Consider the following 56,900-nt stretch of genomic DNA (forward strand, 5'->3'; position numbering starts at 1 on the left):
CGCCGGCTCGGCGGCGGGCGCGGCGCCCGCAGGTCCCCCGCCCACGACGGACCCGGCCCCGCCGGCCCCGGAACCCGCGCCCGCCCCCCGACCGGAACCGGCGGCGACGACGACGACGGCGACGACGACGGCGACGGCACGTGTCCCGGCGGCCGGGCCCGGCCGGCCGGACCGGGTCACGTCCGGCACCGGACGCCCGGGCCGGACCACCGTCGGCGCCGACGCCGATACGGGCGCGGGCGCGGGACGTGAGGACCGCTCGCCGGTGAGCGCCGCTCGGTCCGACCGGCCCGAACCGTCCGAACGGCCCGCAGCGGCCGTCCGCGCGGCCCTGCGTCCGGCGGCGAACGCCGGACAGCCCGACGAGGCCGTACTCGCCACCGAGACGGCGCCTTCGCGCACCGTCGAGCCCCCGTCGCCGGACCTCGGCTGCTGCCTCGACGGCCGCCCCTCGGACGCCGCCCCGGCCGTCGAGCCCCAGTTGCTGCCCCGGCGATCGATCCTCAGACGCTGATCCGCCCGACCAGTCCGGCCGCTGCCCCGACCCTCACCCCTCCGACGCCGACCCGCCCGACGAGCCCCCGGCGCCGCCCCGGCACCGCGCCCCGCCGTCGCCGCCCCGCCGTCGCGCCCCGCCGCCGTCAGGACTTCTCGTCGAAGCTGGCGAAGTACGCCGCCGCCATGTCCTGCGCGCCGTGTCCCTGGGCGGCCGCGCGGGCGAAGCGCTCGGCGCTCGCGGCGGCCACGTCGAGGCGGACGCCGCAGCTCTCCCCGGCCGCCACGATCAGCCGGGCGTCCTTCTCCGCCGTGGTCACGGCGAAGCTCGGCGGCAGCAGCTCGTCGTCGAGGATCAGGGCGGCCTTGGCGTGCAGGTAGCCCATGTCGAGCGGGCCGCCGGAGATGAGGTCGAAGAAGCCGCGCGGGTCCACGCCGAGCCCCTTGGCCAGCGCGAGCGCCTCCCCGGTGGCCGCGGTGGCCGCGAGGACCCAGCTGTTGGCGACCAGCTTGAGCCGGGTGGAGGTGGCCGCCGCCCCGTCCTCGCCGGTCCACACCGTACGGGCGCCGACCGCGTCGAACACCGGCGTCACCGCGTGCCGGCCGTCCGCCGGGCCCGCCGCCAGCACGGTCAGCCGCCCCGCCTCGGCGGGCTGCTTGGTGCCGAGCACCGGGGCGTCGTAGAAGAGCAGGCCGTGTTCGCGGGCGAGGGCGGCCAGTTCCGGGACCGTGTCCAGGCCGGCCGTGGTCGACTGCGCCCACGCCGCGCCCGCGCGCGCCGCCGGGGCGGCCTCGCGCATGACCTCCAGCACCGTGCCGCCGTCGTACAGCATCGTGAGGATCACGTCGGCGCCGCGCACCGCCTCGGCGGCCGTGTCCACGACCTCGGCGCCGTCGGCGGCCAGCGGCTCCGCCTTGGCCCGGGTGCGGTTCCACACCCGGACGGCGTGCCCGGCCCCGACGAGGTTGCGGGCCATCGCCGCGCCCATGATCCCGGTGCCCAGGACACCCACGGTACGGGTCGTGTCGGTCATGCGTTCGCTTCCTTCCGGCTGTCCCCCGCGACGTCGACACGGCGAGTATCGGCGATCACCGCATCGGCCGACGGGACGTCAGGCGGCCTCGGAGCGGCGGCAGCCGGGCGGACACGGCAGCAGGGCCGCCGGCCGCGGCCTAGGCCATCCAGAAGAAGACCGCCGTCATCCGCTTCTCCTCCAGCGTCCGGCCGAAGTAACCGGTCGCGCTGTGCACCAGGTTGGCGTGGTAGAGCAGCAGCCGGTTGGCCTTGTGCGGCACCCGTACGTCCTCCTCGAAGGCGTCCGGCGCGACGAATCGGGTGCCCAGCGCCTCCACGAGGTTGGTGTGCGGGGCCTGGACGACGTTGCCGCCGAGCCGGCCGCCGGGCAGGGACTGGCGGTAGAAGCTGGTGCCGCAGTCCTTGGGGGCGGCCGGGTTGAGGTAGAGCACGGCCGCGTACCGGCACAGCGCACGGGAGTCGGTGTGCGGGCGCGGCTCGCTCTCGCCCTCGCCGACGACCTGGACGCAGTTGTGGTTGAGGGTGCCGCCGCCCGGCGCCTGCTGCACCCACAGCTCCTTCGCCCCGGTCGCCTTGCGCACCAGCCGCTCCACCCGCGCCAGTTCGCCCGGCTCCAGACCGGGCATGGTGCGCAGGCCGGGCCAGGTCTGCGTGGTGTACGGATAGCCCTTGACCCAGTCGTCCCTGCTCAGCACCCGTTCCCGGACGGCGGCCGCGTCGGGCAGGACGTCGTCGATCACCCAGTAGTCACGGCCCTTGGTGGGCTTGCGGTAGGGCAGGACGGGCAGCGCGGTGGGCGCGCCGGGGCGGCCGGGGGGCTGTGGGGGCATGCAGCCGAATGTAGGGCGGGCGCTCCCCACGCCTCTCCCACCCGGCGGTCAACATTGCGCCAACCTTCGTAACGAGCAGGCAAGTCCGTCCGTCGCCGCCGGTCCGAACCGTGCGGTCCGGCCCGGTTTCGGCAGCGCCGGGATTTTACCTTCCCTAGAGACTCCAGCGGTTTTCCCGCCCGTACTGCTGTGCGTCCGATCCCGTCCACGCGGCGGGAACCACGGCCGGGCAGGAGGCACGGTGCGCTTTTCGCGGAACGCGACGGGAACTCTCTTCGTGACCGGAGCTCTGGGGCTGACCCTCGCCGCGCTCGCCTATCCGGGCATGCTGGGCTTCCAGAACGTCTCCGGCAACCCGTCCCGGATCATCGCCCAGACCCAGTGGGGGCCGCTGACGGAGGCGGACCGGGACTTCGTGGTGAAGGTGCGCGCGGCCGGGCTGTGGGAGTACCCGGTCGGCCGGATGGCCGTGAAGAAGGGCACCACCAAGGCGGTCGTCACCGCGGGCCGGCACCTGATCGACGGGCACGCGGCGCTGGACGCCAGCTGCCGCCGGATCGCGCCCATGCTGAACATCACGCTGCCGAACGTGGCCAGCCCGCAGCAGCAGGGCTTCGTCGACACGCTCAGCGCCGACAGCGGCAAGCGGTTCGACAGCGACATGGCCAACATCCTGCGGGTGACGCACGGCTCGATCTTCAACACGATCGCGAAGATCCGCTCCACCACCGAGAACAGCCTGGTGCGGGCGCTGGCCAACCAGGCCAACGCCACCGTGCTCGACCACATCACGGTCATGGAGCAGACCGGGCTGGTCGACTTCGGCCAGGTGCTGTTCCAGCAGACGACGCCGCCGAAGCTGCCCGCCTCCGACCTCACCCCGCCGCCGCCCCCCGGCGGCCAGCCGCAGGTGGTGCTCACCCCGCCGCCCGGCGCCACCTCCCGCCCGCTGGACCTCGGCGGCCGGCCGGACGCCACCCCGGCGCCGAGCCCGACGGTGGGCTGAGCCGTCCGGCGCGACCGGCCGATCCGTACAACGGCGCTATGCCAGCCACACCGTGGTGTCCGGCTCCAGTCTGCGGGCGTCGTCCGGCAGCGGCGCGCTGCTCAGCAGCACCTCGCCGGGCGGCAGCGCCACGTCCGTCCCCGACAGGTTGGTCACGCACCGCCAGCCCTCGGAGCGGGCGAACGCCAGCACCCCGTCCGGGGTGTCCTCCGCCCAGGTCAGCGACTCGCCCGCCAGCAGCTTGCGGCGCAGCCTGAGGGCCGTGCGGTACAGCTCCAGCGTCGAGCCCGCCACCCCCTCCTGCGCCTGTACGGAGTACGCCCCGAAGCCGGCCGGCTGCGGCAGCCAGGCCCCGCCCGTCCCGAAGCCGTACGACGGGCCGGTCGTCGTCCACGGCAGCGGCACCCGGCAGCCGTCCCTGCCCTTGCGTACCTGGCCGGTCTGCTCCCAGATCGGGTCCTGGAGGACCTCGGTGGGCAGGTCGGCGACCTCGGGCAGGCCCAGTTCCTCGCCCTGGTAGAGGTAGGCCGAGCCGGGCAGGGCCAGCATCAGCAAGGTGGCCGCGCGGGCCCGGCGCAGGCCCGCCGCCGGGTCGACGGCCGGGGCCCGGCCGCCGGACAGCAGCCAGGCGTCGCCGTCGGCGCCGGGCGGCAGTACCAGCCGGGAGGCGTGCCGGATCACGTCGTGGTTGGACAGCACCCAGGTGGCCGAGGCGCCGGCGGCGTGGGCGGTGGCCAGCGAGGCGGCGATGGTCCGGCGCAGTCCGTCCGCGTCCCAGCCGGCCTGCAGGTACTCGAAGTTGAACGCCTGGCCCAGTTCGTCCGGCCGGGCGTACAGCGCGCGCCGCTCATCGGGCACCCATGCCTCGGCGACCGCGGTGCGCGGCGGGGAGTAGGCGTCGAAGATCTTGCGCCAGTCGCGGTAGATCTCGTGCACCTCGTCGCGGTCCCAGTACGGGTGGCTGCCCGGCGGCAGGTGCGGCAGCGCGTCCTCGCCGGTGACGCCGATGTCCCCGACGTCCCGCAGCGGCTCGTCGAGGTCCTTGACCAGGGCGTGCGCGACGTCGACGCGGAAGCCGTCCACGCCCCGGTCGGACCAGAACCGCAGGGTGGTGCGGAAGTCGGCGCGGACCTCCTCGTGACGCCAGTCGAAGTCGGGCTGCTCGGGCGCGAACAGGTGCAGGTACCACTGGCCGTCCGGCACCCGGGTCCAGGCGCTGCCACCGAAGACGGACTGCCAGTCGGTGGGCGGGAGTTCGCCGTGCGCGCCGCGGCCGTCGCGGAAGACGTAGCGGGCGCGGGCGGCGGAGCCGGGACCGGCGCGCAGCGCCTCCTGGAACCAGCGGTGCCGGTGGGAGCTGTGGTTGGGGACGACGTCGACGATCACCTTCAGGCCCAGGCGGTGGGCCTCGGCGACCATCGCGCCGAAGTCGTCCAGCGTGCCCAGGCGCGGGTCGACGTCCCGGTAGTCGGCCACGTCGTAGCCGCCGTCGGCCAGCTCGGAGGGGTAGAACGGGCTGAGCCACACGGCGTCCGCCCCGAGCCCGGCGAGATGGGCCAGACGCCGGGTGACGCCCCTCAGGTCCCCGAGCCCGTCGCCGTCGGCGTCGGCGAAGCTGCGCGGATACACCTGGTAGACCACGGCCTGGCGCCACCAGTCCGGGTTCCTGGACGACAGATCGGGCGGGGAGTCGGGCGCGGCGGTGCGGTCGGTCACGCGGTCTCCTCTTCGGTACGGCTCCTCGACGCGGCTTCGGCGCGGGCGGGACGGGGCAACAAAGAGAACCCTGTCCAGCTCCCCGCGCACGCGAACCACGCCGAAGAGGGACCGAGGGGCGTACACCGCGGGGTCGGGGAGCACGGGCCGCACGAGGGCGTACGCCGCCGGGCGCAGCGGGACGGCGCGCGCGGGGCCGCCCGGCAGGGGCGCGGGGCGTCAGCGCTCGACGGTGGCCAGGTACAGCTTCACGTACCGCTCCACGTCGACGTCCAGCGCCACGTCCACCAGGGGCTGTTCGCGGGCCTCGCCGTGCAGTTCGGCCTCGCCGGGGCGCGGGCGGCGGTCGACCACCGTCTGGCCGCGCGCCGGTCCTGGCGCGAGGTTCACCTCGACCGGCAGCAGCTCCGTGGTCAGCCCGGCCGGGTCGGCGACCGCGCAGACCGCGCCCGCGTCGCCGAGGCCGCCCGGCGGGTCCTCCTCGCCGGTGACCGGGTCGCGGTGGGCCAGCAGCCGGCCGGCCAGGACCGCGCCCGGCTCGCCGCTCGCCCGCAGCCGCCGTACGTCGTCCGCGGGGACGATCACCCGCTGGAACACGTCCAGGCCGTACATCGTGATCGGCACCCCCGCGGTGAGCAGGATCGCCGCCGCCTCCGGGTCGTGCCACACGTTGAACTCGGCCACCGCCGTGGCGTTCCCGGTGGCCACCGCGCCGCCCATGAACACGATCCGCTCGATGTTGCGCGTCACCTCCGGGTGGGTGCGCAGCAGCAGGGCGATGTTGGTCAGGGGCGCGGTCGGGATCAGGGTGACCGGGCGGGGCGCGGCCAGGATCTCCCGGCGCAGCAGCGTCACCGCGTCCACGTCGGCGGGCCGCCGACCCGGCGCGGGCAGCCCGAGGTCCCCCATCCCGTCCCGGCCGTGCACGTGGTGGGCGGTGCGCACGGGTTCGAGCAGCGGCCGCTCGGCGCCCCGCGCGACCGGCACCTGGGGCGCGCCCGCCTGCTCCAGGACGGTGAGCGTGTTGCGCACCACCTGGTCCACGTCCGCGTTCCCGGCCACGCACGTGACCGCGCGCAGCTCCAGGCCCGGGTGGCGTACGGCGAACAGCAGGGCGAGCGCGTCGTCGACGCCGGTGTCGCAGTCGATGATCACAGGGGTGGGCAGACCGGTCACAGCGGGGCTCCTCGGAAACGGTGCGTCGTACCGACCCTAGAGCTCCCGCGGCCCGGACGCGGCCCGGGTGGCTCACCCGGACGGACCGGCTCGCTGGTGGGGTCGGCGGCTCGGTGGTGCCGTGGGAGGGACGCGCAGTCCAGGTCGTCCCGTTCGTCTGGAGGCAACCGCCATGCCCCGTTCCCCGGCCGCCGCCCGTGTCCTGCCCGCCGCCGTGTGCTGCGCGGCCGCCCTGCTGACCGCGACCGCCTGCACGGCCGGCGGCGGCCGGGACACCGGCGCGGCCGCCACCGAGGCGGCGCCCAGCCGGCCGGCCGCGCCCGCCTCGCCCACCGGCGCCGCCATGCTCACCGCCGCGCAGGCGCAGGCCGCGCTGCTCACCGAGACCGACCTCGGGGCGCCCTGGGCGCCCACCGACGGGGCCGCCACCTGGCGGGACGGGGTGCTCAAGGCGCAGACCGACATCGCGGGCTGCGCGCGCCTGATGGACTCCCTCTACGCCGACGAGCCGCTCGGCACCCCCACCGGGACCCGTGCGGTGGTCGCCTACGACGACGCCGACGACCAGGCCCAGCTGCGCTACCAGGTGCTCTCGCTGCACGCGGCGGACGTGGACCGCTCCCTGGCCTGGCTGCGCACGCTGCCGCGCAGCTGCGCCCAGTTCACGGCCGAGACGACCTCGGCGGGCACGCAGGACGTACGGGTGAGCGACCTGGCGCTGCCCGCGGTCGGGGACGCCCGTCAGGGCCTGCGGATCACCTTCACCGGCGAGACGGACGAGGACGGGGACGCCGACACGCTCACCCTGGACGTCGTCGCGGTGCGCGTCGGCGACGACGCGATCGTCGTCAGCGACGGGGCGCTCGGCGCGCTGCCGCCGGACGCCACCACCCAAGCGGTCACGCTCGGCGTGCGGCGCCTGACCGACGCCCGCCAGAAGGCCCGCGCCCAGGCGTGAACCCGGCGGGGCCCTGCGGGTTCCTGCGGGTTCCTGCGGGCCGGTCGTCAGGCGGTGAGGCGGTCCACGGCGTCCTTGGCCTCCTTGAGGCCGGCGCCCGTGACCTCGCGGTACGTCTTGATCGCCTCGATCTTCCGGCCGGCCCGGGCGAGACCGGCCACCTCGTCCAGCCGGGAGTCCTGGTGGCGCGGGTCGAGGTGGTCGAGGATCAGGTCGAGCCGGTGCTCGATGCGCGCCAGGCGACGGTCGTTCCGGGCCAGCCGGCTCCCCGCCAGACTGGCGAGCCCGGCCAGCAGGAGCAGGGCCGCGGCGCCGTACGTCACTATGTCCATGCCCCGATCCTAGGAACGCCGGACCGCGCGGAACCTCAGCCGCAGCTCATAACTCGCCCGTCCTCACCCCTGCGTCTGGAGCTGCCGCAGCTGGCGCCGCACGTGGTCCAGCGCACCGCGCCGCCGGCCCGGCACCCGGCCGCGCAACTCCGCGAGCACCGCGCCGAGTTCGCGGGCCCGGGCCGGGTCGCGGAGTGTTCCCCACTGGTGGTGCGCCCGGTCCACGGCGGCCTCGACCGCCGGGGCGTCGGCGGGCTGGCCCATGGCCAGACGGGTGGCGGCGACGGTCAGCCAGCCCCGGCAACTGCCGGCGGCGTCGCCCGCGAACATCGCCAGGTCCGCGCGGACCTCGCTCCAGTGCAGCGCGTCCTCGGAGGCCGCGCCGTGCGTCCGTACGGCGGCCTGCTCCCAGCGCGCGGCGAGCGTGTCGGCGTCCCCGTGCCGCCCCGCCTCCACGAACGCGGCGATCGAGGCGTGCGGATCACCGCCCGGGGCCCGCTGCGCGACGATCACGACACCGGTATCGGTGCCGGTACCGATGCTGGTGCCGGTACCGATGCTGGTGCCGGTACTGGTGCTGGTGCTGGTAGCGGTGCCGGCGGCGCCCGGCGCACCCGGCGCACCCGGCGCCTGCCCCGGCACCGACCCCATCCCCGCATCCGGCACGGGCACGGCCCCCGACACCGGCACGGTCTCCGGCCCTCTCGCCCTCTCCGGCACGGGCGCGGCCCCCGCCGCCACCGTCACCTGGCCGTACACCACCCCAGGCGCCGCAGGTCCCGGTATCGGGCGGTGGGGTGTGAGGACGAGGCCCGGGCCGCTCTCCTCGCCCTCCTCGCCGGCCAGCCGCATCAACGCCTGCTCGTGCAGCTGGTCCGGCGGCGGCCGGTGCCCGCTGCGCAGGATCGTCGCCACCGCCTTCATGTACGCCGGCGCCGCCACCCTGCGCCGTACCGGCGGCGGCGCGACCCGCCCGTACAGGGCGACGTGCGCCCCCGCGTCCAGCGGCCGCTCGCACACCTGCCGCCAGCTCTCCGCGTCCGCGCGCAGATCGGCCACGACCGTCGTCGTGCCCTCCGCCCGCAGCCGGAGTTCCTCGCGCAGCCAGTGCCAGGGCAGGGCGGTGTAGCGGACCGTCGCGGCGGTGGTGCGGGCGAGCGCCAGATGGGGCAGGCGCTGCTTGCGGTCGAGCTGGAGCTGACCGGCGACGTACACGGTCAGCGGGCCGGGCGAGGCCGCCGCGGCGCGCAGCCGGGTCAGCACGGCCTGCGGCTCCAGCGGGTCGGCGAGTTCCACGACGCTCGCGGTCGGCGCGCCCGACAGCACGGCGGGCTCCACGGCGGCCAGCACCGGGAGCACGGAGGCGGCGTCCACCAGACGCCCCTTGCCCACGGGCGAGGCCGCGAGCAGCAGCACGGTTCCTGGCATGGTCCCCCCGCGTCGGTGTGCACCGTCGGTCGCGTACGTCAGCACCGTAACCGCTGTGACCGCCCCGCCGGGCGGCGGACCGGGAACGCGACCGCCGAAGACCCCGCGCGCCGCACCCGCCCGCCGAGTTGCCGGGGCCCCGTCCCCGGTGTGCCCTGGTAGGCGGGGGCGGCGAGAGAGAGGAACCTCCCATGGCTCACTCGGCACCCGTGTCCGGCCGCACCACCGGCCGCACCACCGGCCGCGCCGGCACCGGGACCGGCAGCTGGCAGCGCCGGTCCCTCAACCTCTTCAGCGACCGCGCGCACACCGTCGGACGCTGGGCGGTACCGCTCGCCATCGGCCTCGTCTACGGCTACTGGGCCGCCGCCAACGCGCGGCACGGCGGACCGATCACCGCGGGGAACCTGGTGCTCGGCTTCGTGACCGTGATCGTGTTCACGGTCGCCATGGCGGCCGTGCTGTATCTGGCCCCCCGCCTGCCGCGCGAGTGGCACGCCTTCGCGTGGTTCCTGTTCTCCGGCGCGGCCTTCGGCTTCCTCGTCGGCCAGACCGGCCACTTCGACGCCCGCTGGCTGGTCGGCGTCTCCGCCGGGATCGGCGCGATCATCGGCCTGCTGGTCTTCTACTGGACCTACACGCACGAGGACGCGGAGGGCCACCGCATCAACTGACCCCGGCCGCCGGGCCGCCCCGCGGCACGCTCCGCACTCACCCGATCGCCCCTCCCGGCTCGCGCGCCCGCCGTCGGCGGCCTTCGCTGGGAGGGTGTCCCGACGCCTGCGCAGCGGCCTGGCGGCCGTGCTGATCACCCTCTCGTGCCTGCTGGTGCCGTTCGGCGCGCTGGCGGCGTGGGCGGCGTACGGCCTCGCCGACACCGGCCGCTACGTCACCACCATGGCGCCGCTCGCCGCCGACCCGGACGTACGGGACGCGATCGCGCAGACGGTCGGGGACGGCATCACGCACGAGATCGGCCACGAGATGGACGCCCGGGTGCTGCGCGGCACGGTCGCCCCGTTCGTGCACGACGCGGTCCGCTCCTTCACCCAGACCGCCGCCTTCCGCACCGCCTGGGACGAGGGCAACCGGGTCGCCCACGACGCCCTGCTGCGCGCCCTGCGCGACGAGCGCGACGCCCACGACCGGCCGGTCACCGTCGATCTCGCGCCCGTCACCGCCCAGGTGAAGGCCCGGCTCGCCGAGGACCACGTGCCGCTCGCCACCCGCATCCCGGTGGAACACACCGAGGTCGCCCTGCTCCCGGCCCAGCAGGTGGGCCGCCTGCGGAAGGGGTTCGACGTGCTCGAAGTCGCCGGCTTCTGGCTCCCCGTCTCGGCCGTCGCGTTCGCCGTCGCCGGCATCGCGCTGGCCGTGCACCGCCGCCGCGCGCTCACCGCGACCGCGCTGGGCACCGCCCTCGGCGGCGCGCTGCTCGCCCTCGCCCTCGCCGTGGGCCGCAGCCTGACCCTGGCCGACCTGCCCGACGAGGTCTCCCAGCCGGCCGCCGGCGCCGTCTACGACGCCCTCACGGCCACCCTGCGCGCCACGTCCTGGCTGCTGGTGGCCCTGGGCCTGACCGTGGCGGCGCTGACCTGGCTCAGCCGCCGCACGGTCCGCGCCCGCGGCCCGCGGCCCCGCTCCCGGCCGCTTCTGCGCCTGCCGCTCCGCCTCGGCCGGCGCAGGCGCGCGGAACCCGTGCCGCCGGACGCCCCCACCCCGCCCCAGGCCCCGCAACCACCGCGCGTCCGCGCCTGACCCCGCGCCGACCGGCCTCCCTCCTCGCCCCCGGACCTCCGGGAGGCTCCTGGCTCCCGCCGGACGCCCCCCGTAGGCTCGGGCCCCGTGACGGCGGCCTCCTCTCCCGAGACGCACCGGCGCGGCCGGCGCTTCAGGTCCTGGTGCGCGGGGCTGCTGTTCGCCGCGGTGAGCGTGGTCATCGGCTGCCGGCTCGCCGACAGCGACGGCGTCACGCCCGTGCCGCAACTGCTCGCCTTCCTGCCGTGGCTGCTCGTCCCCACCGGCCTCGGCCTGGCCCTCACCCTGCTGGGCCGCTGGTGGTTCGGCGCGGTGTGGGGCGTGGCGGTGCTCGGCCTGCTGGCCTGGTACATCGAGCCGTACGGCAAGGACCCGCGGCCGGCGGGCGTGATCGTCGCCGAGGTCCGGGTGCTCACCGCCAACGTCGAGTTCGGGCGCGGCGCACCGGCGCTGGTGGCGGTGATCCGCCGGGAGCGGCCGGACCTCGTCTTCGTCCAGGAGTGCGCGTACGGCTGCCAGGAACTGCTGCGGCGGGAGGTGGGCGCCGACTACCCCTACCGGCGGGCGGTGGCGGCGGCCGGTTCGAAGGGGTCGGTGATCCTCGCCGAGTACCCGCTGAAGGGCACGCCCGGTGTCGCCGGCACGATGGGCATGCCGGGCGCGGTGGCCGACGTACGGGGTCATGCCGTACGGCTGCAACTGGCGCATCCGATGCCGCCGTTGCCGCGCCAGGTCGCGCTCTGGCGCCGCGAACTCGGCCGGCTGCGCGCCTTCGCGGCGGCCGAGCCGGGCGTCCCGACCGTGCTGGCCGGCGACTTCAACGCCTCCCAGGACCACGCCGCGTTCCGCCGCGTCCTGGACACCGGTCTGTACGACGCGGCCCGCCTCGCCGGCGCGGACCGCACCCCGAGCTGGCCGTCGCGCACCGCCCCGGCGCTCGGCGCGCAGATCGACCACGTGCTGGTCACCCGGCACTTCACCGCCGCCCACGCCCGCTTCCTGAGGGTGTCCGGCTCCGACCACCGCGCCCTGCTGGTCGAACTGACCCTGCACGCCCCGCAGGGCTGACCGGGGACGGGCCGCGCCGGGTCGGGTCCGCCGCCGGGGGCCGCTAACCTTACGTGTCCGTCCTGGCCAGGGATCGACGGGAACAACTCACGCGAAGGGTTGCGCACATGGGCATTCTCACTCGCCTGCGGAACGCGTTCGGCCGGTCCCGCAAGGGGCGTACGGCCGAGGCGGAGGGTGCGGAACAGGTTCCGGCCCAGGAACAGGTTCCGGCCGCGGCGCAGCAGCCGGAGGCCCAGGCCCCGTACCCGGGCCCCGAGCCGGCCGCGGACCCGCAGGCCGCTCCCCAGGTCCCGGAGCCCCGCCCCGCCCCGCGCGAGGAACGCGACGAGGAACACGAGCTGGTAGCAGCCGCCTTCAACAAAATCACCCTCCCCCACCCCACCACCCCACCCCAAGAAGAATCCACCCCACCCTCGGCCCCCACCCCGGAACCGGCCGCCTCGAAGCCCACCCCGGAGCCGAAAGCCGCCCCGGAACCCGCCTCGGAGCCCGAGCCGGGAACCGAGGCCGACCAGCCCGCAGCGGACCCGACCCCCGAACCCGCGGCCGCCGACGGCGAGGACGCCCCACAGGGGCCACCCGCACCCGACGACGCATCCCGCACGGGTGGTGCGGGTGGGAACGACTCCCCGGCCGAAGGCGAAGCCGAGGCCGAGACCGCCCACCCCCCGGCGGAGCCGACCCCCGAACCCGCGGCCGCCGACGGCGAGGCCGCCCCACAGGCGCCACCCGCACCCGACAACGCAACCCGCACGGGCGGTGCGGGTGGGAACGACTCCCCGGCCGAAGGCGAAGCCAAGGCCGAGACGACCGCCCACCCCCCGGCGGAGCCGACCCCCACCCCCAAACCCGCAACCCCCCTCACCCGCGTCAAGTCCCGCGCCCCCCTCCTCACCACCGCCTACAAGGCGGCCACCCTCACCCTCAAGAAGAACGACCTCACCGGCGCCCGCGCCAGGACCTACCTCGTCCTGGACCGCTCGGCGTCCATGCGCCCGTACTACAAGGACGGCTCCGCCCAGTCCCTCGCCGAGCAGACCCTCGCCCTCGCCGCCCACCTGGACCCCGAGGCCGCCGTCCACGTCGTCTTCTTCTCCACCGAGGTGGACGGCACCGCCACCCTCACCCTCGCCGACCACGAGAACCGGATCGACGAGGTCCACGCGAGCCTCGGCCACATGGGCCGTACGACGTACCACGCGGCGATCGAGGCGGTCCTCGCCCACCACGACGAGCACCACGCCGCGGACCCCGCCCTGGTGGTCTTCCAGACGGACGGCGCCCCCGACGCCAGAACCCCCGCCACCCAGGCCCTCACCGACGCGGCGAAGTCCCACCCCGCCGTCTTCTTCTCCTTCGTCGCCTTCGGCGAGCACGACAACAAGGCCTTCGACTACCTCCGCAAGCTGAAGACGGAGAACACCTCCTTCTTCCACGCCGGCCCGACCCCCCGCGAGCTGACGGACAAGGAGCTGTACGAGGGCATCCTGGCGGCCTGGCGCCCGTAACCGCCCGCCGTACCCACCCGCACCCACCCGCTCCCGCGCGCGCCCGCCCGCTTCCCGCCCCCTGGAACGGGAAGCGGGCGCCCCGCCCACGTCGGCTACGATTTCAAGGTTCACAGACGACCCAGAACCACGAGATCGTCACTCCGCGTAGCGACTTGGGAGCAGCCCGCGATGGCTCGACACCTCATCACCAGCGCCCTTCCGTACATCAACGGGATCAAGCACCTGGGCAACATGGTGGGGTCCATGCTCCCGGCGGACGTGTACGCGCGCTACCTGCGCCAGCGCGGCCACGACGTGCTGTACATCTGCGCCACCGACGAGCACGGCACTCCCGCGGAGCTCGCGGCGAAGGAACAGGGCATCCCGGTCGCCGAGTTCTGCGCCCAGGCGCACGACGCGCAGAAGGCGATCTACGACGGCTTCAGCCTGGCGTTCGACCACTTCGGCCGCAGCTCCTCGCGGCAGAACCACGAGATCACCCAGGAGATCGCCCGCGAGCTGAAGGCGAACGGCTTCATCGAGGAGCGCGCCATCCGCCAGGTGTACTCCAACGCCGATGGCCGTTTCCTGCCCGATCGCTACATCATCGGCACCTGCCCGCACTGCGGTTACGACAAGGCCCGCGGCGACCAGTGCGAGAACTGCACCCGGGTGCTGGACCCGACGGACCTGATCGAGCCGCGCTCCGCGATCAGCGGCAGCGCCGACCTGGAGATCCGCGAGACCAAGCACCTCTTCCTGCTCCAGTCGGCGCTGGCCGGCGAGGTCGAGGCGTGGGTGGACGAGCGCGCCGACGACTGGCCGGTGCTGGCGTCCTCCATCGCCCGCAAGTGGCTGACCGAGGGCCTGCACGACCGCGCGATCACCCGTGACCTGGACTGGGGCGTGCCGGTGCCGGCCGACACCTGGCCGGACCTGGCCGCCGAGGGCAAGGTCTTCTACGTCTGGTTCGACGCGCCGATCGAGTACATCGGCTCGACGAAGGAGTGGGCGGAGCAGGACCCGGAGCACCGCGACTGGCGTTCGTGGTGGTGGGAGTCGGACGCGGACGTCCGCTACACGCAGTTCATGGGCAAGGACAACGTCCCCTTCCACAGCGTGATGTTCCCGGCGACCCTGCTGGGCACCCGCGCCCCGTGGAAGAAGGTCGACGTCATCAAGGCGTTCAACTGGCTGAACTACTACGGCGGCAAGTTCTCCACCTCGCAGCGCCGCGGCGTCTTCACGCACGACGCGCTGGAGATCCTGCCCGCCGACTACTGGCGCTACTTCATGATGGCGAACGCCCCGGAGTCGGACGACTCGTCGTTCACCTGGGAGCACTTCACGGCCACCGTGAACAAGGACCTCGCCGACACCCTCGGCAACTTCGTCAACCGCGTGCTGTCCTTCTCCCGCAAGCGCTTCGGCGACGACGTCCCGCAGGGCGGCGAGCCGGGCCCGGCGGAGGCGAAGCTGGGCGCGGAGATCGCGCGGCTGCTCGCCGAGTACGAGGAGCAGATGGAGGCCATCCAGTTCCGCAAGGCGGCCGCCGCGCTGCGCGCCCTGTGGTCGGCGGGCAACTCCTACCTGGAGGAGAAGGCCCCCTGGCTGGAGATCAAGACCGACAAGGACGGCGCGGCCCTCACCCTGCGCACGGCGATGAACCTGATCCACCTGTACGCGGTGGTCTCCGAGCCGTTCATCCCGACGACGGCGAAGACGATGCGCTCCGCGTTCGACCTCGCCGACGACACGGCGGTCTGGGTCACTCCCGAGGAGGCGAACTCGCTGACCGCGGTGCCCGCCGGCACCCCGTTCACGGTCCCGCCGGTCCTCTTCGCCAAGCTCACCGACGACGACCTGGCGGCGTACAAGGAGCGCTTCGGCGGCGAGCCGGCCTGACCGCTGCCCGCGGCTGACGGCGAGAAGACGAAGTTCCGCACCGGACGGCGAGAAGACGAAGAGGGGCGGCCCCGCGGGGCCGCCCCTCTTGCGTGCGCCGTGTGCGGCGCCGGGGACTACTTCGGCTGCGGCTTGCGCACCGTGAGGTGCAGCTCGCGCAGGCGCGACTCGTCCAGCTCGGTCGGCGCGCCCATCATCAGGTCCTGGGCGTTGCCGTTGAGCGGGAAGGCGATCGTCTCGCGGATGTTCGGCTCGTCGGCCAGCAGCATCACGATGCGGTCGACGCCGGGGGCGATGCCGCCGTGCGGCGGGGCGCCGAAGCGGAACGCGCGGAGCATGCCCGCGAACTCCCGCTCGACGGTCTCCGCGTCGTAGCCCGCGATCTCGAAGGCCTTGAGCATGATGTCCGGCTCGTGGTTCCGGATGGCGCCGCTGGACAGCTCCACGCCGTTGCAGACGATGTCGTACTGCCAGGCCAGGATGTCCAGCGGGTCCTGGTTCTCCAGGGCGTCCAGGCCGCCCTGCGGCATGGAGAACGGGTTGTGCGAGAAGTCGATCCGCCCCGTCTCCTCGTCCTTCTCGTACATCGGGAAGTCCACGATCCAGCAGAAGCGGAACACGTCCTCCTCGAACTGGCCGGCCCGCTTGGCCGCCTCGACGCGGACCGCGCCCATGATCTTGGAGACCTCGTCGAACTCGCCCGCGCCGAAGAACACCGCGTGGCCGGGCGCCAGGGACAGCCGCTTGGTGAGCTCCGCGACGTCGTCCTCGGTGAGGAACTTCGCGATCGGGCCGGTCAGCGAGCCGTCCTCGCCGACCCGCACCCAGGCCAGGCCCTTCGCGCCCTGGGAGACGGCGTAGTCGCCCAGCTGGTCGAAGAACTTGCGCGGCTGGTCCTGGACCGCCGGCACCGGCAGGGCGCGCACGTGCTTGCCGGCGAACGCCTTGAACTCCGAGCCCGCGAAGACGTCGGTGAGGTCCACCAGCTCCGGCTTGGCGCGCAGGTCCGGCTTGTCGGAGCCGTACTTGAGCATCGCCTCGCGGAACGGGATGCGCGGGAAGGGGGAGGTGACGTGGCGGCCGCCGCCGAACTCCTCGAACAGCTCGGTCATCAGCCGCTCGATCGGCTGGAAGACGTCCTCCTGCTCGACGAAGCTCATCTCGACGTCGAGCTGGTAGAACTCGCCCGGCGAGCGGTCCGCGCGGGCGTCCTCGTCGCGGAAGCAGGGCGCGATCTGGAAGTAGCGGTCGAAGCCGGAGACCATCAGCAGCTGCTTGAACTGCTGCGGGGCCTGCGGGAGCGCGTAGAAGCGGCCGGCGTGCAGCCGGGAGGGGACGACGAAGTCGCGGGCGCCCTCGGGGGAGGTCGCCGTCAGGATCGGCGTCGCCATCTCGTTGAAGCCGAGCGCGACCATCTTGTGCCGGATGGCGGAGATCACGGCCGTGCGCAGCATGATGTTGCGGTGCATGCGCTCGCGGCGCAGGTCGAGGAAGCGGTACTCCAGGCGCCGCTCCTCGTTGACGCCGTCCTCGGCGTTGATCGTGAAGGGCAGCGGGCCGGCGGCGCCGAGCACCTCGACCTCGCCGACCTCGACCTCGACCTCGCCGGTGGGCAGGTCGGTGTTCACGTTCTCGGTTCCACGGGAGACAACCCGGCCGTCGACGCGGACGACCGTCTCCTTGGACAGCTTGTCCAGGGCCTCGTAGGCGGGCGTGCCGGGACGGGCCACGAGCTGCGTGATGCCGTAGTGGTCGCGCAGATCGATGAAGAGGATGCCGCCCAGGTCGCGCCGATTGTGCAGCCAGCCGCTCAGCCGGACGTCGGCGCCGACGTCAGAGGCGCGGAGCTCGCCGCAGGTGTGGGACCTGTACCGATGCATCGTCGTTCATCGTCCTTCGTTCGTGGTGTGCCGGAGGTGCTCACTCCGGCGGGAACGGGCACACGGCCCGGACCCGTCAAGGGTACCGGCCGCCCCAAGATCGGCTCGCCCCCATTACCGCTCTCCGCGGCGTCCGTTTTCTCCCCTTTCGGTGGCAGTGTCCGATCACATCTTCTTACAGTGGGGCAATGCGCACTGGTGAGCCCCTGCCCGCCGTCGGGGACGTCCTCGCCGCCCTCGCGACCGGACTGTGGCACTGGGACACCTCCACCGGTCTGGTGGCGGTCGACGCCGAGGCGGCCCGGCTGCTCGGGCTGCCCGCGGAGGCGGTCACCCTGACGGAGGCCCAGGTGCGCGCCCGGCTCCACCCGGTCGACTGGAACGAGATCACCGGTGTGGTCCGGCTCGCCGCCTCCGAGGGCACCCTCGCCGAGGTGCGGGTGCGGATCATGGACGAGCAGGGCCGGATCATCCGCGTCGTGCGCAGCCGCTCCCGGCCCACCTTCGACGCGCGCAAGAAGGCGTACGAGCTGACCGGCACCCTCCAGGAGGTCGCCGAGCCCACTCCCGGCTCGCCGGCCGCCCGCAGCGCCGTCACCGGCGACTGGCGGCGCTCGCGGGAGGCGTTCCTGCTGGACGCGGGCCGGGCGCTGGCCGAGGCCCGGTCCACCGCCGAGGTGCTGCGGGTGGCCGCCGGCCTGTCGATGCCCGGCTTCTCGCCCGACGGCCTGGCCGTCTTCGGCGTGGAGGGCGACCGTCTCTCGGTCATCGGCCACCACGGGCAGCGCCCCGGCGACGAGGCGCCGTTCGTGCACATGGCGCTGGACACCGACTACCCGGCCGCCGAGGTGGTGCGCACCGGCCGGGCCGTGTACCTGTCCTCCCCGGAGGAGTACCGGGCCCGCTACCCGCTCACCTGGCCGCTGGCCGAGCACTTCCACCGCCGCTCGTGGGCGTATCTGCCGCTGACCGCCTCGGGCCGCACCATGGGCGCCTGGATGGCCGCCTTCACCTATCCGGTGGCCTTCACGCCCGACGAGCGCTCGGTGCTGACCACGGTGGCCCGGATGCTCGCCCAGGCCCTCTCCCGGGCCGGCACGGCCGAGACCGAGCGCGAGCTGAGCGAGGGCCTGCAACGCTCGATGATGCCCACGCTGGGCCCCGAGGTCCCCGGCATGGACCTGGCCGCCCGCTACGTCCCCACCGGCGGCGGTCTCCAGGTCGGCGGCGACTGGTACGACATGATCCCGCTGCCCGGCGGCACCTCGCGCAGCCGCGAGAAGTCCAGGCCGGGACGGTTCGCGCTGGTCATCGGCGACGTCCAGGGGCACGACGTGCGCGCCGCCGGGCTGATGGGCCAGCTGCGCATCGCCCTGCGCGCCTACGCCTCCGAGGGGCACCGCCCGGACGCGGTCCTCTCCCGCGCCTCCCGCTTCCTGCACGGCATCGTCAACGACGGCGCCCCCACCGACGACCCGGCCGACCTGCGCTTCGCCACCTGCCTGTACGCGGAGGTCGATCCGCGCACCGGGGTGCTGGAGGTGGCCCGCGCCGGGCACCCCGACCCGGTGATCCGGATGAAGGACGGGACGGTGCTGCAACGGCCCACCGCGGGCGGGCTGCCGCTCGGCGTCGACCCGGACCCCGACTACCCGACCACCCGGTTCACGCTGGAGGCGGGCGAGACGATGATGGTCTGCACCGACGGCCTGATCGAGACCGGCGGCCACGACCTGGACACCGGCTGGCAGCGCATCCGCGCCATCCTGGAACGGCACGAGGGCGACACCGAGGAGCTCGCCGACGCGCTCGTCCAGGGCGTCCACGGCCCCTCCTCGCACTACACCACGGGCCCGCTGGTGGACCGCCGCGAGGACGACATCGCCGTCCTGCTGCTGAGCCGCCGCTGCGAGGGCCACGGCGGCACGGTGAGCCTGCCCGAGGTGCGGCGCACCCTGCTGACGGTCGCGCAGGCCGAGCCCGAGCGGGTCGCGGTGGCCCGCCAGCAGCTGCGCCAGCTGCTGCACGACTGGTCGTCCGAGGAGCAGGTGGACTCGGCGGTGCTGCTGGTGAGCGAGATGCTGACCAACGTGCTCGTGCACACCGACACCGACGCCCTGCTGCTGGCCGAGGTGAGCGGCGAGCGGGGCGAGCGGCGGATGCGGGTGGAGGTCACCGACGCCGGCGACGACCTCCCGCACAAGCGCCGGCCGGGCGAGCTGGCCTCCTCCGGGCGCGGTCTGATCCTGATCGAGCTCCTCGCCGACGCGTGGGGCGTCGAGCCGCGGGGCGTGGGCAAGAGCATCTGGTTCGAGCTGTACGAACCGCCGTGGGAGACGAAGCGGTAGCGGCGGGGGCGGGCGAGGAGCCGTGCCGCGCCAGGGCCTCTGGGCGGTGTACAGGTCCAGGCGGCATACCGGTCCAGGCGGCGTACCGGTCTAGGCGGCGTACCGGTCTAGGCGGCGTACCGGTCGTGGACCTCGTGGGCGATGCCGAAGGCCGCCGCCGTCATCGGCACCGCCAGCAGCATCCCGACGATGCCCGCGACCGACGCCCCCGCAGCGATCGCCAGCAGCACCGCCGCCGGATGCATCTGCACGGTCCGGCTCTGGATCAGCGGCTGGAGCACATGCCCCTCCAGCAACTGCACGGCGACGACCACGCCGAGCACCCACAGCGCGACGACGAACCCGCGGTCGGCGAGCGCGACCAGCACGGACACCGCGCCGGAGATGAACGCCCCCAGGTAGGGGATGTACGCCCCCACGAACACCAGCGCACCCAGTCCCAGGGCGCCGGGCACGTCCAGCAGGACCAGGCCCACGGTGATGCAGACGGCGTCGATGAACGCGATGATCGTGGTCCCGCGCATGAACCCCTCGACGGCGGCGAACGCCCGCCGGGCCATGCTCTCGACCGTGTCGGCGCTGCCGCCCGGGGAGAGCGCGCGCAGGGTGCGCCGGGCCCGCTCGGCGTCGCGCAGGAAGAAGAAGACCAGCAGCAGCGCCAGGACGGCCATGGCGAGGTACTCGGCGACGGCGCTGACCCCGCTGATGACGCCGGAGGCGGCGGTCCCGCCGAACTTGGACAGCAGATCCTTGCCGCGCCCGGCCAGGTCGGACAGCGAGGTGCCGGGCGTCCCCAGATGGGAGGAGAGCGACTTCGCCGCGTTCTCCAGGGAGTCGGCGATCTGCTGCCAGCTGTCGATCAGCGCGCGCACCACGACGTAGCCGGTGCCGCCGACGACGACGAGGACGGCGGCGCAGGTGATCCCGGCCGCCAGCGAACGGTTGACCCTCGCCCGCACCAGCCGGCGGAACAGCGGCCGCAGCAGCGCGGTGCCCAGCAGCGCCAGCAGCACGGGGATCACGGCGGTGCGGAACACCACGCACAGCCGCACCACGATCCACACCACCCCGGACAGGAGCAGCACGACGGCGCACCAGGCGGCGAGACGCCGGACGGACTCGGGCAGCAGGGACACCCCCTCAGCGCACCACGCACCGGGCGGACTGTCCTGCGCGGACACTCCGCCCGGGTGACGCGGGCGCCGCCCGGGGGCGCGGACCCGGGCCGGGATCAGCCCTGGGGGCCGGTCTCCGTCATGCCGTGGACGGCCGGGACGGTGCCCAGGCGGCCCTTCTGGAAGTCCTCGAAGGCCTGCATCAGCTCGTCGCGGGTGTTCATGACGAACGGGCCGTAGTGGGCCATCGGCTCCCGGATCGGCCGGCCGCCGAGCAGGACGACCTCCAGGTCCGGCGTGCGGGAGTCCTGCTTGTCGTCCGCGCGGACGGTGACCGAGGAACCGGCTCCGAAGACCGCGGCCTGACCGAGGTGGACCGGCCGGCGCTCGGCGCCCACCGTGCCGCGCCCGGCGAGGACGTAGGCGAGGCCGTTGAAGTCCTCGCGCCAGGGCAGGGTGACCTCCGCGCCCGGGGCGAGCGTCGCGTGCACCATCGTGATCGGCGTGTGGGTGGCACCCGGACCCTGGTGGCCGTCCAGCTCGCCGGCGATGACGCGCAGCAGCGCGCCGCCGTCGGGGGAGGTGAGCAGCTGGACGCTGCCGCCGCGGATGTCCTGGTACTTCGGGGCCATCATCTTGTCCTTGGCCGGCAGGTTCACCCACAGCTGGAGGCCGTGGAAGAGGCCGCCGGACAGGACGAGGGACTCCGGCGGCGCCTCGATGTGCAGCAGGCCGCTGCCCGCCGTCATCCACTGGGTGTCGCCGTTGGTGATGGTGCCCCCGCCGCCGTGGCTGTCCTGGTGGTCGAAGATCCCGTCGATGATGTAGGTGACGGTCTCGAAGCCGCGGTGCGGGTGCCAGGGGGTGCCCTTGGGCTCGCCCGGCGCGTACTCCACCTCACCCATCTGGTCCATCATGATGAACGGGTCGAGGTGCTGGTAGCTGATGCCGGCGAACGCCCGGCGCACCGGGAAGCCCTCGCCCTCGAAACCGCTCGGCGCGGTCGTGACGGCGAGCACGGGCCGGGCGACGGCATCGGCGGGCGCGGCCACACGGGGCAGCGCCAGCGGGTTCTCGACGGTCACTGCGGGCATGTCGGTACCTCCTCGGGGGGCGTGTCGGCCACTCTAGTTGAGCATTCAACTTCCTGCCAGCTCCAACAAGGGAAGCCCGGAGGCCATTCCCTCCGGGCTTCGGGCCCCACAAGACCAGGCGCACGCGCCCGCACGGCCGCGCGCACGGCCGTACGGCCCAGGCGTCAGCCGTACATCCGGCGCATCGCGAAGTCGACCATCTGCTCGACCGCCTTGGCGTCGAACACCATCCGGTGCTCGCCCTCCATGTCGAGCACGAAGCCGTACCCCGTGGGCAGCAGGTCGATCACCTCAGCGCCGGTGATCACGAAGTACTTGGACTCCTTGCCCGCGTACCGCCGCAGCTCCTTGAGCGAGGTGAACATCGGGATCACCGGCTGCTGGGTGTTGTGCAGCGCGAGGAAACCGGGCGTGTCACCGCGCGGGCAGTACACCTTCGAGGTGGCGAAGATCTGCTGGAAGTCCTCGGCGGCCAGCTGCCCGGTGGTGAACGCACGGACCGCGTCCGCGAGCGAGGGCGGGGACGGCTCGGGGTACAGCGGCTGCTGCTGTCCGTAGCCGCCCGCCATGCCCCCCGCCATACCGCCCGGCATCTGCTCCTGCGGCGGCGCGTACTGCTGCTGCGCCGCGCCCCCGTCCATCGGCTGGCCGTATCCGTACATGCGCCAAGCGTACCGACGCGCCCGCGGGCGCAGGGCGGGGACGGACGCTCCCGGCCGGCCCGCCCCTCGGGCCCCGGCGGTCACACCGGTCACACCCGCCGATAAGAGACGCGTCACAGACGGACGGTCAGGGGTTGCGTCTTATTACCGACGGGTAGCATCATCGGAGCTACTAGTTGGTACGCGAACCAGACGCGAACCGGACGCGAGGAGACAGTGCCTCGCCGAGTCCTCGACGGGAGCCGTGGCCATGGGGCACTACAAGTCCAACCTCCGCGACATCGAGTTCAACCTCTTCGAGGTCCTCGGACGCGACAAGCTGTACGGCACCGGTCCGTTCGAGGAGATGGACACCGAGACCGCCAAGAGCATCCTGGAGGAGCTGGCCCGCCTCTCCGAGAACGAGCTGGCGGAGTCCTTCGCCGACGCCGACCGCAACCCGCCGGTGTTCGACCCCGAGACCAACACCGCCCCGGTACCGGCCTCCTTCAAGAAGAGCTACCAGGCCTTCATGGACTCCGAGTACTGGCGGCTCGGCCTGCCCGAGGAGATCGGCGGCACCACCTCGCCGCGCTCCCTGATCTGGGCCTACGCCGAGCTGATCCTGGGCGCCAACCCGGCCGTGTGGATGTACTCCTCCGGCCCGGCCTTCGCCGGCATCCTCTTCGAGGAGGGCAACGAGGTCCAGAAGCACATCGCCAAGGTCGCCGTGGAGCGCCAGTGGGGCTCCACGATGGTGCTCACCGAGCCCGACGCCGGCTCCGACGTGGGCGCCGGCCGCACCAAGGCGGTCCAGCAGGAGGACGGCTCCTGGCACATCGAGGGCGTGAAGCGCTTCATCACCTCCGGTGAGCACGACATGTCGGAGAACATCCTCCACTACGTGCTCGCGCGGCCCGAGGGCGCCGGCCCCGGCACCAAGGGCCTGTCCCTCTTCCTCGTCCCGAAGTTCGAGTTCGACTTCGAGACCGGCGAGCTGGGCGAGCGCAACGGCGTCTACGCCACCAACGTCGAGCACAAGATGGGCCTGAAGGCCTCCAACACGTGCGAGATGACCTTCGGCGACCGCCACCCCGCCAAGGGCTGGCTGATCGGCGACAGGCACGACGGCATCCGCCAGATGTTCCGCATCATCGAGTTCGCCCGCATGATGGTCGGCACGAAGGCGATCTCCACGCTCTCCACCGGCTACCTGAACGCGCTGGAGTACGCCAAGGAGCGCGTCCAGGGCACCGACCTGGCCGACTTCATGGACAAGGCCGCGCCCAAGGTCACCATCACCCACCACCCCGACGTGCGCCGCTCGCTGATGACCCAGAAGGCGTACGCCGAGGGCATGCGCGCCCTGGTGATGTACACCGCCTCGGTCCAGGACGAGATCCAGCTCAAGGAGGCGAACGGCGAGGACGCCGCCGCCGAGCACGCCCTGAACGACCTGCTCCTGCCGATCGTCAAGGGCTACGGCTCCGAGAAGGCCTACGAGCAGCTCGCCCAGTCGCTCCAGACCTTCGGCGGCTCCGGGTTCCTCCAGGAGTACCCGATCGAGCAGTACATCCGCGACGCCAAGATCGACACCCTGTACGAGGGCACCACCGCGATCCAGGGCCAGGACTACTTCTTCCGCAAGATCGTCCGCAACCAGGGCGCCGCGCTGAACTCGCTCGCCGAGGACATCAAGAAGTTCCTCGCCCTGGCGACCGGCGGCGCCGAGCTGGCCGGCGCCCGCGAGCACCTGGCCAAGGCCGCCGTCGAGCTGGAGGCCGTCGTCGGCGTCATGCTGACCGACCTCGCCGCCACCGAGCAGGACGTCAAGAGCATCTACAAGGTGGGCCTGAACACCACCCGCCTGCTGCTGGCCTCCGGTGACGTGGTCGTCGGCTACCTGCTGCTCAAGGGCGCGGCGATCGCCGCCGAGAAGCTGGAGACCGCCTCCGCCAAGGACAAGCCGTTCTACACGGGCAAGATCGCGGCGGCGAAGTTCTTCGCGGCCAACGTCCTGCCGGGCGTCACCCTGGCCCGCAAGCTGTCGGAGAAGGTCGACCTGGACCTGATGGAGCTGGACGAGGCCGCCTTCTAGTCCGTTCCGCACGAGGTCCCCACGAGGTCCGCACGAGGGTCCGCTCCCACACCGGGAGCGGACCCTCGTCCGTCGTTAAGGTGAACCCATGAGCACAAGCCGGCCCTTCGACCGCGGCCACACCGACGACCTGATGTCCTTCCTGACGGCCAGCCCGTCGCCCTACCACGCCGTGGCGAGCGCCGCCGCGCGGCTGGAGAAGGCGGGCTTCCGGCAGGTCGCCGAGACGGACGCCTGGGACGCCTCGACGGGCGGCAAGTACGTACTGCGCGGCGGCGCGATCATCGCCTGGTACGTCCCCGAGGGCGCCGCGCCGCACACCCCGTTCCGCATCGTCGGCGCGCACACCGACTCGCCCAACCTGCGCGTCAAGCCGCGGCCCGACACCGGGGCGCACGGCTGGCGCCAGGTCGCCGTGGAGATCTACGGCGGCCCGCTGATGAACTCCTGGCTCGACCGCGACCTCGGCCTGGCGGGCCGGCTCACCCTGCGCGACGGCTCGACCCGCCTGGTGAACGTCGACCGCCCGCTCCTGCGCGTCCCGCAGCTCGCCATCCACCTGGACCGCGCGGTCTCCACCGACGGCCTCAAGCTCGACAAACAGCGCCACCTCCAGCCGGTGTGGGGCCTGGGCGACGATGTCCGCGACGGCGACCTGATCGCGTTCCTGGAGCAGGAGGCGGGCCTCGCCGCGGGCGACGTGGCCGGCTGGGACCTGATGACGCACTCCGTGGAACCGCCCGCCTACCTCGGCCGCGACCGCGAACTGCTGGCCGGGCCGCGCATGGACAACCTGCTGTCCGTGCACGCGGGCACGGCCGCCCTGGCCGCGGTGGCCGCCGGCGGCGCCGACCTGCCGTACCTCCCGGTGCTGGCCGCCTTCGACCACGAGGAGAACGGCTCCCAGTCCGACACCGGCGCCGACGGACCGCTGCTCGGCGGCGTGCTGGAGCGCTCGGTGTTCGCGCGCGGCGGCTCCTACGAGGACCGGGCGCGCGCCTTCGCCGGCACCGTCTGCCTGTCCTCGGACACCGGCCACGCGGTGCACCCGAACTACGCCGAGCGCCACGACCCGACCCACCACCCGCGCGCGGGCGGCGGCCCCATCCTCAAGGTCAACGTCAACAACCGCTACGCCACCGACGGTTCGGGCCGTGCGGTGTTCGCGGCGGCCTGCGAGAAGGCCGGCGTCCCCTTCCAGACCTTCGTCTCCAACAACTCCATGCCGTGCGGCACGACGATCGGCCCGATCACCGCGGCCCGGCACGGCATCCGGACCGTCGACATCGGCGTGGCCATCCTCTCCATGCACAGCGCACGCGAACTGTGCGCCGTGGACGACCCGTTCCTGCTGGCGAACGCGCTGGTGGCGTTCCTGGAGGGCTGAGCGGCCGCGGGCCCGGCCGGGCCCGCGCACCGGCCGCCGAAGGGCTCGGAGCGGCCGTGCGGGGCCGCCGCCGCATGTTCACCGGGCTTGCGGGTATCCGGAGTTGACCGGAAGGGACCGGACGGGCCGGAACCGCCGGACCTGACACCGGACTAGGAGGCGACACTCATGGGCCTCGGCGGGTGCATCATCCTCATCGCCGTGGGAGCCATCCTCACGTTCGCGACCGACTGGCACGTGCAGAGCGTCAACGTGCACCTGGTCGGAGTGATCCTCATGATCGTCGGCGTGATCGGAGTGACCACGTTCAGCAGCATCGCCCGGCGCCGCCGTGTGATGGTGCCCCCCACGACGACGGTCGTCGAAGAGGAGCGCCACCACCACGCGCGCGACGGCTACAGCGACGGCTACGGCGTCTGATCCACGCCCCACGCCTTCAGTACGGCGGGACGGCGGTACGGCGGGACGGTGTTCCCGGTCAGGCGTCCAGTCCGGCCAGGACCAGCGGCAGCCGGTCCGCGCCGGCGTCGGACAGCCGCACCGGGACGCCCCAGTCCTGCTGGTGCACGTGGCAGGCCGGGTACTCGTTGGCCGGGTCGTCGTCGCACGAGGCCGCCATCGCGGAGACGTGCAGGACGCCCTCGGGCACGGCCGGGTTCAGCTCCAGCGGGCGGGACAGGTCCGTCCCCGCGCCCTCGCCCGCCAGCAGCAGCTCGGGCGGGGTGGCGGAGACCAGCAGACGCGTCGACGGACCGTAGCGCGTGTCCAGCTTCTGGCCCGCCGGGGCCTGGAAGATCACGTCGAGGCGCAGCGCGCCGGGCGCCACCTCGGTGGCCGCCCGCCGCGTGCGGTGGGCGACGGCCTCGACCCGCACCGCCTCCTGAGGCAACCGCAGCCGGGTCAGCCGGTGCCGCGCCGACTCCACCACCACGATGTCCTCGCCGACGAGCACCGCGTCGCTGGGCTCGCGCAGATCGGTGGCGAGCGTGGTGACCTCGCCGCTCGCCGGGTCGTAGCGGCGTAGGGCGTGGTTGTACGTGTCGCTGACGGCGACCGAGCCGTCCGGCAGCGCGGTGACGCCCAACGGGTGCTGGAGCAGCGCCTGTCCGGCCGCGCCGTCCCGGTGGCCGAAGTCGAACAGCCCGGTGCCGACGGCGGTGCGGACGTGCCCGTCCGGGTCCACCCAGCGCAGGGCGGAGGTCTCGGAGTCGGCGACCCACAGCCGCTCGGGCGTGGCCGCGAGCCCGGAGGGCTGGGCGAACCACGCCTCGGCGCCGGGGCCGTCGACCAGGCCCTCGTTGGTCGTCCCGGCGGTGACGGACACCGTCGCGTCGGCCGGGTCGTACGCCCACAGCTGGTGCACGCCCGCCATGGCGATCCACACCCGGCCCCGCCACCAGGCGACGTCCCAGGGCGAGGACAGGTTCACCTCGCGCGCCGGGCCCGAGGCGGCCTCGCCCTGCATCCACTGGCGGCCGGTGCCGGCCAGGGTCGTGGTCAGGCCCGTCGCCGGGTCGAAGCGGCGCAGCGCGTGGTTGACGGTATCGGCGACCACGACGGCGCCGTCGTCGAGCAGGGCGAGGCCCTGCGGCTCGTTGAAGGCCGCCTCCTCGGGGCCGCCGTCGGCGAACCCGCGCGCGCCGGAGCCGATCCGGCGCACCACGCTCTCGCCGTCCGCCGCCAGCTCCACCAACTGGTGCCGGGTGGTGTCGCTGACCAGGAACCCCCCGGACGGCAGCAGCAGGGCCTTGCCCGGGAAGCGCAGGGTGGTGGGCTGCGGCTCCGGCGCCACGTACGGGCCGTCGCCGCGGCGCAGGGTGCCCTTGGCGGCGTGCTCGGCCTCCAGCTCCGCCACCAGCTTCCCGAGGGCGTGCGCGTGGCCCTCGCCGGCGTGCTGGGCGACGACGTAGCCCTCGGGGTCGATCACGACGAGCGTGGGCCAGGCCCGCACCGCGTACTGCTTCCAGGTGGCCAGTTCGGGGTCGTCGAGCACCGGGTGCTCCACGCCGTACCGCTCCACGGCGTCCACCACCGCCTGGTGCTCCGCCTCGTGCACGAACTTCGGCGAGTGCACACCGATGATCACCACGGTGTCCCGGTGCTCCTCCTCCAGCTCCCGCAGCTCATCCAGGACGTGCAGGCAGTTGACGCAGCAAAATGTCCAAAAATCCAAGATCAACGTGCGGCCTCGGAAGTCGGCGAGCTTGAGATGCTTGCCGCCGGTGTTGATCCATCCGCCCTTGCCGATCAGCTCGGGGGCGCGGACGCGGGCGCGGCGGGTGGTCGGGGCCGGGGACGATTCGCTCATGGATCAAGGGTGCCACCCGCCGCCGGCGACCGTCGCCGGGGCGGCGCTCAGCCTGTCAGCCCACCGGCCGCGTCGGCGGGCGCCCGCCGGGGAAACGGTGAGGGCATGAGACTCCTCGTACGCGACCGGATCCTCGGCATCGGTGACGACTACTGGATCGAGGACGAGCACGGCGCCAAGGTGTTCCTCGTCGACGGCAAGGCGATGCGGCTGCGGGACACCTTCGAGCTGAAGGACACCCGGGGCCGGGTGCTGATCGACATCCATCAGAAGATGCTGTCCCTGCGCGAGACGATGGTCATCGAGCGGGACGGCGAGGCCCTGGCGAAGGTCCGCCGCAAACGCCTCTCGCTGCTGCGCAACCACTACCGGGTGACGCTGGTGGACGGCACCGAGCTGGACGTCAGCGGCAAGATCCTCGACCGGGAGTTCGCCGTCGAGTACGACGGCGAACTGCTCGCGGTGATCTCCCGGCGCCGGCTGAGCCTGGTGGACACCTACGGCATCGACGTCGTACGCGACGACGCCGACCCGGCCCTGCTGATCGCGGTGGCCGTCTGCGTGATCCACCTGGCGGAGAAGGAACGGGACGAGCGGTAGCGCCGGGGCGGCGACGCCCGGGCGGGCTGCTGACGGGGCGCGGACCGGTCGGCCGGACGCGGGCTGCCGGCCAGGCACGGGCCGGTCGGCCGGACGGGCACGGGCCGGTCGGCCGGACGGGCACGGGCGCCGGACGCGGGCTGCCGGACGGACTCGTGCTGCTCGGTCGGACGCAGGCCGCTCGGCCGGGCACGAGCCGTCGGACGCGCACGAGCCGCCGGACGGGGGCACGGGCTGCTCGGCCGGACACCGGCCGCCAGACGGACGCCGGCCGCCAGACGGACGCGGGCCGCCAGACGGGCACGAGCCGCAGGCCAGGCGCGGGCTACCCGGCCGGGCACGGGCTGCCGGGACGCTCGCCCGGACGCGGGACGCTCGGCCGGGCACGGGCTGCTCGGCCGGGCACGGGCTGCTCGGCCGGGCACGGGCTGCTCGGCCGGGCACGGGCTGCTCGGCCGGGCACGGGCTGCTCGGCGGGGCGCGGGCCGCCGGCCGGGCGCGGGCCGCCGGACCGGCGTGGGGCGGTCAGTGGCGTGGGGATTCCAGGCCCAGTACCCGGTCCTTCAGGGCCGGGAACCGCTCGCGTGTCGCGGCGACCTCCGCCGGGTCGAACTCGACCGTGAGCACCTCCTCGTCGTGACCGGCCTCGGCCAGCACCTCGCCCCACGGATCGACCACGATCGAGTGACCGGCCTGGGGAACCCCGGCGTGGGCGCCGGCCGTTCCACAGGCGAGCACGAACGCCTGGTCCTCCACCGCCCGCGCCCGGGCCAGCAGCGTCCAGTGCGCGCGCCGCCGCTCGGGCCAGCCCGCCGGGACCACCAGGATCTCGGCCCCGGCGTCGACCAGGGAGCGGAAGAGTTCGGGGAAACGGAGGTCGTAACAGGTCGCCAGACCGAGCGTGGTGTCCGGCAGCGGGACCGTCACCGGTTCGCGCCCCGCCCCCATCAGCACGGCCTCGCCCCGATCGAAGCCGAAGCGGTGGATCTTGCGGTAGGAGGCGACCAGGTCGCCCGCCGGGGAGATGACGAGGGAGGTGTTGTAGACGGTGCCCTCGGGCGCGCACTCGGGGATCGAGCCGGCGTGCAGCCACACGCCCGCGTCGCTCGCCGCCTTCGCCATCGCCTCGTACGTCGGCCCGTCCAGCGTCTCGGCCGCCGCCTGGAACGCGTCGAAGGCGAAGGCTCCGGTGGTCCACAGTTCGGGGAGCACGACGAGATCGGCTCCGGCCTGCTCGCGGACGAGCGCGGCGGCCCGCCGCCGGCGGGATTCGACCGATTCGCCCTCGTCCACGGCGATCTGGATCAGCGAGGCGCGCACACTACCACCGTCCTGGCATTCGAGTTGTCCACACGGGCCTACGATCGTCACACGAAAGCACTGCCGGGGTGCTTCACAGCAGCGTAACTTGGGGGTCCTCCCCGCTCGAAGCGGAGCGAGAGCGCGGGAGAATCGCCAGACACCCGCCGACCGCAGCCACCGCCCACTGGCAATGCCGCCGCCACCTGCCCGTGTACCGACCGCCGAGGGGTCCCGTTCCGTGAGTCTGCATCCCGTCCTCCAGCCCTACGCCGATGCCTGGACCCACTCCGTCGAGGCGATATCCGAGCTGGTGCAGCCGCTCGTGGAGGGCGAGTGGAACCGGCGGACCCCGTGCCCGGGCTGGTCGGTGCGGGACATCGTCTCGCATGTGATCGGCATGGACTGCGAGGCGCTGGGCGACCCGCGGCCCATCCACTCGCTGCCGCGCGACCTGTTCCACGTCACCAACGACCACCAGCGGTACATGGAGATGCAGGTCGACGTCCGCCGCCACCACACGGCGCCGGAGATGACCTCCGAGCTGGAGTACACGGTCATCCGCCGCAACCGCCAGCTGCGCAACGAGTCCCGGGACCCGGGCGCCAAGGTGCGCGGTCCGCTCGGCACGGAGATCACCCTGGAAGAGTCCATGCGCTACCGGGCGTTCGACATCTGGGTGCACGAGCAGGACCTGCGCGCCGCCCTCGGCCGCCCCGGCGACCTGGACTCGCCCGGCGCGCACGTCGCCCGGGACTATCTGCTCGACGCCCTGCCGCGGGTGGTCGCGGAGAAGGCGGACGCGCCGCGCAGTTCGGCGATCGTCTTCGACGTGCACGGCCCGGTGGAGTTCCTGCGGACGATCCGCGTCGACATCCAGGGCCGCGGCACCCTGGAGACGGCCCCGGCTCTCGGCCCGGCCGCCTCCCTCACCCTCGACTGGGAGACGTACGTCCGCCTCGCCTGCGGCCGCACCACCCCCGAAGCGGTCGCGGACCGCGTCAAGACGGACGGCGACCCGGACCTCTCCGCGGCCATCCTCCGCAACTTCCCGGTGACGCAGTAACCCGGTCCGGCAGACGGCCGTTCCACCTCTGCTCCCAAGGAAACGGGCGGCCGCCCCGTGCCGTCACAGCTGCGGGCAGTCGTGCCGCCGGGGCGGCACGGGCGGGCGCGGCGGCACGTCGACTCACCGCCGAGCCCAGCGCAACCCAGCGCGGCGCGGCGCCGCGTCACGCGGGGACGTGCACCGTCTCCACCCGGCTGGCCACCAACCGCTCCCGCTCCCGCCGGGCCACCCGCCCGCGCAGCCGCAGAATCTGCGAGACCCCCACCGCCTGCAGCACGAACACCGCCGAGAACGCGACCCGGTAGTCGTCCCCGGTGGCGTCCAGCAGCACCCCGATCGCGAACAACGTCGTCATCGAGGCAACGAAACCGCCCATGTTGGTGATCCCGGAGGCGGTCCCCTGACGCTCCGCCGGGTTCGCCGGCCGGGCGAAGTCGAACCCGATCATCGAGGCAGGCCCGCACGCCCCGAGGACCACGCACAGCACCACCAGCAGCCACATCGGCGCCCGTCCCCCGGGACACGCCAGCGTCGCCGCCCACGCGACGGCCGTCGCCGCCACCGTCCCCAGCGCCAGCGGCAGCCGCGCCGCGTGATGCCGGGCGACGATCTGCCCGTAGACGAGCCCGACGGCCATGTTCGACAGCACGACCAGCGTGAGCAGGTCGCCCGCGCTCCCCCGCGACAGCCCCTGTGCCTCCACCAGGAACGGCAGGCCCCACAGCAGCAGGAACACCATGGCCGGGAACTGCGTGGTGAAGTGCACCCACATCCCCAGCCGCGTCCCCGGCTCCCGCCAGGACGCGGCGATCTGCCGCCGCACGTACGCGGCGCCCCGATGCGACTGCGGCGCCGGTTCGAACCCCTCGGGGTGGTCCTTCAGGAGCAGCGCCAGCAGCACCAGCACCACCGCACCGGCCACCGCGCTGCCGCCGAACGCCCAGGTCCAGCCCACCCCGTGCAGCAGCCGGGCCAGCACCAGCGTGGAGACCAGGTTGCCCGCCATGCCGACGAGTCCGGCGAGCTGCGCGACCAGCGGCCCGCGCCGGGCGGGGAACCACCGGGTGCCCAGCCGCAGCACGCTGATGAACGTCATCGCGTCGCCGCAGCCCAGCAGCGCGCGCGAGGCGAGCGCGCTGCCGTAGGTCGGGGAGAAGGCGAAGCCGAGCTGTCCCGCCGTGAACAGGACGACGCCGATGCCCAGCACCTTCTTGGTGCCGAGCCGGTCGACCAGCAGGCCGACGGGTATCTGCATGCCCGCGTACACGAGCAGCTGGAGGATCGAGAACGTGGACAGCGCGGAGGCGTTGACGTGGAACCGGTCGGCGGCGTCGAGACCGGCGACGCCGAGCGAGGTGCGGAAGATGACGGCGACGAAGTAGACGGCGACGCCGATGCCCCACACGGCGACCGCGCGCCGTCCGCCGGGCGGGTCGCCGGGCAGCGTCACGGCGGCCGTGGGACGGCTGGTGGAGGAGCTCATCGGACCTCTCCCCGGGCCAGGTGGGAGAACCAGCTGACGTGTCCGTGCACGATGTCGACGGCGGCCTCGGCGTCGCCCTCGCGCAGCGCCGTGAGGATCGCCTCGTGCTCGGCGAGGGTCTTGGCGATCCGGTCGGGATGGGAGTGCATGACGGCGACGCCCATCCGCAGCTGCCGGTCGCGCAGCTGGTCGTAGAGGCGGGAGAGGATCTCGTTGCCGCCGCTGCGGACGATCTCGGCGTGGAAGCAGCGGTCGGTGACGGCGGCGGCGGCCAGATCGCCGGCGGCGGCCTGCCGCTTCTGCTGTTCGAGCAGTTCCTCCAGCCGCCGCAGCAGACCGGCCGGGGCGGGCACGGCCTTGCGCACCGCGTGGCCCTCGACGAGCCGCCGGGTCTCGACGACGTCCGCGATCTCCTGCGCGGAGACCGGCAGGACGAGCGCTCCCTTCTTCGGGTAGAGCTTGAGCAGCCCCTCGACCTCGAGGCGGAGCAGCGCCTCGCGCACCGGGGTGCGCGACACCCCGACGGCCTCGGCCAGCTCGCCCTCGGTCAGCAGGGTGCCGCCCTCGTAGCGGCGGTCGAGCACGGCTTGCTTGACGTGGGTGTACACACGGTCGGCGGCCGGGGGCCGCTTCACGGACGAGATCATGTCCACAGCATAGATACAACACGTACACAAGACTCGCCCCGTCCAGCATGCGGACCGCGCGGACCACGGGGCACCCGTCCCCGGCAACCGCACAACCTTCTGTGCTAGTTACGAGTCAGACACGTGCGGCCCCACTTTGCTGGGTACTCAACTCTGCCGCACCGTAGGGGCATTCAACGTATTCGGGGTACCTCACTTGAAAACCGGCATCAAGGCCATCCGCCTCCGCAGAGCCACCGCCGTCGCCATGACCACCGGCGCCGTCCTCGCCACCGGTGCGCTCACCGCCCTGCCCGCGCAGGCCGTCACCGCGCCTTCGATCGTGGCCAAGGGCGGCTACGTGATGAACAACGCGAACAGCGCGTCGCTCTACACGAAGTCCGCGGACACCAAGCTGTCCACCGGCTCCACCACGAAGATCATGACCGCCAAGGTCGTGCTCGCGCAGAAGAACCTGAACCTCGACGCCAAGGTCACCATCCAGAAGGCGTACAGCGACTACGTCGTCAAGAACAACGCCTCCCAGGCCCACCTCATCGTGGGCGACAAGGTGACCGTGCGTCAGCTGCTGTACGGCCTGATGCTGCCCTCGGGCTGCGACGCCGCGTACGCGCTGGCCGACAAGTACGGCACCGGCTCGACCACCTCCGCGCGGGTGAAGTCGTTCATCGGCAAGATGAACACCGCCGCGAAGGACCTGAAGCTGACGAACACGCACTTCGACTCGTTCGACGGCATCGGCAACGGCAAGAACTACTCGACGCCGCGCGACCTGACGAAGATCGCCAGCAGCGCGATGAAGAGCGCCAACTTCCGCGCGATCGTGAAGACCAAGTCGTACACGGCCAAGACCGTCACCAAGACGGGCAGCACCCGCACGATGGCGACCTGGACCAACACGAACACGCTGCTGAGCAGCTACAAGGGCGCCATCGGCGTGAAGACGGGCTCCGGCCCCGAGGCCAAGTACTGCCTGGTCTTCGCCGCCACCCGCGGCAACAAGACCGTCATCGGCACGGTCCTGGCCTCCTCCTCCATCAACCAGCGCGCCACCGACGCCACCAAGCTCCTCAACTACGGCTTCGCCCGCCTGGGCTGAGCCCTCCGGCAGGACGAGGGGCCCGTCGCCGACCACCGGCGACGGGCCCCTTTTCCCTGCGGGGAACACGTTCCGCGACGACACCGCCATACACGCCGCCGGCCGTCCTCCGGACCGGTTCCGGTGATCTTCCCCCTCAATCGTGAACATCCCTGGGCGAACTGGCATATTCACTTTTCTTCGTTCTACCTTCCGCAGCGGAGGTGGTTCACGTGAACGAACCCAGCAAACAGCCCGAGTCGACCGGTCGCCACGAGGCGATCGACGTCAGCGACTTCGTCTACGCGGCGACCGGAGCCCGCGTACGACGGCTCACCATGCCGGACGGGGCCCATTGGTTCCCGGCCGTCGACGTCTGCAAGGAGCTTGGCCACACCAACTCTCGGCAGGCTCTCGCCGACCATGTCCCGGAGGGTCATCGAGAGATCCTCGAGACCGTAACTGGAGCTTACGGTCTCAGCATTCCCGCAGGTAGAGAGTGGCGTCGAGACCTGAATGTGCTCTCTCTGCAAGGTCTCGTCCTGCTCGTCAACGCCTGCACCAAGCCCGCCTGCGCGCCCTTCAAGCAGTGGGTCGCGGAGGTGATCGAGACCGTGCAGCGGGAGGGGTCCTACAGCCTGGAGGAGGCCGAGGTGCAGCCGGCCGGCCCGGGCGCCCCGATCGCCTACGCCATGCCGGAACAGGTCGCCGAGGCCATCGTCCGGCTGGAGGCGCACAACCTCCAGGTGGACGAGGACCTTGCAGTCGCACAGCGTGAAGCGCTCACGCTGCAGAAGGAGATGCTGGCCACCCAGCAGGCGACCCTGGCCACCCAGCAGGCCGCCCTCACCACCGAGCAGGCCGCCCTCGCCGCCCAGCAGGCCGCCCTCGTCGCCCAGCAGGCCATGGCGCAGGCCATGGAGCGCATCGCCGACCGGCTCGACGGCCTCGTCCTGGGCCGCCCCTCGCCCACCGGGACGTTCGGCGACCACGCCACCACGGAGTCCGTTCTCGCCGACTGGCGGCGCCGGCTGTCCGTGACGGAGGACGTCTGGACGGTGGCCGTGGTGATCGCGCCGGTCCTCGTCGAACAGGGCGAGCTGCGGGTGCCGATCGAGTCCATCGCGGCCCGCACCGGATTGACCGTGCGCCGGGTCAACGACTGCCTCCGCATGCTGCGCAGGCACGCCTGCATCCGCTCCCGGGGCGCGGCGGAGAACGGGGCGCCTGTGTACGTGCTCCACCAGACCTGACCCACGGCCCGTCGGGGCCGGATCGGGAGCAAAAAAGGAGGGGGCGGTCGCAATCCGAAGTTGCGGCCGTCCCCTCCAGGTACGACAGGTTACGCGGGCCTCGGCGTCACGCCCAGGTGATCAGCCTCTTGGGCTGTTCCAGGATCGCCGCCACGTCCGCCAGCACCTTGGAGCCGAGCTCGCCGTCGACCAGGCGGTGGTCGAAGGAGAGGGCCAGGGTGGTGACCTGACGGGGCTTGACCTTGCCCTTGTGCACCCACGGCTGGGGCTTGATCGCGCCGACCGCGAGGATCGCGGACTCGCCGGGGTTGAGGATCGGCGTGCCGGTGTCGACGCCGAAGACGCCGACGTTGGTGATGGTCACCGTGCCGCCCTGCATCGCCGCCGGGGACGTCCTGCCCTCGCGGGCCGTCGCGACCAGTTCGCCGAGCGCCCCGGCGAGCCGCGGGAGCGTGAGGGCGTGGGCGTCCTTGATGTTCGGGACGATCAGGCCGCGCGGGGTGGCCGCGGCGATGCCCAGGTTGACGTAGTGCTTGCGCACGATCTCCTGGTTGGCCTCGTCCCAGGACGCGTTGACGTCCGGGTTGCGCTTGATCGCGACCAGCAGCGCCTTGGCGATCAGCAGGAGCGGGTTCACGCGCAGGCCGGTGAACTCCTTGTCCTGCTTCAGCTCCTCGACGAGCTTCATCGTCCGCGTCACGTCCACCGTCACGAACTCCGTGACGTGCGGCGCGGTGAACGCGGAGCCGACCATCGCCGCCGCCGTCGCCTTGCGGACGCCCTTCACGGGCACCCGCGTCTCACGGGCGCCGTCGTACACCGGCGCGGGCGCCGGAGCCGTCACGGCCCGCTCCGGAGCCTGCGGCACGGCCGGCTCGGGCGTCTTGGGCGCGGGCACCGCCGCGGCCACCGCCGCGTGGACGTCCTCGCGGGTGATGATGCCGTCAGGACCGGACGGCACCACCGTGGTCAGGTCCACGCCCAGGTCCTTGGCGAGCTTGCGCACCGGCGGCTTCGCCAGCGGCCGGTCCCCGGCGGGCGCCGCGGCCGGCGTCCGGGGCGCGCCGCTCCCGTTCAGCTCCGCCTGGGGCGCCGCCGGGGCCGCGTCCGCCGGGGCGGCGGTCCCGGCGCCCTTGCGGGGGCGGCGCTTGGTGGCGGCGGTGGAGACGCCGTAGCCCACCAGGACCGGCTGGCGGCCCTCCGGCTTCGGCTCCTCGGCCGGCCGCGCTCCGGCCGCCGGGTCGGCCTCGGCCGGGGCCTCGACCTGCTGCGGCTCGGCCGCCGGGGCGCCGGCCACCGCGATCGCGATGATCGCCGTGCCCACGTCCACCGTGGTGCCCTCGGGGAAGCGCAGCTCGTGCACCACGCCGTCGTAGGGGATGGGCAGCTCGACGGCCGCCTTGGCCGTCTCGACCTCGCAGACGACCTGGCCGTCGGTGACGGTGTCACCGGGCTGGACGTACCACTTGAGGATCTCGGCCTCGGTCAGGCCCTCGCCGACATCCGGCATCTTGAACTCGCGTACGGACGCGTCGGTCATCGTCGTCACGACCCTCTCCTCAGTACGCCAGCGAGCGGTCGACGGCGTCGAGCACGCGGTCCAGGTCCGGCAGGTACTCCTCCTCCAGGCGCGCCGGCGGGTACGGCGCGTGGTAGCCGCCGACCCGGAGCACCGGGGCCTCCAGGTGGTAGAAGCAGCGCTCGGTGATGCGGGCGGCGATCTCCGCGCCGGAGCCGAAGAACACCGGCGCCTCGTGCACCACCACCAGACGGCGGGTCTTCTCCACCGACGCCTGGATCGCGTCGAAGTCCAGCGGCGAGACCGAGCGCAGGTCCAGGACCTCCAGGGACTTGCCCTCCTCGGCGGCGGCCGCGGCGGCCTCCTGGCACAGCTTCACCATCGGGCCGTACGCCGCCAGGGTCAGGTCGGTTCCCTCGCGGACGACCTGCGCCTTGTGCAGCGGGGCGGGGATGGCCTCGGTGTCGACCTCGGCCTTGTCCCAGTAGCGCCGCTTGGGCTCGAAGTAGATCACCGGGTCGTCGCTCTGGATGGCCTGCTGCATCATCCAGTAGGCGTCCGACGCGTTGGACGGCGAGACCACCTTCAGGCCCGCCACGTGCGCGAACAGCGCCTCCGGGGACTCGGAGTGGTGCTCGACCGCGCCGATGCCGCCGCCGTAGGGGATGCGGATCACGACGGGCATCTTGACCTTGCCCAGCGAGCGGGCGTGCATCTTCGCCAGCTGCGTGACGATCTGGTCGTACGCCGGGAAGACGAAGCCGTCGAACTGGATCTCGACCACCGGGCGGTAGCCGCGCAGCGCGAGGCCGATCGCCGTGCCGACGATGCCGGACTCGGCGAGCGGGGTGTCGATCACCCGGCTCTCGCCGAAGTCCTTCTGCAGTCCGTCCGTCACCCGGAACACACCGCCGAGCTTGCCGACGTCCTCGCCCATGACGAGGACCTTCGGGTCGTTCTCCAGGGCGTGGCGCAGCGATTCGTTGATCGCCTTGGCCAGGGCCATGTTTTTCACCGGCACAGCCTTCACCGACGCGGTCTTCACCGTCTCAGCCTCCGCAGCCATCCTCAGACCCCCTCGGCGTCCGTGAACGACGCCTGGTAGGCGGCGAACTGGGCGCGCTCCTCGTCGACGAGCGCGTGCCCGTCCGCGTACGCGTTCTCGAAGATGGCGAAGTGGTCCGGGTCGGGCATGGCGCGGACCGCTTCGCGCACTCGCCTGCCCAACGCCTCGCTCTCGGTCTCCAGTTCCGCGAAGAATCCCTCGTCCGCGTGGTGTGCGGCCTCCAGGTGGCGGCGCAGGCGCAGGATCGGGTCCTTCGCCTCCCACGCCTGCCGCTCCTCGTCGCCCCGGTAGCGGCTGGGGTCGTCGGAGGTGGTGTGGGCGCCCATGCGGTAGGTGTACGCCTCGACCAGAGTGGGGCCCTCGCCGGCGCGGGCGCGCTCCAGCGCCCACTTGGTGACCGCGAGGCAGGCCAGCACGTCGTTGCCGTCCACGCGGACGCCGGGGAAGCCGAAGCCCTGCGCGCGCTGGTAGAGCGGCACCCGGGTCTGCTTCTCGGTCGGCTCGGAGATCGCCCACTGGTTGTTCTGGCAGAAGAACACCACGGGGGCGTTGTAGACCGCGGAGAAGGTGAAGGCCTCCGCCACGTCGCCCTGGCTGGAGGCGCCGTCGCCGAAGTAGGCGATGACCGCGGAGTCGGCGCCGTCCTTGGCGATGCCCATCGCGTAGCCGGTGGCGTGCAGCGTCTGGGAGCCGATGACGATCGTGTAGAGGTGGAAGTTGTTGCCGTTGGGGTCCCAGCCGCCGTTGTTCACCCCGCGGAACATGCCGAGCAGGTTGGTCGGGTCGACCCCGCGGCACCAGGCCACGCCGTGCTCGCGGTAGGTCGGGAAGACGTAGTCGTCCTCGCGGGTGGCCCGGCCGGAGCCGATCTGCGCGGCCTCCTGGCCCAGCAGCGAGGCCCACAGTCCCAGCTCGCCCTGGCGCTGCAGGGCGGTGGCCTCGGCGTCGAAGCGGCGGGTGAGCACCATGTCGCGGTACAGGCCGCGCAGGTCGTCCGGGGTGACGTCGGCGACGTACGCGGCGTACTCGGCGTTCTCGGCGTTCTTGACGCGCTTCCCCTCGGGGGTCAGCAGCTGCACGAGCTGGGGCTCGGCGCCGGCGCCCTTCTTGGCAGTCGTGCGAGTGGTGCGCTTCGCACCGGTGGTGCCGGCTGCCTTCGTGCCGGACGTACCGGCCTTGCTCCCGGCGCTGCGTCGCGATGTGCGCGCGGCAGTGCTCTCCACGGTCACGTGTGCTCCTCCGTCGGTCCGGCCCCCGGGGTTGCCGGTGGGCCTGGGGGTCCCCCCCAGCTCGTCAGAGCTTGGGGGAGGCTCACCTGTTCTGGACCACGGGACACGGGGTGGGTGCCGCTCGGCCGGGAACAGGCGTGACAGGTGCCCCGGCGAGCGCCCTGCAACAGTCACGTTACCCAGTGCTCCACATTTCTGTGAAACCCCACCTGACCTGCGTGTTTCCTTGGATTTCCAAGTATTTTCGCTCGGACGTCCAAGTACCTCGCCGGTCTGTCGGGGCAGCCGCTGGTCACAGCCTTGCAGGGGGCCGGAACACCGGCACGTTATCCCGGTCACCCCCGGGTCGGGAAGGGCCGGCGGGTGGCCGGAACGACCAGGCCCGGCGCGGGCCGGCGAGCACCGTCCGGGCGGGGGGCGCGGCGCGGGGCGCGGACGGGAACGGATCACCGCGGTGACGCCATGTGACCGATTGCGACTGCGGACGACAGTGTGTGACAACGCCCAGCTCACGGCCTCGGCCGGTGCCCTAACATCTGGCGCGTGCCGCGCTCATGTGTACCACCCCCCCTGCCCCACGCGCCCCCTCTGAACGCCTTACTGCGCCAGTACGGTGCCGGTTCCGCCCTCGCCTGCGAACCGGTCGACCAAGGCCTGCTGAACCGCGGCTACCGGCTGTGCACGACCCGCGGCCGCTACTTCCTCAAGCACCATTTCGACCCGGACACCGCCGACCCCGCGGCGATCGCCCGGCAGCACCGCGCCACCCAGTGCCTGGCCGCCCTCGGCGTCCCGGTGGCGCCCCCGCTGGCCGGCCGCGACGGCCGCACGGTCGCCGTCGTCGGCGGCCACGCCTACGCCCTGCACCCCTGGGTGGACGGCCGGCACCGGCACGGCGGCCAGCTCACCGCCGGCCAGTGCACCCGGCTCGGCGCGCTCCTGGGGGCCGTGCACGCCTGTCTGGAGCGGGTGATGCCGCCCCAGCGGCACACCCGTCCCGCCGCCGGCCCGCACCCCGTGGAGAGCGCCGACCCCGCCGACACCCTCACCCTGATCGACGACCTGCTCGGCCACGTCCGCCGCCACCGCCCCCCGGACGCCTTCGACGAGCTGGCCCGCCACCGCCTCCTGGAGCGCCGCGCGCTGCTCGAACAGCACGCCGACCGGCGGCCGCCGCGCGGCGGCCCGACCGGCTGGGTGCACGGCGACTTCCACCCCTTCAACCTGCTCTACCAGGGCGACGCACCGGCCGCGATCGTCGACTGGGACCGGCTCGGCGTGCAGCCGCGCGCGGAGGAGGCCGTGCGCGCCGCCGCGATCTTCTTCGTCCGGCCGGCCGGCGCCCTGGACCTGCCCAAGATCAGGGCGTACGCGCGGGCGTACCGGCGCTCGGCCGGGGCCACCCCCGAGGAGCTCGCGGCGGCCGTGCACCGGGTGTGGTGGGAGCGGCTGAACGACTTCTGGATGCTGCGCTGGCACTACGAGCGCGGCGACACCCGCGCGGACCCGCAGTTCCCGGCCGCCTCCGCGCTCGTCGTGTGGTGGACGCGGGAGTACGACGCGGTGTGCGGGGCGTTCACGGAATGAGCCGGGCGTCCCCCGCGGGCGCCGCGACGCGCCGCGCACACGCCACGCGCGCGTGGCGTCCCGTGCGGGGGCCACGCGCGCGTGAAGGGGTTCTCGATCAGTCGTTGCCGTTGCCGGCCGGGTTCTCCGGGGCGCCGGAGTCGCCGCCGCCGCCGGCTCCGCCCGGGTCGGGCGACTGCGTGTCGCCGCCGCCCCCGCCGCCCGCGTCCGAGGAGGTCTGCGGGGCCGAGGGAGTCGTCTGCGTCTGGCTGCTCGGCGGGCTGGAGGGCTCGTCCGACGAGTCGTCCGACGGCGTCTGGGACGGCGTCCACGAGGAGTGCGCCGACGGCGAGTAGCTGCCCCAGCCCGAACCGCCGTTCGATCCGTTGTTGTCCGGATCCGTCGACGTGTCCGAGGAGCGGCCGGTCGACTCGTCGCTCGACGTCGGACTGGGCTGCTTGTCCTCGGCGGACTGCGAGACGGCCGGCGACTTGCTGGTGTCCGGGTCCTTGCCGCCGCCACCGCCGTCGCCACCGCCGTGGTTCATCGCCAGTGCGACGCCCGCCGCGATGGCGATCACCGCCAGCACGGCGAGGATCCACAGCTTGCCGCGGCCGCCGCCCCGGTTCCCGTCGCCCTCGAAGCCGCCGTCGTCCCCGCTGCCGTACCCGGTGGGCAGGATGGGCTGCGGGATCTGCGTGGTGCCGGGGCCGGTGACGCCCTGGTGCGGCATCGCGGTGGTGCCGGCGAAGCCCGCGGCGGCGGTGTGCCGGGTGTCGTTCGCCAACACCGGGCCGGTGTTCCAGGTGCCGGTGTGACCGCCCTGGTCGTAGAGCATCTGGAGCGCGTACTGCACCATGCCGCGCATCTCTTCGGCCGTCTGGAACCGGTCGTCGGGCTCCTTGGCCAGCGAGCGCATCACCAGGCCGTCCAGCTCGGGCGGGCAGGCGCCGTCCGAGGTGGCCGACGGCGGCACCGGAATGTCCTGGACGTGCTGGTAGACCACCGACAGCGGAGTCTCGCCGGTGAACGGGGGCCGCAGCGCGAGCAGTTCGTACAGCAGGCAGCCCGTCGCGTACAGGTCGGAGCGGTGGTCGACGGCCTTGCCGAGCGCCTGCTCCGGGGAGAGGTACTGCGGGGTGCCCATGACCATGCCGGTCTGCGTCATCGTCGTGGACGCGCCGTGCAGGGCGCGGGCGATGCCGAAGTCCATCACCTTGACGGCGCCGTTGTCGGTGATGATGACGTTGGCCGGCTTGATGTCGCGGTGCACGATGCCGTGCTGGTGCGAGTAGGCGAGGGCCTCCAGCACTCCGGAGACGATGATCAGCGCCTGCTCGGGGCCCGGCGCCTCGGCGTTGAGCAGCAGGTCGCGGATGGTGCGGCCCTCGACCAGCTCCATCACGATGTAGGGCACGGACTGGCCGCCGACGAAGTCCTCGCCGGAGTCGTACACGGCGACGATCGCGTGGTGGTTGAGACCGGCCACCGACTGGGCCTCGCGGGTGAAGCGGGCCTTGGACACCGGGTCCTCGGCCAGATCGGCGCGCAGCAGCTTCACGGCGACGGTGCGTCCGAGGCGCACGTCCTCGGCCGCGAACACCTCGGCCATGCCGCCCCGGCCGAGCCGGTGGGTCAGCCGGTACCGGCCGTCGCCGACCAGTCCGCCGTTGCCCCACGCCTCCGGCGCGTCCGACATGCCGCCGCCACCCTCGGGGTCGGACGGGCCCTGGGCGCGCTGCGTCTGTGCCATCAGTCCTCGCCGTCGTTTCTGCCCGCGGTGCGCGGTGCTGTCACGGTCTCCGTCGGCCACGCTACAGGCTCGGCGCAAGCCGCCGGTCCAGGTTCGCCGCGGGGACCGGTCCGGGACGGACCGGCCATCAAACCCCGTGCGGCCCGAGTCGTGCAAATCCCGTGTCCCGGCCGTACGTCCGCTGTAACGCTTCCGCGACGCTTCTTTCGCGTACGGTCACGGAACGGGCACCGAGCTTGACGTGTCCGTGCCCTGGGGCAGACTTGGCCGGGAATAACACATTCGATCATCGGGATCCGGTCACGCTTTCCGGCCACCCGCCCGGCCGGCGGGCCCGGTCGACGGTCCGGTCGCCCGGCCTGGTCGCCGGGCCCGGCCGGGCGGCCGGCGGTGCGGCCGGTCACGGGAGCGGCCGACGGACAGCCGATCGCGCGGGCGCGGCAGCCGCCGGGCCCGCGCGCGCCAATGGGGGACGCAGAAGATGAGCCAGGACGGCGCACAGGGCCGGTTCACGGGGCGGGCGCTGGCCGGCGGCCGCTACCAGCTGCGCGACTTGCTCGGCGAGGGCGGCATGGCCTCGGTGCACCTCGCCTACGACGCCGTGCTCGACCGTCAGGTCGCGATCAAGACGCTCCACACCGAGCTGGGCCGCGAGCCGGCGTTCCGCGAGCGCTTCCGCCGCGAGGCCCAGGCCGTGGCCAAGCTCACCCACACGAACATCGTCTCGGTGTTCGACACCGGCGAGGACGAGCTGGACGGCATGGCGACGCCGTACATCGTCATGGAGTACATCGAGGGCCGGCCGCTGGGCTCGGTGCTCGACCAGGACGTGCGGCAGTGCGGCGCGATGCCCGTCGACAAGGCCCTGAAGGTGACCGCGGACGTGCTCGCCGCGCTGGAGATCAGCCACGAGATGGGGCTGGTCCACCGCGACATCAAGCCGGGCAACGTGATGATGACCAAGCGCGGCGTCGTCAAGGTGATGGACTTCGGCATCGCCCGCGCCATGCAGTCCGGCGTCACCTCGATGACCCAGACCGGCATGGTCGTCGGCACCCCGCAGTACCTGTCGCCCGAACAGGCCCTCGGCCGCGGTGTGGACGCCCGCTCCGACCTGTACTCGGTCGGCATCATGCTCTTCCAGCTGGTCACCGGGCGGCTCCCGTTCGACGCCGACTCGCCGCTGGCGATCGCGTACGCGCACGTGCAGGAGGAGCCCGTCGCCGCCTCCACGATCAACCGCTCGCTGCCTCCCGCGGTGGACGCGCTGATCGCCCGCGCGCTGAAGAAGAACCCCAACGAACGCTTCCCGAACGCCGAGTCGATGCGCGACGAGTGCATGCGGGTGGCGGCCTCCTTCCAGGCCGCCCCGCCCAGCATCGTCCCGGGCGTGCCGACCTCCAGCGGGGCCGGCGTCGGCTCCGCCGTCTTCCCGCCGGTCGACACCCCGCCGGCGCCCGTGGGCAACGTCCAGACGCCCTACCGGCCGAACCCGGCGCCCACGCCGCACCCGAACCCCTACGGCACCCCGCCGCCGGCGACGCCCCAGCCCGCCTACGGCTATCCGCAGCAGGGCGGCTACCAGACGCCGGGCCCGGCCGGTTACGGGCCGCAGCAGGGCCCCGCGCCGACGCCGTACGGCATGGCGCACCAGAACTCCGGCGCGCCCGGCCCGGCGCGCGGCGGCGGCAGCGGCGGCGGCAACCGGCCGGTGGTCATCGGGTCGGTCATCGTGGCGGTGGTGGCGGTCGGCGGTCTGATCGCCGCGCTGCTGGTCAGCGGCGGCAGCGACAGCGACGCCAAGGGCGGCGGCGACAGCACCGGCCCCACCACGACGACGTCCAGCAGCGTGCCGGGCCACCGCGGCCCGGACACGTCGAAGACGATCGAGACGAGCGAGTGCAGCGAGCCTCAGGAGTCGTACGACGACCCGAACAAGATCCGGCTGCCGGACTTCCAGTACAAGTACATCAAGTCCGTGAAGGCGTGCTTCCAGGCCGCGGGCTGGAAGTGGAAGATCAAGGACGTGGACGACAACACCTGGGGCGAGGGCACCGTCCTGGACCAGTTCCCCTCGGCGGACTCGGACCTCGACCCGAACAAGATGCCGACCATCGAACTGAGCGTCTCGACCGGCAATCCCCCGCAGTGACCCGCGGGGCGCCGGGCACCGCGGGACGCCGGGCACCGCGGGGTGACGCCGGGAGCCGCCACGGGGCGGACCCGGACGGCGCCCTGACGGCGTCCTACAGGTACGGGCCGCCCGAACGGCCGCCCGTACGGGGGTCGTCGCCGCCCTCGGCGCCGACGCCCGGGGGCAGGGCGCGGCGCATCTGCTCCAACTGGGCGCGGGCGGCCATCTGCTGGGCGAACAGCGTGGTCTGGATGCCGTGGAACAGCCCCTCCAGCCAGCCCACCAACTGGGCCTGCGCGATGCGCAGTTCGGCGTCGCTCGGGATGCCGTCGTCGGTGAACGGCAGCGAGAGCCGCTCCAGCTCCTCCACCAGCTCCGGCGCCAGACCGTCCTCCAGCTCCTTCACGGAGCTGGCGTGGATCTCCTTCAGCCGGGCCCGGCTGGCCTCGTCCAGAGGCGCCGCGCGCACCTCCTCCAGGAGCTGCTTGATCATGCTGCCGATCCGCATGACCTTCGCGGGCTGCTCCACCTGCTCCGTCACCGGGATCTCGCGGGACTCGTCGTCGCCACCGGCGCCGAGCGCCAAGCCGTCCTGTCCGACGACCAGGACCTGCGGATTCTCCGGCGACCGTTCGTTCCTCGGCATCTCCATGCGGACATTCTCTCGCACCCGTGCATCAGACCTCCTCGGAGCCCCCTCTCCCTCCTCGATTCCCGTCACGCAGGGTGATCAATCCTGTTCGGAGGGGTGAATCGCGGACGTCACTCCGCAGCGTCGGCGGTCCCCGCGCCGTCGGCGCCTTCGGTGCCGTCCGTGTCGTCAGCGCCGTCCGTGCCGCCGGGGCGGTCGGTGCGGTCCGCGCCGTCGGTGCCGTCAGTGCGGTCAGTGCGGTCCGCGCCGTCGGTGCCGGCCGCGCCGTCAGTGAGGTGCAGGCGCAGCAGGCGGGCCGCGCAGTGGTCCAGCCAGCGGGACTCGCCCTCCGCGTGGCAGATCCGCTGCTCCAGGACCAGCAGCCGGGCCACCTCCTCGGGCCGTTCCGGCCCCCGCGCCAGCACCTCGGCCCGCTGCCGCACGTAGTCCTGCAACTCCTCGGACACCTGCCGGCGCTGCTCCTCGACGACCTCGCGCACGTCGACGCCGGGCGCCGCCACCGCCAGCGCCAGCCTGACCGCCCGCTCCTCGCAGGACGGCCCGGCGTGCCGCACCGGCCGCGTGTACCAGTCCCGCAGTTCGGCGCGGCCCGCCCCGGTCAGCGCGTAGATCACCCGTCCGGCCGCGTCCACCCCCTCCCGGGCGACCAGGCCGTCCCGCTCCAGGGCGCCGAGCGCGGCGCAGACCCGGCCGGGGTCCGGCGGCCGTGCCGCGCCCGTGCGCACCGCGAACTCGGCGCGGAGCCGGGAGCCGTGGCGGGGGCCGTCCTCCAGGAGCGCGAGCAGCCCGTGACGTGTCGACATAACCGGATTGTGCAGCGGATGCGGCCCGGCGGCCGAACCCGGAATGCCGGACTCCGCCGGTGATGTGAATGTTGTTCCACGGCACGTCCGCCGTACGGCACCGCCGCCGTATGGCACCGCCGCCCCGCCGAACCACCGTGCAGAACCGCTGTGAGGGGGTCACCGAAGTGACCGGATGGCCACGCGCCACGCTGCGCGCGACTGGCGCGACAGGACTGCTGATAGTGATCGGGGCCGGCGTCCTGCCCGGCGGCACCGCGTCGGCGTACGACGCCTCCTCGCGGCCGTCCGCGTCCGACGCCGCGTCGGCGTCGGCTTCCGCGCCGGCCTCCGCCTCCTCGTCGGCCTCGCCCTCGGCGCACGGCACTCCCCCCGCGTCTCCGGCTGCCGCCTCCCACGCGGCCGGCGGGTCCTCCGGCCGGCCGACCCGCTCGTCCCCGCCGTCGGCCGCCGCGGTCCTGGCCCCGCCTTCCCCCCGGGCCTCGGCCCCGCCGCGCCCGCCCCGGCCGGTCGCCGAGGCGACGGAGGACGGGGACCCGGCGGACGAGGGCCCGCGGCGGCCGGGCCGGTCGCACGGCCGGGACGGCGAGGGCGGCGCGGGACCCCGGGGGCCGGGGCACGGCCGCAGCGAGGTCGCCGGCGGCCCGGTCGACCCGTCGGCCGGGACCGCCCCGCCCTCGCCCGCGGCGCACGCGCAGCCGGCGTCGGCGTCGCCCGACCCCCGGCTGACCGAGTCGGACGCCCGGCCGGAGACCGCGAACGGGCACGGGCACGGGCTGGAGCTCCTGCCCCTGGGCAGCGGCCTGGTCCTCATCGGCCTCGGGCTGGGACTCGCGTTCCTCGCCCTGCGGCTGCGCCGGATCTGAGGCCGCCGTCCGCGGCCGGGCGGCGGCGCCGGGTCAGGAGGCCACGAGCAGCACCTTGCCGATGTGGCCGCTCTCCTCCACGACCCGCTGGGCGGCGGCCGCCTCGCTCAGCGGCACCTCCCGGTCGACGACCGGCCGGACGTGCCCGTCGGCGATCAACGGCCACACGTGCTCGCGCACGGCCGCCACGATCGCCGCCTTCTCACCGAGCGGACGGGCCCGCAGCGAGGTCGCGCTGACCGCGGCCCGCTTGGCGAGCAGGGCGCCGATGTTCAGCTCGCCCTTGCTGCCGCCCTGGAGGCCGATGATCGCCAGCCGTCCGCTGGTGGCGAGGGCCCGGACGTTGCGGTCCAGGTATTTGGCGCCCATGTTGTCCAGGATGACGTCGGCGCCGGCGCCGTCCGTGGCCCGCTGGATCTCCTCGACGAAGTCCTGCTCGCGGTAGTTGATCAGGATGTCGGCGCCCAGTTCGGCGCAGTAGTCCAGCTTCTCCTTGGTGCCGGCCGTGACGGCGACCCGGGCGCCCATGGCCTTGGCGAGCTGGATCGCCATGGTGCCGATGCCGCTGGAGCCGCCGTGCACCAGCAGCGTCTCGGCGGGACGGAGGTGGGCGACCATGAAGACGTTGGACCAGACCGTGCAGACCACCTCGGGCAGCGCCGCCGCTTGCCTCAGGTCGACGCCCTCGGGCACGGGCAGCAGCTGCCCGGACGGCACGGCCACCTTCTCGGCGTAGCCGCCGCCCGCGAGCAGCGCGCACACCTCGTCGCCGACCGCCCAGCCGGACACGCCGGGGCCGAGCGCGGCGATCCGTCCGGAGCACTCCAGACCTGGGTACGCGGAGCCGCCGGGCGGCGGCGCGTAGTTGCCCTGCCGCTGGAGGATGTCGGCCCGGTTGACGGCGCTGGCCACCACCTCGACCAGCACCTCGCCCTCACCGGGCTCGGGATCCGGCACCTCGTCCCACACCAACGCCTCGGGACCGCCGGGTTCGGGAATCGTGATCGCATGCATGGGGCCGACGCTACTCCTGCGCCCCCTCGATCCGGGGTCAGTCCTGCGGCAGCGGCCGGGTGTCCGGTGTGACCTTCGTGTCCCGGGTGGCGCGGACGATGGTGATGAGACGGTCCGTCAGCTCCAGGGTGGCGGCGGCCGGGTCGTCGTAGCCGAGGACGCGGTGCCCGCGCAGGACGCTGACCACCAGGTCGCCGGTCTCGCGCGGGTTCTTGCCCACCTCGGCCTTTATGACCGGGCGCTCTATCAGGTCCAGGCCGCTGCCCTGCTGGATCAGGTCCTCCATGACCATGCCGGCCGCCGGGCTGAGCACGGACAGCCCCAGCAGCCGTCCGGCCGCGCTGGCGCTGGTGATCACCGCGTCGGCGCCGGACTGCTTCAGCAGGGGGGCGTTCTCCTCCTCGCGCACCGCCGCGACGATCTTCGCCGTGCGGTTCAGCTGCCGGGCCGTGAGCGTGACCAGGACCGCCGTGTCGTCCCGCTGGGTCGCGATGATGATCTGCCGCGCCCGGTGCACCTCCGCCCGCCTGAGCACCTCGCTGCGGGTCGCGTCGCCGACCACTCCGGCGTACCCCTCCGCCGTGGCCGCCTCGATCGCCTTGCCACTGGGGTCGACCACCACGACCTGCTGCTTCCTCAGTCCCGTCGCAAGGACGGTCTGCAGCGCCGACCTCCCCTTCGTGCCGAAACCGACGACGACGGTGTGATCGCGCAAGGTGGACCTCCAGCGGCTCAGACGCCATTCCTCACGGGTGCGTTCGGTGAGGACTTCCAGGGTGGTGCCGACGAGGATGATCAGGAACAGCACGCGCAGCGGCGTGATGACGAGGATGTTGGTGAGCCGGGCGCTGTCGCTCACGGGGGTGATGTCGCCGTATCCCGTCGTGGACAGGGTCACCGTCGAGTAGTAGGCCGCGTCGAGGAAGTCGACGGTGCTGTCGGCGTTGTCGTGGTAGCCCTCGTGGTCGGCGTAGACGATCAGCACGGTCGCGACCAGGACCAGCAGCGCCATGGCCAGCCGCTTGCCGACCTGGCGTATCGGGCGTTCCACCATTTTTCTCGGGAGTTTCACCCGATGGGTCACGAGGTGCTCGTCCGCCTGGCGGGCGATCGCGTCCTGGCCCGGAAGTTTCACGTGAAACACACTCCGATTCCTGCGGCGGCCCACGGCAGATCGAGCAGTTCGGCCTCCTGCCCGGCCCGCGCGCCGCCCGGCGGCACGACGGCGAGGGCGTCGGAGGCCGCGACACCGCGCAGCATGGCGGGGCCGTTGTAGCGCAGCGGGACCGCGTGGTCGCCGCGCAGCACGACGGGCACGAGCCGGGTGTCGTACGGATGCCCCGGCACGGTGCTCTGCAACGGCAGCGCGTACGGCTCCGGAGCCGACCGCGCGGCCAGCGTGCGCAGCAGCGGTTCGGCCAGCGTGAGCAGGCCCGAGACCGCCGCGAGGGGGTTGCCGGGCAGGCCGACGAGGTGCTGGTCCTTGCGGGTGCGGGCCAGCAGCATCGGGTGACCGGGGCGCACCTTGACGCCGTCCACCAGCAGCTCGGCGCCGAACCGGCGCAGCATGGGGTGCACGTGGTCGACGGGACCGGCGGCCGTACCGCCGGTGGTCACGATCAGATCGGCCTCGGAGCGGCTGACGGCGCGGTGCAGGGCGTTGGCGTCGTCGCCGATCCGGCGCACCGTGGTGACCTCGGCGCCCAGCGCCCGCAGCCAGGGCGGCAGCATCGGGCCGAGCGCGTCCCGGATCCGGCCGTCCTGCGGGAGGCCCTCGGCGAGCAGCTCGTCGCCCAGCACCAGGACGTCCACCCGGGGCCGGGGGACCACGGTGAGGGTGTCGTATCCGGCGGCCGCGGCGAGTCCCAGCACCGCCGGGGTGACCAGGGCGCCGGCCGGCAGCAGGTGCTCGCCGCCCCGGCACTCCTGGCCGCGCGGGCGGATGTCCTGGCCGTGGCCCACCTCGCGGGCCGGGTGCAGCCGGCCCTTGTCGTCGATGCGGCCGTGCTCGCTGCGCAGTACGGCGGTGGTGTCCTGCGGGATGCGCGCGCCGGTGGCGATCCGTACCGCCTCGCCGTCGGTCAGCGGCTCGGGCCGCGCGCGTCCGGCCAGCGCCCCCTCGTCGCGTACGTCCCAGGGTCCGGGTCCGGCGACCGCCCAGCCGTCCATCGCCGACGCGTCGAAGGAGGGCAGGTCGGTGAGGGCGGCGAGGGGTTCGGCCAGGACCAGACCGAGGGCGGCGTCCAGGGGAAGGGAGACGGGTGCGCGGCGGGTGCCGGCACCGGGGGCGGGGACGGCGCGGGCGGCGCGTTCGGCTCTCTCGCGGGCCTGGGGCCAGGGGGTGGCCCGGTGGTGGGCGTCCTCGGAGTGCGCCGGGCCGCCGCCGGACGGTCCGTGACCGGGTCCGTGACCGCTGTGGTGTCCTTCGGCGGGGCCGCGGCCGGTGGCGTCGCCGGGGAAGGGGCCGTGGGCCTGGGGGCGGTGGGGGTCGTCGTCGGGGCGGTGGCCGTGGTCGGCCTTCACCAGGGCGAGGGCCTCCTCGACGTCGAGGTCCTCGGTCTCCCCGCCGGTGCTGACGCCGCGGGCGGTCATCCCGCGTCCGGCCGGGTGTCGGGCGTGGCGTCGGGGGCCACGTCGGGCTCGCCCGCGGTGCCCTGGCCGGGGGTGTCCTGGCCGGGGGTGACCTGGCCGGGGGTGTCCTGGCCGGGGGTGACCTCGTCCGCCCAGCGCAGGGCGAGCGCGGCGGCCTTGCGGGCGGCTTCGGCGACCGCTTCGGGGCCGCCCTCGGCACGGGCCGCCGCATAGCCGACGAGGAACGTGGTCAGCGGGGCGGCGGGCCGGGCCACGCCGTGGGCGGCGTCGCGGGCCAGGTCGAGCAGTACGCCGGTGTCGACGTCCAGGTCGATGCCCAGCTCGTCCTTGACTGCGGAAATCCATTCATCCAGCACGTGCCCATGCTCCCTGATGCGTGCCCTGGCGGTGGCGATGTCGTCCCAGGTGTCGCAGTCGAACGACGCGGTGCGGCGGTCGACGACGCGCACCAGGTCGAGCGCGGCGACCAACCGCCGCAACGGAAGCCCGGCGAGCCCCCTGCGACTTGCACTGCCCGGGGTGGGCGTACCGGTCGGGACTGGATCGCCGGACGCGGAAGGGCCGCCGGGGGTGGCGGGCGGGGTGGGCGTACCGGGCGCGGCGGAGGCGGCGCGGTCGCCGAGCGCGGCAGGCGGGATGGAGGCGTCGGAGACGGTGGGCGGGGTGGGTTCGCCGGGGACGGCAGGACCGGCGGGCACGGGAGGGCCGCCGGAGGTGGCGGACGCGGTGGAGGCGACGGGGCCGTCGGGCGCGACCGAGGCGGCGGGCGGCACCGAGTCGCCGGAGGCGTCCGTGGGCGTCGGGTCGGCGAGTGCGGCCAGGGCACGGTGCAGGGCCGCCGCGCGGTAGGCCGCCACGAGCGGCTGGTCGCGGCCCTCGCCGTCGGTGAGCAGCACGCCGTCGGCGTCGCTCGCGCCCAACGCGGCCAGCAGCCCGCCGACGGTGTCTGGTCCGAGGAACGGCAGATCGGCGGAGAGGACGACGACATGGTCCGCCGTGGTGTGGCGCAGTCCCGCGTCCAGTGCGGCGAGCGGACCGCCGCCGGGCGGTTCCTCGCGTGCCCAGCGCACGGGCCGCGCGGTGGGCCTCGGGTCGGCCACCACGACGGTGGTGCGCGCGTCGGCACAGGCACTGAGCACGCGGTCGAGCAGGGCCCGGCCGCCCACCCGTACGCCGGGCTTGTCCGCGCCGCCCAGCCGCCGGGCCGCGCCACCGGCGAGCACGACGGCGTCGTAGGCCGGCGGCCGCCCGCCCCTCGCGGCGCCGGACGGACCCGGAACATCCCGCACGGCAGAACCGACGGACCCCCCGACGGCCTGGTGCACACCGGCATCCTGAGGTGCCTCGACGTCCCGACGCCCGCCGAAGGCTCGGTGCGCCTCGACGTCCCGACACGCGCCGAAGGCCCGGCGCGTCCCAGGGGCCGGTTGCGCGCCGCCGGCCCGACGCGCGCCGACGTTCTCGGGCGGGCCCGAGGTTCCGGTGGGGCCGGGAGACGCGTAGGCGGTCACCCCACGAGTATGCGACCCGCCCGCGCGCGGGGTGCACGCGGGCACGACCGCGTGCTCACAAGGTGCGCAGCAGCACCGTCGGCCGCTCGACGCAGTCGGCCACGTACCGCAGGAAGCCGCCCGCCGCGCCGCCGTCGCACACCCGGTGGTCGAAGGTCAGCGAGAGCTGGACGACCTGCCGCACCGCCAGCTCGCCCTCGTGCACCCACGGCTTGGGGACGATGCGGCCGACGCCGAGCATCGCGGCCTCGGGATGGTTGATGATCGGCGTCGAGCCGTCGACGCCGAACACCCCGTAGTTGTTCAACGTGAAGGTCCCACCGGTCAGTTCCCCTGGTGTGAGCGCGCCGGTCCGGGCCGCCTCGGTCAGCCGAGCGAACTCGGCGGTCAGCGATTCGGCGTCCCGCGCGTGCGCGTCCCGCACCACCGGGACGACGAGCCCGCGCTCGGTCTGCGCGGCGAACCCCAGGTGGACCTGGTCGAGCCGGACGACCTCCCTGGCCGCCATGTCCACCGTGGAGTTCAGCTCGGGGTAGCGGGCGAGCGCCGCCGTGCAGATCCGGGCGAGCAGCGCGAGCAGGGAGATCTTCGGGCCGCCGGCCGCGTTCATGGCCGTACGGGCGCGCATCAGCTCCGTCGCGTCGGCGTCCACCCAGCAGGTCGCGTCGGGGATCTCGCGGCGGCTGCGGGACAGCTTGTCCGCGACGGCTCCCCGCACGCCCTTGAGCGGGATGCGGACGCCGTCGGCCACGGCAGCGGACGACGGGGCCGGCGCCGCCTCGGTGCGCCGCGCACCGCGCTCGATCGCGCTCTCCACGTCCGCGCGCAGGATCAGTCCCTCGGGCCCGGAGCCCGGCAACCGCCGCAGGTCCACGCCGTTCTCCCGGGCGAGCCGCCGCACGAGCGGGGAGATGACGGGAACGGGACCGCCGGCCACCGCCGGCCCACTCCCCGCATCCGGTACGGCACCGGCACGCGCCGTCCCGCCGGAGACCGCCCCGCCGTCCGCGAGCGCCACACCGTCCAGGACCCTCGCACCGTCCACCGCCCCCGCACCCCGCAGCGCACCGGACGCACCGGCCACGGCAGGTACGGAAGGTCCGGAAGACGCGCCGGCCCCGTTCGTCGGCCGCACCCTGCGCCGCCGCGCCGGAGGCGCCCCCGTGCCGTAGCCGACCAGGACGTTCCCGGAGCCGGAGCCCTCGTCGCCGCCCTCGGCGGCCGGTCCGGACGATTCGCCGACCGCGACCGTCAGCAGCGGCGCGCCCACGGGCAGTTCGGTCCCCTCCTCGCCGAAGCGGGCCGTGACGACGCCGCCGTAGGGACAGGGCACCTCGACCATCGCCTTGGCCGTCTCGACCTCGACGACCGGCTGGTCGATCGCGACGACGTCGCCCACCTCGACCAGCCAGCGGACGATCTCCGCCTCGGTGAGCCCCTCCCCGAGGTCGGGCAGCTTGAACTCCAGCACCTGTGCCATCAGCCCTCGGCCTCCCACTGCAGACGCGCCACGGCGTCCAGGATGCGGTCGATACCGGGCAGGTGGTGCCGCTCCAGCATCGGCGGCGGGTAGGGGATGTCGAACCCGGCCACCCGCAGCACCGGCGCCTCCAGGTGGTGGAAGCAGCGCTCGGTGACCCGTGCCGCGATCTCCCCGCCGGGCCCGCCGAAGCCGCCCGACTCGTGCACGACGACGGCGCGCCCGGTGCGCCGTACCGACGCGCACACCGTCTCGTCGTCGAACGGCACCAGCGAGCGCAGGTCCACGACCTCCAGGTCCCAGCCCTCGGCCCGGGCCGCCTCGGCGGCCTCCAGGCAGACGGGCACCGACGGGCCGTAGGTGATCAGCGTGGCGCTGCGGCCGGCGCGCCGCACCACCGCGCGGCCGATCGGCTCCACGGCCGTCGGCTCTTCGGGGTTCCAGGAGTCCTTCGACCAGTACAGCCGTTTGGGTTCGAGGAAGACGACCGGGTCGTCGGAGGCGATGGCGGCGCGCAGCAGCCCGTAGGCGTCGGCGACGGTGGCGGGCGTGACGACATGGAGCCCCGGAGTCGCCATGTAGTACGCCTCGGAGGAGTCGCTGTGGTGCTCGACGCCGCCGATGCCGCCGCCGTAGGGGATGCGGACGGTGATCGGCAGCGGTGTCTTCCCGCGCGTGCGGTTGCGCATCTTGGCCACATGGCTGGCGAGCTGTTCGAACGCCGGGTAGGCGAAGGCGTCGAACTGCATCTCGACGACCGGGCGCAGTCCGTACATCGCCATGCCGACGGCGGTGCCGAGGATGCCGGCCTCGGCCAGCGGCGTGTCGGTGCAGCGGTCCTCGCCGAACTCCTGGGCGAGGCCGTCGGTGACCCGGAAGACTCCGCCCAGGGTGCCGACGTCCTCGCCCATGACGTGCACGGCCGGGTCGTCGGCCAGTGCGTCGCGCAGGGCGCGCGTGAGGGCCTGGGCCATGGTGGCCGGCTTGAGCGCGACGGTGGTCATCGGGCCGTGCCCTCCTCGGCCTCGGCCGCCAGCTCGGCCGCCAGCAGCTCCCGCTGCTCGCGCAGCTGGGCGGTGGGCTCGGCGTAGACGTGGGCGAAGAGGTCCATGGGGTCGAGCGCCGGATCTTGGTTCATGCGCTCGCGCAGCCGCGCGGCCATGGTCTCGGCGCTCTGGCGGACGGCCGCGACGCCGTCCTCGTCGAGCAGGCCGCGCCCGGTCAGCTCACGTTCCAGCAGCAGCACCGGATCGTGGGCGCGCCACGCCTCCACCTCGGCGTCGCCGCGGTAGCGGGTGGCGTCGTCGGCGTTGGTGTGGGCGTCGATGCGGTACGTCACGGCCTCGACCAGGGTCGGGCCGCCTCCCGCGCGCGCGTGCCGTACGGCGTCGGTGAGCACCTCGTGGACGGCGGCGGCGTCGTTGCCGTCGACCAGGCGGCCCGGCATGCCGTACCCGACGGCCTTGTGGGCCAGGGACGGCGCGGCGGTCTGCTTGGCGAGCGGGACGGAGATCGCGAAGCCGTTGTTCTGCACGAGGAAGACGACCGGGGCCTGCCAGACGGCGGCGAAGTTGAGCGCCTCGTGGAAGTCGCCCTCGCTGGTGCCGCCGTCGCCGACCATCGCCAGCGCGACCACGTCGTCGCCCTTGAGACGGGCGGCGTGCGCGAGCCCGACGGCGTGCGGCAGCTGGGTGGCGAGCGGTGTGGACAGCGGGGCGACCCGGTGCTCGGCGGGGTCGTAGCCGGTGTGCCAGTCGCCGCGCAGCAGGGTGAGGGCGTGGACGGGGTCCACGCCGCGGGCCACGGCGGCCAGCGTGTCGCGGTAGCTGGGGAAGAGCCAGTCGCGGTCCTGGAGGGCGAGCGCGGCGGCGACCTCGCAGGCCTCCTGACCGGTGCTGGAGGGGTAGACGGCGAGCCGGCCCTGCTTGGTGAGGGCGGTCGCCTGCGTGTTGTACCGGCGGCCCAGCACGAGCTGCTCGTACAGACGGCCGAGCAGCTCCGGATCGGCCTTCGCGGCCGCCTCCGTCCCCAGGACGCGGTAGGGCTCCGCGTCGGGCAGCAGCGGCGCGGGGTCGGTACGGGGCTGCCAGGCGGGCGGCGGCGATGGCCGGTACGCACCCCGCTGCTCCATGACCGTCATGGCGGGCACCTCCTCGTGGGAGTGGCTACGGGAGGCGGGTCGGCTGTGACCCGTCTCACCTACCGATTGTTCGGTCGCCGACGCATTTTGGCTACAGGCGGCCCCAGGCTGTGGACAAACGGTTCTCCACAGCATGGGATGGGCGCAGTACGTCCATGGCGGAGAGGCGGGGGGACATGGCACCTGAACAAATGGCCGACGGGCCGGACGGCGCCGCCCTGCCGCCGGCGCGCCCGCTGGACGCCATCGACCAGGACATCCTGCGGATGCTCCAGACGGACGGCCGTGCCTCGATACGGTCGGTCGCCGAGCGGACCCACGTCTCGCGCGCCAACGCCTACGCCCGCATCAACCGCCTCATCGAGGACGGCGTCATCCGGGGCTTCGGCGCGCGCGTCGACCACGAACGGGCGGGGCAGGGCACCTCCGCGTACATCACGCTGACGATCGTGCAGAACTCCTGGCGCACGGTGCGCGAGCAGCTGCGCCTGCTGCCCGGCGCCTCGCACATCGCCCTGGTGGGCGGCGACTTCGACGTGCTGCTGCTCGTGCACATGCCCGACAACCGGGCGCTGCGCGAGGTGGTGCTCACCCGGCTCCAGGCGATCCCCGAGGTGCTCAGCACGCGCACGCTGCTGGTGTTCGAGGAGGAGGACCTGGAACCCCAGGGGTGAGCCGGGGCCCCGCGCCGCCTCAGGCTTCCTTGCGCAGGCCGCCGAAGACCAGCCGGACCACCGCGTCGCGCACTTCCCGCGCGCTGGAGCCGCGTCCGTCCGGCCGGTACCACTCCACGATGGAGTTGATCATCCCGAAGACGAGCCGGGTGGCGAGCCGCACCTCCACGTCGCCGCGCACGTCGCCCTCGGCGGCCGCCGCCTTCAGCAGTTCGGCCACCCTGTGGTCGAACTCGCGCCGCCGCTCCAGCGCCCACCGCTCCGTCGCGGTGTTGCCGCGCACCCGCAGCAGCAGCGTCACGTACGGCAGTTCGGCCAGCAGCACCTCGACCATGCGCCGCACGACGTACTCCAGGCGCTCGGCGGCGCGGCCCACGCGCGCGTGCTCCTCCTCCAGGAT

General features: G+C 73.6%; 49 protein-coding genes (1 of these 49 only partly in view). 20 read left to right on the forward strand and 29 right to left on the reverse strand.

The genetic code is table 11. From position 1 onward, the window contains the following. Nucleotides 1–180, reverse strand: a 180-nt coding sequence (locus ABEB07_RS15650) for a hypothetical protein (RefSeq protein ID WP_345668876.1), incomplete at its 3' end; no start/stop codon positions are given. A gap of 85 nt (nt 181–265) precedes the next feature. Between ABEB07_RS15650 and ABEB07_RS15655 the strand changes: the two genes are divergently transcribed. Beyond that, a complete protein-coding gene (locus ABEB07_RS15655; protein ID WP_345668877.1) occupies nt 266–514 on the forward strand; it encodes a hypothetical protein in 249 nt (82 codons plus the stop codon). A gap of 127 nt (nt 515–641) precedes the next feature. Here the strand turns inward: ABEB07_RS15655 and ABEB07_RS15660 are convergent, their stop codons facing one another. Both ABEB07_RS15660 and ABEB07_RS15665 read right to left on the reverse strand, forming a co-directional pair. Next, on the reverse strand, nt 642–1,529 hold the full coding sequence (locus ABEB07_RS15660) for an NAD(P)-dependent oxidoreductase (RefSeq protein ID WP_345668878.1): 888 nt from the start codon (nt 1,527–1,529) through the stop codon (nt 642–644). 139 nt (nt 1,530–1,668) lie between these two features. Beyond that, entirely contained in the window at nt 1,669–2,361 is a 693-nt protein-coding gene (locus ABEB07_RS15665; RefSeq protein ID WP_345668879.1) for a DUF6445 family protein, read from the reverse strand. A 277-nt stretch (nt 2,362–2,638) separates the two neighbouring features. Here ABEB07_RS15665 and ABEB07_RS15670 point away from each other — a divergent pair, with 277 nt between their 5' ends. After that, nucleotides 2,639–3,367 carry a DUF4142 domain-containing protein gene (locus ABEB07_RS15670; protein WP_176149793.1) on the forward strand — a complete coding sequence of 243 codons (729 nt, stop codon included), beginning with the start codon at nt 2,639–2,641 and terminating at the stop codon, nt 3,365–3,367. Nucleotides 3,368–3,403: 36 nt separating this feature from the next. Here ABEB07_RS15670 and ABEB07_RS15675 read toward each other — a convergent pair whose 3' ends face one another. Both ABEB07_RS15675 and ABEB07_RS15680 read right to left on the reverse strand, forming a co-directional pair. Further along, nucleotides 3,404–5,083: a glycoside hydrolase family 13 protein gene (locus tag ABEB07_RS15675; protein ID WP_345668880.1), complete on the reverse strand. Its 1,680-nt coding sequence runs from the start codon at nt 5,081–5,083 to the stop codon at nt 3,404–3,406. 219 nt (nt 5,084–5,302) lie between these two features. Beyond that, the gene (locus tag ABEB07_RS15680) at nt 5,303–6,259 is read right to left on the reverse strand and encodes a nucleoside hydrolase (RefSeq protein WP_345668881.1); all 957 of its coding nucleotides are present in this window, start codon (nt 6,257–6,259) and stop codon (nt 5,303–5,305) included. 172 nt (nt 6,260–6,431) lie between these two features. Here ABEB07_RS15680 and ABEB07_RS15685 point away from each other — a divergent pair, with 172 nt between their 5' ends. Beyond that, a complete protein-coding gene (locus ABEB07_RS15685) occupies nt 6,432–7,217 on the forward strand; it encodes a hypothetical protein (RefSeq protein WP_345668882.1) in 786 nt (261 codons plus the stop codon). A gap of 47 nt (nt 7,218–7,264) precedes the next feature. Here the strand turns inward: ABEB07_RS15685 and ABEB07_RS15690 are convergent, their stop codons facing one another. Together ABEB07_RS15690 and ABEB07_RS15695 are read right to left on the reverse strand one after the other, a co-directional pair. Then, complete coding sequence (locus tag ABEB07_RS15690) at nt 7,265–7,549, reverse strand: ribosomal protein L7/L12 (protein ID WP_345668883.1); 285 nt, start codon at nt 7,547–7,549, stop codon at nt 7,265–7,267. Between the two features lie 63 nt (nt 7,550–7,612). Further along, nucleotides 7,613–8,977 (reverse strand): hypothetical protein, encoded by a 1,365-nt coding sequence (locus ABEB07_RS15695; RefSeq protein WP_345668884.1) that lies wholly within the window; start codon nt 8,975–8,977, stop codon nt 7,613–7,615. Nucleotides 8,978–9,168: 191 nt separating this feature from the next. Here ABEB07_RS15695 and ABEB07_RS15700 point away from each other — a divergent pair, with 191 nt between their 5' ends. The 5 genes from ABEB07_RS15700 to metG all read left to right on the forward strand — a co-directional run bounded on the left by ABEB07_RS15700 (nt 9,169) and on the right by metG (nt 15,201). Continuing rightward, a complete protein-coding gene (locus ABEB07_RS15700) occupies nt 9,169–9,651 on the forward strand; it encodes a hypothetical protein (protein ID WP_345668885.1) in 483 nt (160 codons plus the stop codon). 94 nt (nt 9,652–9,745) lie between these two features. After that, nucleotides 9,746–10,735: a hypothetical protein gene (locus ABEB07_RS15705; protein ID WP_176149786.1), complete on the forward strand. Its 990-nt coding sequence runs from the start codon at nt 9,746–9,748 to the stop codon at nt 10,733–10,735. Nucleotides 10,736–10,822: 87 nt separating this feature from the next. Further along, nucleotides 10,823–11,803: an endonuclease/exonuclease/phosphatase family protein gene (locus ABEB07_RS15710; protein WP_345668886.1), complete on the forward strand. Its 981-nt coding sequence runs from the start codon at nt 10,823–10,825 to the stop codon at nt 11,801–11,803. Between the two features lie 107 nt (nt 11,804–11,910). Continuing rightward, nucleotides 11,911–13,314, forward strand: a complete 1,404-nt coding sequence (locus tag ABEB07_RS15715) for a VWA domain-containing protein (protein WP_345668887.1) — start codon at nt 11,911–11,913, stop codon at nt 13,312–13,314. 171 nt (nt 13,315–13,485) lie between these two features. Then, a complete protein-coding gene (gene metG, locus ABEB07_RS15720) occupies nt 13,486–15,201 on the forward strand; it encodes a methionine--tRNA ligase (RefSeq protein WP_176149783.1) in 1,716 nt (571 codons plus the stop codon). Nucleotides 15,202–15,317: 116 nt separating this feature from the next. Here the strand turns inward: metG and aspS are convergent, their stop codons facing one another. Then, nucleotides 15,318–17,081 carry an aspartate--tRNA ligase gene (gene aspS / locus ABEB07_RS15725; protein WP_345668888.1) on the reverse strand — a complete coding sequence of 588 codons (1,764 nt, stop codon included), beginning with the start codon at nt 17,079–17,081 and terminating at the stop codon, nt 15,318–15,320. Between the two features lie 188 nt (nt 17,082–17,269). Between aspS and ABEB07_RS15730 the strand changes: the two genes are divergently transcribed. After that, the gene (locus ABEB07_RS15730) at nt 17,270–19,429 is read left to right on the forward strand and encodes a SpoIIE family protein phosphatase (protein WP_345668889.1); all 2,160 of its coding nucleotides are present in this window, start codon (nt 17,270–17,272) and stop codon (nt 19,427–19,429) included. Between the two features lie 107 nt (nt 19,430–19,536). Here ABEB07_RS15730 and ABEB07_RS15735 read toward each other — a convergent pair whose 3' ends face one another. The 3 genes from ABEB07_RS15735 to ABEB07_RS15745 form a co-directional block, all read right to left on the reverse strand. After that, entirely contained in the window at nt 19,537–20,565 is a 1,029-nt protein-coding gene (locus ABEB07_RS15735; RefSeq protein WP_345668890.1) for an AI-2E family transporter, read from the reverse strand. A 95-nt stretch (nt 20,566–20,660) separates the two neighbouring features. Beyond that, the gene (locus ABEB07_RS15740) at nt 20,661–21,638 is read right to left on the reverse strand and encodes a pirin family protein (RefSeq protein ID WP_345668891.1); all 978 of its coding nucleotides are present in this window, start codon (nt 21,636–21,638) and stop codon (nt 20,661–20,663) included. Nucleotides 21,639–21,802: 164 nt separating this feature from the next. Then, nucleotides 21,803–22,300: an SseB family protein gene (locus ABEB07_RS15745; protein ID WP_176149778.1), complete on the reverse strand. Its 498-nt coding sequence runs from the start codon at nt 22,298–22,300 to the stop codon at nt 21,803–21,805. Between the two features lie 250 nt (nt 22,301–22,550). On the opposite strand from ABEB07_RS15745, the gene ABEB07_RS15750 reads away from it, so the two are divergent. From ABEB07_RS15750 to ABEB07_RS15760, 3 genes are all read left to right on the forward strand, one after another. Then, entirely contained in the window at nt 22,551–24,377 is a 1,827-nt protein-coding gene (locus tag ABEB07_RS15750) for an acyl-CoA dehydrogenase (RefSeq protein WP_176149777.1), read from the forward strand. Nucleotides 24,378–24,465: 88 nt separating this feature from the next. Next, entirely contained in the window at nt 24,466–25,764 is a 1,299-nt protein-coding gene (locus tag ABEB07_RS15755) for a M18 family aminopeptidase (RefSeq protein WP_345668892.1), read from the forward strand. Between the two features lie 168 nt (nt 25,765–25,932). Beyond that, nucleotides 25,933–26,184 carry a DUF6458 family protein gene (locus ABEB07_RS15760; RefSeq protein ID WP_345668894.1) on the forward strand — a complete coding sequence of 84 codons (252 nt, stop codon included), beginning with the start codon at nt 25,933–25,935 and terminating at the stop codon, nt 26,182–26,184. Between the two features lie 58 nt (nt 26,185–26,242). Here the strand turns inward: ABEB07_RS15760 and ABEB07_RS15765 are convergent, their stop codons facing one another. Further along, on the reverse strand, nt 26,243–28,072 hold the full coding sequence (locus ABEB07_RS15765) for an NHL domain-containing thioredoxin family protein (protein WP_345668895.1): 1,830 nt from the start codon (nt 28,070–28,072) through the stop codon (nt 26,243–26,245). A gap of 105 nt (nt 28,073–28,177) precedes the next feature. Between ABEB07_RS15765 and ABEB07_RS15770 the strand changes: the two genes are divergently transcribed. After that, nucleotides 28,178–28,672 (forward strand): LURP-one-related/scramblase family protein, encoded by a 495-nt coding sequence (locus tag ABEB07_RS15770; protein WP_345668896.1) that lies wholly within the window; start codon nt 28,178–28,180, stop codon nt 28,670–28,672. A gap of 525 nt (nt 28,673–29,197) precedes the next feature. On the opposite strand, the gene ABEB07_RS15775 is transcribed toward ABEB07_RS15770, so the two are convergent. Then, nucleotides 29,198–29,992: a carbon-nitrogen family hydrolase gene (locus ABEB07_RS15775; protein ID WP_176149774.1), complete on the reverse strand. Its 795-nt coding sequence runs from the start codon at nt 29,990–29,992 to the stop codon at nt 29,198–29,200. A gap of 220 nt (nt 29,993–30,212) precedes the next feature. On the opposite strand from ABEB07_RS15775, the gene ABEB07_RS15780 reads away from it, so the two are divergent. Beyond that, on the forward strand, nt 30,213–31,037 hold the full coding sequence (locus ABEB07_RS15780; protein ID WP_345668898.1) for a maleylpyruvate isomerase family mycothiol-dependent enzyme: 825 nt from the start codon (nt 30,213–30,215) through the stop codon (nt 31,035–31,037). A gap of 166 nt (nt 31,038–31,203) precedes the next feature. On the opposite strand, the gene ABEB07_RS15785 is transcribed toward ABEB07_RS15780, so the two are convergent. Continuing rightward, nucleotides 31,204–32,523 (reverse strand): MFS transporter, encoded by a 1,320-nt coding sequence (locus ABEB07_RS15785; RefSeq protein WP_345668899.1) that lies wholly within the window; start codon nt 32,521–32,523, stop codon nt 31,204–31,206. Then, nucleotides 32,520–33,170: a GntR family transcriptional regulator gene (locus tag ABEB07_RS15790; protein ID WP_176149771.1), complete on the reverse strand. Its 651-nt coding sequence runs from the start codon at nt 33,168–33,170 to the stop codon at nt 32,520–32,522. The genes ABEB07_RS15785 and ABEB07_RS15790 overlap by 4 nt, the downstream gene beginning before the upstream one ends. 196 nt (nt 33,171–33,366) lie before the next feature. Here ABEB07_RS15790 and ABEB07_RS15795 point away from each other — a divergent pair, with 196 nt between their 5' ends. Together ABEB07_RS15795 and ABEB07_RS15800 are read left to right on the forward strand one after the other, a co-directional pair. Next, nucleotides 33,367–34,269, forward strand: a complete 903-nt coding sequence (locus ABEB07_RS15795; RefSeq protein WP_176149770.1) for a D-alanyl-D-alanine carboxypeptidase family protein — start codon at nt 33,367–33,369, stop codon at nt 34,267–34,269. Nucleotides 34,270–34,481: 212 nt separating this feature from the next. Further along, nucleotides 34,482–35,501 carry a BRO-N domain-containing protein gene (locus ABEB07_RS15800; RefSeq protein ID WP_345668900.1) on the forward strand — a complete coding sequence of 340 codons (1,020 nt, stop codon included), beginning with the start codon at nt 34,482–34,484 and terminating at the stop codon, nt 35,499–35,501. A gap of 106 nt (nt 35,502–35,607) precedes the next feature. On the opposite strand, the gene ABEB07_RS15805 is transcribed toward ABEB07_RS15800, so the two are convergent. The 3 genes from ABEB07_RS15805 to pdhA (ABEB07_RS15815) form a co-directional block, all read right to left on the reverse strand. Then, complete coding sequence (locus ABEB07_RS15805) at nt 35,608–37,050, reverse strand: dihydrolipoamide acetyltransferase family protein (protein ID WP_345668902.1); 1,443 nt, start codon at nt 37,048–37,050, stop codon at nt 35,608–35,610. 10 nt (nt 37,051–37,060) lie between these two features. Next, entirely contained in the window at nt 37,061–38,026 is a 966-nt protein-coding gene (locus ABEB07_RS15810) for an alpha-ketoacid dehydrogenase subunit beta (RefSeq protein ID WP_176152041.1), read from the reverse strand. A 62-nt stretch (nt 38,027–38,088) separates the two neighbouring features. Continuing rightward, entirely contained in the window at nt 38,089–39,315 is a 1,227-nt protein-coding gene (gene pdhA, locus ABEB07_RS15815; protein ID WP_164582741.1) for a pyruvate dehydrogenase (acetyl-transferring) E1 component subunit alpha, read from the reverse strand. Nucleotides 39,316–39,885: 570 nt separating this feature from the next. Between pdhA (ABEB07_RS15815) and ABEB07_RS15820 the strand changes: the two genes are divergently transcribed. Then, complete coding sequence (locus ABEB07_RS15820) at nt 39,886–40,902, forward strand: phosphotransferase (protein ID WP_176152040.1); 1,017 nt, start codon at nt 39,886–39,888, stop codon at nt 40,900–40,902. 97 nt (nt 40,903–40,999) lie between these two features. On the opposite strand, the gene ABEB07_RS15825 is transcribed toward ABEB07_RS15820, so the two are convergent. Then, on the reverse strand, nt 41,000–42,634 hold the full coding sequence (locus ABEB07_RS15825; protein WP_345668904.1) for a protein kinase domain-containing protein: 1,635 nt from the start codon (nt 42,632–42,634) through the stop codon (nt 41,000–41,002). Nucleotides 42,635–43,115: 481 nt separating this feature from the next. On the opposite strand from ABEB07_RS15825, the gene ABEB07_RS15830 reads away from it, so the two are divergent. Beyond that, nucleotides 43,116–44,786, forward strand: coding sequence for a Stk1 family PASTA domain-containing Ser/Thr kinase (locus ABEB07_RS15830; RefSeq protein WP_345668905.1), 1,671 nt, complete (start codon nt 43,116–43,118; stop codon nt 44,784–44,786). 94 nt (nt 44,787–44,880) lie between these two features. Here the strand turns inward: ABEB07_RS15830 and ABEB07_RS15835 are convergent, their stop codons facing one another. Both ABEB07_RS15835 and ABEB07_RS15840 read right to left on the reverse strand, forming a co-directional pair. After that, complete coding sequence (locus tag ABEB07_RS15835; protein WP_164588677.1) at nt 44,881–45,420, reverse strand: bacterial proteasome activator family protein; 540 nt, start codon at nt 45,418–45,420, stop codon at nt 44,881–44,883. Nucleotides 45,421–45,530: 110 nt separating this feature from the next. Further along, nucleotides 45,531–46,223 (reverse strand): PadR family transcriptional regulator, encoded by a 693-nt coding sequence (locus tag ABEB07_RS15840; RefSeq protein ID WP_345668906.1) that lies wholly within the window; start codon nt 46,221–46,223, stop codon nt 45,531–45,533. Nucleotides 46,224–46,390: 167 nt separating this feature from the next. On the opposite strand from ABEB07_RS15840, the gene ABEB07_RS15845 reads away from it, so the two are divergent. Next, nucleotides 46,391–47,089 carry a hypothetical protein gene (locus ABEB07_RS15845; protein ID WP_345668907.1) on the forward strand — a complete coding sequence of 233 codons (699 nt, stop codon included), beginning with the start codon at nt 46,391–46,393 and terminating at the stop codon, nt 47,087–47,089. A 33-nt stretch (nt 47,090–47,122) separates the two neighbouring features. Here the strand turns inward: ABEB07_RS15845 and ABEB07_RS15850 are convergent, their stop codons facing one another. The 7 genes from ABEB07_RS15850 to pdhA (ABEB07_RS15890) form a co-directional block, all read right to left on the reverse strand. Further along, on the reverse strand, nt 47,123–48,103 hold the full coding sequence (locus ABEB07_RS15850) for an NAD(P)H-quinone oxidoreductase (RefSeq protein WP_345668908.1): 981 nt from the start codon (nt 48,101–48,103) through the stop codon (nt 47,123–47,125). A 37-nt stretch (nt 48,104–48,140) separates the two neighbouring features. Further along, on the reverse strand, nt 48,141–49,238 hold the full coding sequence (locus ABEB07_RS15855) for a potassium channel family protein (RefSeq protein WP_345668909.1): 1,098 nt from the start codon (nt 49,236–49,238) through the stop codon (nt 48,141–48,143). Further along, nucleotides 49,235–50,695 carry a molybdopterin molybdotransferase MoeA gene (locus ABEB07_RS15860; protein ID WP_345668911.1) on the reverse strand — a complete coding sequence of 487 codons (1,461 nt, stop codon included), beginning with the start codon at nt 50,693–50,695 and terminating at the stop codon, nt 49,235–49,237. The genes ABEB07_RS15855 and ABEB07_RS15860 overlap by 4 nt, the downstream gene beginning before the upstream one ends. Then, entirely contained in the window at nt 50,692–51,918 is a 1,227-nt protein-coding gene (locus tag ABEB07_RS15865; RefSeq protein WP_345668912.1) for an NTP transferase domain-containing protein, read from the reverse strand. Before ABEB07_RS15865 ends, ABEB07_RS15860 begins: the two co-directional genes overlap by 4 nt. A 343-nt stretch (nt 51,919–52,261) precedes the next feature. Next, a complete protein-coding gene (locus tag ABEB07_RS39190) occupies nt 52,262–53,686 on the reverse strand; it encodes a dihydrolipoamide acetyltransferase family protein (RefSeq protein ID WP_425589009.1) in 1,425 nt (474 codons plus the stop codon). Then, a complete protein-coding gene (locus ABEB07_RS15885) occupies nt 53,686–54,690 on the reverse strand; it encodes an alpha-ketoacid dehydrogenase subunit beta (RefSeq protein ID WP_345668913.1) in 1,005 nt (334 codons plus the stop codon). Before ABEB07_RS15885 ends, ABEB07_RS39190 begins: the two co-directional genes overlap by 1 nt. After that, nucleotides 54,687–55,826: a pyruvate dehydrogenase (acetyl-transferring) E1 component subunit alpha gene (pdhA, locus tag ABEB07_RS15890; protein ID WP_345668914.1), complete on the reverse strand. Its 1,140-nt coding sequence runs from the start codon at nt 55,824–55,826 to the stop codon at nt 54,687–54,689. The genes ABEB07_RS15885 and pdhA (ABEB07_RS15890) overlap by 4 nt, the downstream gene beginning before the upstream one ends. Nucleotides 55,827–56,017: 191 nt before the next feature. On the opposite strand from pdhA (ABEB07_RS15890), the gene ABEB07_RS15895 reads away from it, so the two are divergent. Beyond that, on the forward strand, nt 56,018–56,500 hold the full coding sequence (locus ABEB07_RS15895) for an Lrp/AsnC family transcriptional regulator (RefSeq protein ID WP_164584998.1): 483 nt from the start codon (nt 56,018–56,020) through the stop codon (nt 56,498–56,500). A 19-nt stretch (nt 56,501–56,519) separates the two neighbouring features. On the opposite strand, the gene ABEB07_RS15900 is transcribed toward ABEB07_RS15895, so the two are convergent. Continuing rightward, nucleotides 56,520–56,900: the 3' portion of a TetR/AcrR family transcriptional regulator gene (locus ABEB07_RS15900; protein ID WP_164584993.1), read on the reverse strand. 210 nt of this gene lie beyond the right edge of the window; only the last 381 of its 591 coding nucleotides appear in the window; the start codon falls outside the window, past its right edge; its stop codon occupies nt 56,520–56,522.

The organism is Streptomyces similanensis (genome assembly GCF_039543625.1).
Classification (GTDB): domain Bacteria; phylum Actinomycetota; class Actinomycetes; order Streptomycetales; family Streptomycetaceae; genus Streptomyces; species Streptomyces similanensis.

What these genes read in the sequence shown, in the direction of transcription:
- ABEB07_RS15660 (WP_345668878.1), bottom strand. Translation starts at nt 1,529, where the DNA reads ATGACCGACACGACCCGTACCGTGGGTGTCCTGGGCACCGGGATCATG.
- ABEB07_RS15665 (WP_345668879.1), bottom strand. Translation starts at nt 2,361, where the DNA reads ATGCCCCCACAGCCCCCCGGCCGCCCCGGCGCGCCCACCGCGCTGCCC.
- ABEB07_RS15685 (WP_345668882.1), top strand. Translation starts at nt 6,432, where the DNA reads ATGCCCCGTTCCCCGGCCGCCGCCCGTGTCCTGCCCGCCGCCGTGTGC.
- ABEB07_RS15690 (WP_345668883.1), bottom strand. Translation starts at nt 7,549, where the DNA reads ATGGACATAGTGACGTACGGCGCCGCGGCCCTGCTCCTGCTGGCCGGG.
- ABEB07_RS15695 (WP_345668884.1), bottom strand. Translation starts at nt 8,977, where the DNA reads ATGCCAGGAACCGTGCTGCTGCTCGCGGCCTCGCCCGTGGGCAAGGGG.
- ABEB07_RS15700 (WP_345668885.1), top strand. Translation starts at nt 9,169, where the DNA reads ATGGCTCACTCGGCACCCGTGTCCGGCCGCACCACCGGCCGCACCACC.
- ABEB07_RS15715 (WP_345668887.1), top strand. Translation starts at nt 11,911, where the DNA reads ATGGGCATTCTCACTCGCCTGCGGAACGCGTTCGGCCGGTCCCGCAAG.
- metG (WP_176149783.1), top strand. Translation starts at nt 13,486, where the DNA reads ATGGCTCGACACCTCATCACCAGCGCCCTTCCGTACATCAACGGGATC.
- aspS (WP_345668888.1), bottom strand. Translation starts at nt 17,081, where the DNA reads ATGCATCGGTACAGGTCCCACACCTGCGGCGAGCTCCGCGCCTCTGAC.
- ABEB07_RS15730 (WP_345668889.1), top strand. Translation starts at nt 17,270, where the DNA reads ATGCGCACTGGTGAGCCCCTGCCCGCCGTCGGGGACGTCCTCGCCGCC.
- ABEB07_RS15740 (WP_345668891.1), bottom strand. Translation starts at nt 21,638, where the DNA reads ATGCCCGCAGTGACCGTCGAGAACCCGCTGGCGCTGCCCCGTGTGGCC.
- ABEB07_RS15745 (WP_176149778.1), bottom strand. Translation starts at nt 22,300, where the DNA reads ATGTACGGATACGGCCAGCCGATGGACGGGGGCGCGGCGCAGCAGCAG.
- ABEB07_RS15750 (WP_176149777.1), top strand. Translation starts at nt 22,551, where the DNA reads ATGGGGCACTACAAGTCCAACCTCCGCGACATCGAGTTCAACCTCTTC.
- ABEB07_RS15755 (WP_345668892.1), top strand. Translation starts at nt 24,466, where the DNA reads ATGAGCACAAGCCGGCCCTTCGACCGCGGCCACACCGACGACCTGATG.
- ABEB07_RS15760 (WP_345668894.1), top strand. Translation starts at nt 25,933, where the DNA reads ATGGGCCTCGGCGGGTGCATCATCCTCATCGCCGTGGGAGCCATCCTC.
- ABEB07_RS15765 (WP_345668895.1), bottom strand. Translation starts at nt 28,072, where the DNA reads ATGAGCGAATCGTCCCCGGCCCCGACCACCCGCCGCGCCCGCGTCCGC.
- ABEB07_RS15770 (WP_345668896.1), top strand. Translation starts at nt 28,178, where the DNA reads ATGAGACTCCTCGTACGCGACCGGATCCTCGGCATCGGTGACGACTAC.
- ABEB07_RS15785 (WP_345668899.1), bottom strand. Translation starts at nt 32,523, where the DNA reads ATGAGCTCCTCCACCAGCCGTCCCACGGCCGCCGTGACGCTGCCCGGC.
- ABEB07_RS15790 (WP_176149771.1), bottom strand. Translation starts at nt 33,170, where the DNA reads ATGATCTCGTCCGTGAAGCGGCCCCCGGCCGCCGACCGTGTGTACACC.
- ABEB07_RS15810 (WP_176152041.1), bottom strand. Translation starts at nt 38,026, where the DNA reads ATGGCCCTGGCCAAGGCGATCAACGAATCGCTGCGCCACGCCCTGGAG.
- ABEB07_RS15825 (WP_345668904.1), bottom strand. Translation starts at nt 42,634, where the DNA reads ATGGCACAGACGCAGCGCGCCCAGGGCCCGTCCGACCCCGAGGGTGGC.
- ABEB07_RS15830 (WP_345668905.1), top strand. Translation starts at nt 43,116, where the DNA reads ATGAGCCAGGACGGCGCACAGGGCCGGTTCACGGGGCGGGCGCTGGCC.
- ABEB07_RS15835 (WP_164588677.1), bottom strand. Translation starts at nt 45,420, where the DNA reads ATGGAGATGCCGAGGAACGAACGGTCGCCGGAGAATCCGCAGGTCCTG.
- ABEB07_RS15840 (WP_345668906.1), bottom strand. Translation starts at nt 46,223, where the DNA reads ATGTCGACACGTCACGGGCTGCTCGCGCTCCTGGAGGACGGCCCCCGC.
- ABEB07_RS15850 (WP_345668908.1), bottom strand. Translation starts at nt 48,103, where the DNA reads ATGCATGCGATCACGATTCCCGAACCCGGCGGTCCCGAGGCGTTGGTG.
- ABEB07_RS15860 (WP_345668911.1), bottom strand. Translation starts at nt 50,695, where the DNA reads ATGACCGCCCGCGGCGTCAGCACCGGCGGGGAGACCGAGGACCTCGAC.
- ABEB07_RS39190 (WP_425589009.1), bottom strand. Translation starts at nt 53,686, where the DNA reads ATGGCACAGGTGCTGGAGTTCAAGCTGCCCGACCTCGGGGAGGGGCTC.
- ABEB07_RS15885 (WP_345668913.1), bottom strand. Translation starts at nt 54,690, where the DNA reads ATGACCACCGTCGCGCTCAAGCCGGCCACCATGGCCCAGGCCCTCACG.
- pdhA (WP_345668914.1), bottom strand. Translation starts at nt 55,826, where the DNA reads ATGACGGTCATGGAGCAGCGGGGTGCGTACCGGCCATCGCCGCCGCCC.
- ABEB07_RS15895 (WP_164584998.1), top strand. Translation starts at nt 56,018, where the DNA reads ATGGCCGACGGGCCGGACGGCGCCGCCCTGCCGCCGGCGCGCCCGCTG.